This window comes from Scytonema hankhaensis NUACC26 (assembly GCF_045865695.1).
Lineage (GTDB): Bacteria > Cyanobacteriota > Cyanobacteriia > Cyanobacteriales > Nostocaceae > Scytonema.
The window spans coordinates 57,672-107,275 of sequence record NZ_BAACAP010000231.1 but is presented as its reverse complement, the minus strand read 5'-3'; the positions used below and the strand labels follow the sequence as shown (position 1 = coordinate 107,275).

Sequence of the window (49,604 nt, the reverse complement as noted above, 5' to 3'; positions counted from 1 at the left end):
GCAGATTGCTTTGTAGGACCGGGAGTTAAAATTGGGTCTAATGCTGTCATTGGTGCTCGTAGCAGTGTTTTTAGCGACATCCCAGCCGCACAAGTTTGCTGGGGAACCCCCTGCATCCCTCGTTATGAGAGAAAGTGCGAGTTAACCACGTAAAAATAACTGTGTAATGTAGTAAGTCCTGCCAATTTTCCAAACTCCAATCCCAGTTTCTCGAAAAATAGGACGCAAAATATTCTCACGATGTCCGGGGCTTTTCATCCAGCCATCTACTGCAACTGGTACGGGTTGAGGAATATTTGTACTTTTAAATAAATTTTCACCGACTACCCAGTATACAATTCCTCCCGATCGCGCTCTTTCGGAAAGGGTGCTACCATCCGATCCCGTGTGGCTAAAAAAGTTTTTCTCAGCCATTTGCCGACTGTACCTTCGGGCAACTTGCGCTAACTTTTCATTGTTTTGTAAAGGTTTTAGCCCATATTTAACGCGAACTTCATTAATATCTTGCCTAACTGCTGCTTCGATCTTGGCTGTTGCAGAAGTTTGAGCAAGAACAGTAGGTTTTCGAGGTTTGCCAGATGGTACTTCAATTTTGGGTAAAGGAGGCAGATACTCTACCACTTCCTCACACCCTGCAATTAAAAATGCAAGTGTTATTCCTATAACCGGAATTATTTGGGCGATCGCGCCTTTGTGCTTGTATTTTATATGAAATTTCAACAACAAATTTCTCCCTCTGAAAGATAATTTATAAAGTAAACATTAAGACATCGTAGGTTGGGTTGAGGAACGAAACCCAACAATAAGGGTTCAATGTTGAGTGTTGTTCCTCAACCCAATTGACGTAATATATTGTCTTTAGATGTTCGGTAATTTCAGGTTGACTTTATAAATAACCTCTGAATTTGTACATCTATTCAATTAATAGTAAGGGTCATTTTTCCACTTCTCTCAATTTCTAGTATATCGATGCTTAACTCCAACAGGAAAATATTCAGGATCGCCTAATGGTGCTAAAGAAACTTGCGGCATTTGGTATTCTGGAGGTACGTAGTTAGCAAATTCACTATTGAGGCGTTTTAGTTGTTCGAGAATAGAAGATGCGATCGCTTGTTTTTTCTCTTCACTTTCTTCTATTCCTGGTGCTAATTCCACAACCACAGATAAATATCGATTTTTATCTGCATCTTCCTTCACCTGTAAGACAAATTTACCTGTTACCCATTCTCTGATAACTGCTTGCTCTAATCCCACAGTGACATTTTCTGGATAAATATTTGCTCCAAAATATGAAACCGTAAAGTTAGAGCGTCCGAAGACATAAACAAACGGTAGCGATCGAATTCCTCTTCCACCATTTCTTTGCAATTCTGTAACTGGAGCGAAGCCCCATTTTGCTAAAAACTGAAGCATAGCATCGTAAGAGACTATTCCTCCATTGTCCAATATATTATAACGAACTAGAGGAATGCCGTTGTTTCCTGAAAATAATAAGGCACCATCTTTCACTTCAAAAAAACGACTGATAGGGTCATATTGTACTAGAGTAGGTAAACGCGATTCTCCAAACAAAGCGCGTGCAGCTTCTGGATTATTTGCCAGAAAGCGACGAATACAAATACTTAAAGGTGTCTCATTCCCCAACACCCCTGCATCTGCCGTACCGTAGAGTGATGCCGAATCATAGCAGAAATTACGGGAACCAAGGCGATCGCCAACTAAATTTCGCCATTCTTCACTAAACACTTCTCCTGCCATAACCAACTTTACTTGATATTGCTGCCACTCAATTCCACGAGCTATACCAGTATCAATAACATCTTTTAAAAAGGGTGGGTATCCCAACAAAACAACCTGCTCAAAAGCCGAACCTAGTTCTTGCACAACTCGCAAAATTTCTTCTTTGTTATTACCAGGAGTGAGCGTAGTCACGGGATAACCTTTGCTTGCAAGATAACGACAGCAATTGGCTGTAAACATACCACCAACCCAAGTTCCCAGAGTGAAACAAATGACAGCGAGAGTAGGTTTGGTATCGGCGGAAAAGCTATCATGAAAAACCTGCTCAAAGCGGGTCGCAATTTGCATCTCATCAGAGAAAAACCGAGGCCAAAATGTGGGTTTTCCTGTAGAACCAGAAGAGACAGCGATCGTATCGCAGGTTTCTAGCAGTCCGTGACGGCATAAGTTAGTTAAAGAATAACGTTGCAAATAATTTTGTTTGGTTAGTTCTGGAAGCCTTTGGAAATCCTCAACAGTTTGGTATTCATCAGGAGCGATCGCGTGTTGTGCTAAGAAATCTTTGTAAGCAGGGACATTTACAGCCACATCGTGGAATAATGCCAAGGCTGCTGCTGAAGCATCTATGTTGATATGTTGCTGTAAGAGTGAGTCTAGGGGTGTGGTTAAGAACTCTTGGAATGCCGTAATAGCACGTTGCTGTTGTTCTACTTTCATCTCCAACACTCCCCCAAGTTTGTACAGCTACAGATTTAATGGTTACGCTATTACAATCAAAGCATATCTCGCCATGTTCAAATCATAAAAATAAAATTATTAGCAAAGATGAGCAAGCCGATTCCAGATGATTACAAAAACCTGCTAGTTGAAGTCAAACAACGCATTCGTTCTGCTCAATATGAAGCGCTGAAAGCTGTAAACAAAGAACTCATTGCCCTGTACTGGGATATTGACAAGATTATAGTAACCCGTCAACAGGGGTCTAGCTGGGGAAAATCAGTGGTAGAACAGTTAGCAAAGGATTTACAGGCAGAATTCCCTGGGATTAGTGGATTTTCTGCCCGTAATATTTGGAATATGCGGAGTTTTTATGTTACTTACAGCCAGAATGAAAAACTGCAACCATTGGTTGCAGAAATTGGTTGGACTCACAATCTTGTCATTCTTGAAAAGTGTAAGGATGATTTAGAACGAGAGTTTTATATTAGAATGACTCGCAAGTTTGGTTGGACAAAAAATGTTTTGATACACCAAATTGAGAATAAAAATTATGAGAAAACTCTAATTAACCAAACTAATTTTGATAAAGCTGTACCAGAGGAAATACGCGCTCGGGCAAAATTAGCAGTCAAAGATGAATACACGTTTGATTTTTTAGAATTAGGTGATGAACATAGCGAGCGCGAGCTAGAGAAGGCAATTTTAGCAAGAGTTCAACCATTTTTACAAGAAATGGGAGGGATGTTTGCTTTTGTTGGTAGTCAATATCGTCTAGAAATTGATGATGAAGAATACTTTATAGATATTGTTCTCTATCACCGTAGTTTGAAATGTTTAGTAGCAGTAGAACTAAAGATTGGTAAGTTTTTGCCTGAGTATGTTGGCAAGATGCAGTTTTATTTAGCTGCTTTGGATGATAAAGTAAAGCTACCTGATGAGAATCCGTCAATTGGTATTATTCTTTGTAAATCTAAAAATCAAACAATTGTTGAGTATGCACTTAAAGAATCAAATAAACCAATCGGTGTGGGAACTTATCAGATAGTTTCTACAGTACCCCAAGAACTTCAACACCAGCTTCCTGCACCAGAGCAAGTTGCTAAGTTGTTGGAGGGAATTGAGTAAAAAATTGATGGAATCGACCAATCAGCAATACTTTGAGTATTTTTTTTAAAGAGCGCAAAAGACATCTCTAGAGATTAATTATGCATGACCTGAAAGTTTTGGTAGGGGCGCAATGCCTTGCGCCCTTACATCTATTATCGGAGATGTCTAAAGTGTTTCTCAAGATGGCTCAGTAGGAATTTGCACTGGCTCAATTTTTGGAGCTTGCTTATTTTCTATAGGAACGAAATGAATTTCAACGGCGTAGCCTGCACCGGATGCCAGCTTTGTTAAAGTTTCAAGCTTAGGGATCTGTTTTCCAGATTCAATTCGAGCTAGTTGTGGTTGTTTAATTCCGATCCTATCTGCAAAGTCGCGTTGACTTAAACCACTTGCCTTTCTCAAGCTAATGACTTGTCTAGCAAGATTAAATTCAGTTTCCAGTGCATCATACTCAGCTTTTACTTTTGGCTCTGCCAAGACTTCATTGCGAATAGATTTCCAAGAAATTGTGTTGGAGGCCATTTTTTCTTACTCTTCTTAGGCGTAACGGACAGTAAATGATAAATCCTCACTTTGTGCATTGGTATACAGTAGATGAAAGGGTTGTTCGCTCTGACAGTGCTGCTCTATGATAACTCGCCATGCTTCGGTAGGCTGACTGATTTTTTGCAGAACCAATGGACGCATGGGAGGCTCAAGTTCACCGCAGTTAGAACTCGAACTATTTCCACAGACTTTTTATAAGCCTGTAGTTTTAGGGGTTTTAGCTGCGTAACTATAGTAATAGAAGCTTTTGAATCAATCGACTTAAAAGCTCCATCCTTAAACGGAAACATTTTGGAGATAAACATATGGACGAGCAAAAACTTTTAGAAAGAATTACAGTTAACCCTAAAATATTTGGAGGTAAGCCGATTATTCGAGGTCGCCGTTTAGCAGTTGAGCATATTTTAGGGATGCTGGCTGCAGGTGATACTATTGAAACTTTGCTAGAGGGTTATCCCTGGTTAGAAAGGGAAGATGTACTGGCTTGTTTAGTATATGCACGTCGGTTAGTAGGTCATGAGCGAATTGAACTATTACCTGTGGAGTCTTAAGGGTGAAATTACTTCTTGATACTTGTGTGTGGGGAGGCGTACAAACAAAGTTAGTAACTGCTGGACATGATGTAGTTTGGGCTGGCAATTGGTCAGAAGATCCGGGCGATGAGGAGATTTTAGCCACAGCTTACCGTGAGGGTCGGATTTTGGTAACACTCGATCGCGATTTTGGTGAGTTAGCAATTGTGCGAAGAATGCCCCACTGTGGTATTCTGCGCTTGGTCAATGTCAATTCTAGACAGCAATCAACTGTTTGTTTACAAGCACTGACGCTTTACAGTGATGAATTAGTATCTGGTGCGATTGTCACTGCCGAACTAGGTAGGGTGAGAATTCGACCGCCAGATGATACGAGATAAAAAGACATGAATACGCCAACAATTGAAAATCTCAGGAAACTTGCCCAACAACTTCCTGAGAGACTTCCTTATCTCAAAATGTTAATTTTGTTTGGCTCTAGAGCTACTGGTAAAACTCATGGTCAAAGTGACTGGGATTTTGCCATACTTTACAATGAAGAAGATCGAAAGACACATATCAAAGATAATGATTGGGGTTGGTTTGAAGTTCCTGTAATTATTGGGAAAACTTTTGGAATATCTCCCGAAAAAATTGATGTAGTAGAACTTAATAATTCTTCTTGGCTAATAGCCCATTTTGTTGCTCGTGATGGTATTCTTCTTTATGAGAAAGATCCAGGAGGATATGAATATTTTCGGAGCACTTCATTGAGATCGGAGTCAGAAATGAAGAAATTTCGCCAAGAGCAACGCCAGCTTATCGAAATGGCATTGAAAAAGTGGGGATTATGAGAAACATTGATTGGGAAGTCGTTTTAGTTAGAATTCGATTGATTGTAAAATATTGCGACAATTTAGAAAAGTTTGTATCGATTAGTCTTGACGAGTATTTGGGTGATTTTGACCAGCAATTAATTGTTGAAAGACTCATACAGCTTATAGTCGAAGTAGCAACAGACATTAATGAATATCTGTTGTTACACTTATATGAAGTTAACCCAACCACGAACTTCGATTCTTTTAATGAAGCTGGACAAAAAGGCATCATTACTCAAAATTTAGCAGATGAACTGGTACAATCAGTTGGAATGCGGAATATTTTAGTTTATCAGTATGAAGATATAAACAGCAGAATAGTATTTTCGGTTATTCCAAGGGCTTTGGAGCAATATCGATTATATGTACAGCAAGTTACAGCTTATCGCGATTTATTAGAGACATAAGGATGAGAACACTATGACCAGAGATAATTTGCTGTCAAGAATTTCCATTGATCCAAATGTTTGTTTTGGCAAACCTCGTATTCGCGGACATCGCATCCCAGTTTCTCTTATTCTGGATCTTTTAGCTAGTGGCGAAACTATTGAAGAAATTCTTCAGGAGTACCCCAGTATTGAGCGAGAAGATGTGCTTGCTTGTCTTGCTTATGGTGCAGAAATGTCCAGAGATGTGTTTGTGGAAATTCCTTTGAGTTCAGAAATTCATATTAAACAAGAGGATAAAGGTGAGGAGTGAATTTTTACGCTCATACTAATACTTTGGAAATTTATGCTTAACATCGCATCAAAATTAAAAGCTTGAAGTTATACGGTAGTCGCTTACGGCGAAAAGCCCGCTTGTAGTGATGGACTCACTACTTATGCGGGCTAAATTAAGAGAAGAGTATTTTTATGGAGAATTGGTATTAAATCCAGTCCCAATAAAGTTTTAAGAAGAAATTTCCAGATTATAACGCTGGCAAAATAATTTGAGCTTTTCTTTAGTCAGCAGATGTACATTTTCTGGCGAGATAATTAACACATCTGGTGCATCTCGCAAGACTTCGCGGGTGAACCAATAGGTACTGGAGATGCGTCTGACGACTCGGCGAACTGGTGGAGAACTTTCTAATAATTCGCTCTCTACATCCTCATTTTTGGTTTTATAAGAAAAAGCCAAGCGTCCATGTATATGCATTTCTACTGGCAGTTCATCTAAATTAGATCGCCACTTACCCGAAATTGGTATCACACCTGCTTCCGGAATTCTGTCTAGACGCAAACTCCAATTGTGATGAAGTTCCTCGACATCTAAATTACCTTCGGTTTCTTCACACCAGCAATCAAGATATTGTCGTTCTTCATGAGGAACTATTTTGGCGTGGCGAACAGTAAAATTCCACAGCCGCCCTGTTGCGTCTTGGTAGGAAAGTTGAAATGGTTGCTGGCGATGGATGTACTGGTTAAGTTCTATTCGCCAGGGTGGAGGGGGATTCCCTACAAAGCGTTCTATTTCTGCTCTGAGTGGCAATGATAACTCGCTGCGTTCCAATAACAGATTGGCAATGAGTAAGGCTTCCTCTACTTTGCCAACATCTGTTAAAGCGTACATAGCTTGCTTTAACGCTGTTATCCGCTCTTGTGACCAATTGTTATTAGGGGTAATTAGCAGCCGCCGTCTGGCAATGGCTTCCACTAGCTTGGAAATGTTTGGGCGATCGCCCCACATCATACCAAGTTCGCTGGCAAGCTTTTCTAGTTCGGCTTTGTCCTGTTCTTTCAACGACAGGGTTATTGAAAAACCTTTTCGGCTCATGAATTTATACGGACACTTTTATCCATGTATCTCTTGTCAATCACTATTTTGAGTGCCAAGATAGATTTCAACAACAAGTTACGGACACTATTTTAGTGTATGTCCGAAGATAAAATTACTCTTAAACCTGTTTATTCATGCCCTGCATCTGCATCAGATATTCCAAAGGGTGTGAAACTTCCAAAGGACTTGGTGCTTTCCTGGCATCAAGCAGATACTTTAAAGGCAATACGCGATCCCAATATTGAAGTTATTTTCAACTACGCCATTACAGGCGACGGGAAAAGCTTAGGCAGTTATTTGGAGAGTTTGCTGGAATACTTCACAATTCTAGGATTGTATCCAACAAACGAACTTGCAAGAGATCAAGAAATGCAAATTGGGGGATACATTAAGCTATTTGAGCCAGAACACGAACCGCGTGTTCATCGCTTGAGTGGACAAGAATTAGAAATTTATGCGGAACAAGAAAAATTAAAAAAAGGCACAGCCTTAGAAACACGCGTAGGACAAACCGAAATTCTACTGGCAAATCCAGATATTTTTCACTACTTGCATCAAGGGGCATATCTATTTGTCAACGATAGCCCAGATAAGTTGTGGGGAAGGATTGTTAAACGATTCAATGTAATTTTGTTTGACGAGTTTCACGTTTTCCAAGTACCGCAAATTGCTAGTGTAATCAATGCCATGCTGTTTATTCGCCGTACCAATCGGCGGAAAAAGTTTTTGTTTCTTTCTGCAACCCCAAATCCGCAATTAGTTGATAGGCTTAAATTAGCAGGATTTCGCTGTTATGAAATAGATCCACTAAAAGAAAACAAGTATAAATTTCCTGATACTATGGCTGAGTGCCAACAGCTAAAATCTGAAGGTTGGCGTCAAGTCTCACGGCAAATTGTCTTACATTTTGTCCGGCTAGAACCTACCTCAAAAGCGTCTGAAACTTGGCTAAAAGATAATAGTGAGTTGATTTTAGCTCACTTGCAAGGTGGCAGCAAAGGAGCAATTATTCTCAACTCAATTGCCGCAGTCAAGCGTTTAACTAATTTTTTTGATAATTTTCTCAAACCCTATGGGTTTAAAGTCAGCGAAAATACTGGTTTGTCAGGGAAGAGAACAAAGGAAGAATCCCTTGAGGCTGATTTGGTTTTGGGAACTAGCACTATTGATGTTGGTGTAGACTTCAAAATCAATGCTCTATTTTTTGAGTCAGCAGATGCTGGTAGTTTTATCCAACGTTTAGGTAGATTAGGACGCCATGATGGGTATGAACGCAACGGTCAGCACATAATTTTTAACGGCTTTACTGCCTACGCCCTTGCACCCAATTTCTTAATTGACAAGCTCTTTAGGGGCGATTCTCCATCTTTGAAGTCAGACGAGGTTTACGAACGTCCGTTTTTCCACGAGCAAATTCGGGCAAACTACCGCAAAATCAATAATTTTGAAGGCTATTACTTGAAATGGGGTACAGTACAGTCAATGCGGCTTGTCCGACAACTAGGGCATCCTAATGTTAAGCAGCAGTATAAAGATAGCCAAGAAGCATTCAAGAAAGATTGTGAACTAGTTTTTAGTACTGACAAAAGAAAGGTAAACCTCAAGGCTGTGTTTGTTCGCAGCAAAGAGTGGGAAAGTGAGTGGCAGCAACTATCAGCCGGAAAAGGTAAGGGAAACCCAATTTTAGATGAAGCAACTAGTTTTCGGGGTACAAGTTCATTGCTATGTGGGATATATGACACTACGGAAACAAATGAGGTTGATAAGTTCAAAACTTATGATTTACCTGGGATTCTTAGCAATTTAGAAATTGAACCGATGAAGGGGACAGAATTTGAACGGTTGCGCCATGCGATCGCAGAACGTACCAGTACCTCTATCCCTAAGAGCAGATATGAATACTGTTTGGGATTTATGAAGTTGCTTGGATATCGCGAAGAAAGACTGGATTGGAAATTTACCTATCCTGGAAACCTTGAACCGATTGCCCATACTTGGAAAGTTCAAGTTTTGTTAGGTATTCAAGTTTGGCAGCCAGGAAACTACTGGATTAGTGAGATTAACAAGCAACTGAAGAAACAAGCTTTGGTTTCTTACATACTGCCTTTGCGTTTGGATGAAGTACGGTGGCGATTACGGTTACCGATGCACTTCGATATTTACCCAATTAGCGACCAATCAAGCGTTCACGATGCAACACCACCATATTGTATAGCGTTTGGGCACTCAGCACTGTTAGTGGATACGCAAGCAAACTGGCTCAAGAGCAAGGGGAATGAGATATGGGTCATTTAGAGTTGCAATCCCTAATAGGGATTCTGTTTTGGCTATTTCAGCCGCAGGGTAGGAGGATCAGCATCAGTGAATTATGAGCCTGTGTTTCAATCCCTGGTAGGGATTCAAACCCTGCATCCCAATTATACAAGATTTGAGCTTGAATTATAAACTAGTTACAGGTTCATATTCACAGATGCATATATTAGTCATCCTCTTTTTTTAGTCGTCTAATATAAAAGTGCTAAACTGTAGGGTAATAATTTAAACAAGGAAAACCTTATATGCTTAGCCGGAATATCGATTTAGATGTACTCCGCTACCTAATTGATGTGATTGAGGTAGAACGGCACAGGAACGACATTCAAGATGATCGGCTTTGCGAACAGGACAATAAGATTTCTACATACAATATTCAAATAAATCAAATTAATAAGAAAAATGAAGAAATAATACACATGATTTACGAACAGGAAGCTCAACTTCAGGAAAGTCAAAAAACAATTGATTTCTTGTTAAGTAAAGTTCGTCAATTTGAATACTTAATTTTTCGGAATCAACAGTTAGAAGAGCTAGCAAATTTTTATTTACAAGATTAAAAATATATTTTCAATAAAAAGTATCAAGCTTTTTCACAGTCCTAGTTAGGACTCAAATTGTTGTGTGGATAAAGAGGTAAAAATGTCTAAGAAACACAAAAAATCAGAAGAACAAGCGCAACAACTCTCACTCTTTAAAATTAATGATGATATTAATGTTGAAGAGTTGGATAACTCAGACGATGATTGGATGTCTGGAGATGATTCAGACTTTGAAATAACATCCGAGCGCAAAGTTGAAACTCAGCCATCTGAACTCCTCACCCTCAAGTTACTGCAAAGAGCGATCGCAACAGAAAACCCTGATGACTTAATCATGCAGGACTTTAGCCAGTACGTATTACCAAAGTTACTACAGGTAGCTATTGGAGTAACGGCAAAGGGTGGTAAATTTTTTGATTATCTCGACAAAAAGAAAGGTAAAGAAAATGTTAGACGAGATAATGCAGGTGACCAATCTTTAAATACACATTTACTGAATGGGTTGCTACCAGCTAATCTAATTGAACGCCGTCTTAAAAAAATAGACACAACGGCTAGACGAGTCATTAGAGAAAAAGAAAGGCGGTTATTGATTGCTGGATTTATCCTACATGATTTTGAAAAATTTGATTATCGATTTTTCCCAACAATGCCAGAGGTGTACAGAGCAATATCGTTAGATAAAGAACAAAAAATCCGTGAATTACCTCTCGCAGCACACCGTGACATTATAAATGTAATTGTTCGGGAATTAAATCTTGACAAGTTTATCAGTCCCGATGAACCAGAAGCATGGCAAGAATATCGTGATGACTTACTATTCATTGCATATAATGCTCAGCGACGAACTGACACGAACTTAAATCTTTCTGAACATGGTTTGCACCCAATACTTAATGATTATGTCCTTGTCTGTCTTGCTGAATTAACTTGTGTAGCTGATTTACTAGCCTCGGTTATTAAACATCCTCAAGATGCCGAACACCGTACTTTAAATGGCATTCTTCATAACCTCAGTGATGGACAACTTAAATTAAGTTATCACAGAGTTTCTGAGAACAGGGGTGTTTTGACTAATGTGGTGAATAATGCTCTGATGGAGGCTCACACAAGTTTAAATACAGGAGAATGTGAATATTACAAGCCATTGTTATATTTACCAACAGGTGTTGTTTACTTAACACTCTGTAATTCACCTGTAATATCGACTGAAGATTTACCAGATAGAGTTGTTAACAAGATTAAAGAATTTTGTGGTGGGCAACTCATCAAACGTCAAACTGGTTTTGGTAGAGATGGTAAAGGCATGAAATATGCCGAATATTATGATAAATTCTTTGATGACATAGGATTGATGCGGGTTGCACTAAAAGCAAATCTACGCATTTTGAAGATAGGTAAAAATTCAGTTGCTAAAAGCCGTAGTGATAATTTAATCAAATTTCAACAGCAAGGTGTTCTCTCAACCGATTATAATTTCAAATTTTCTGATGATATTCGGATAGATCAAATTGCTGAATTTGGTGATGTCATCACTCGTAAAATTTGGGGAGAAAAGGTTAATAAGATTGAAGAATCCCGAAAGGAGGGCAAGAAAAGCAAGAAGGAATTACCACCCCTTCCCGATTTAGATTTAGTGGGAGAAGTAGCGAAACTCTGGGATTTAGAGAAATCTTTACCCCCAATTCGAGAAATACAACGCATTAATGACAAGCTAAAGGAACTGAAACTTAAGGGTAATACTGGCGGTGTGCCTTATGAGTGGTACTATTTAGCAGCAAAGTACTTAGAGCGTCACCCAGAAATTGAAAATGTAGAGGAAGTTTGTGAGGGTGCTATTAACCATCTAGCCAAGTTAATCTCACCAATTGTAGAGCAATACCAGTTACCGGATGGGTGGGATGATTTGCGCTTGTGGGTGCAGCACGTTGTCATTCTCCCTGGAAAGGATAAGCACCAAGATCTTGATTCTACAAAAGTCTTTCTGGATGAGTTAGAACGCTATCAACTAGCGAAGAAATCTGGGCGTGGAAGGCAGTTAATTTGTTCTGTTTCCCATTCTGCTTACACAGTCACAGAACAGATGGAATCTGCAGTGTTGTTTACTCCCCAGGTTTATACAAACAAGCAAATGCTAGGGGGTTCCAATGCAAAACGTAACATTTCTAGTATTGCAGGCATAGAAATGATGCTGCGTCAAATCCTTATGAATCAAACTCAGGCGGTAGGTAAACGGTTCGAGGACGGTAAATACCGTTATCTTTACTTCTATCCAACCTATTACTGCACGCCAGAGACGAACAAGTTTCTTCAGTGGGCTTATACTAACATAGCTCAATCTCGCTTTAATGCCAGCATCCGCAATCACTTTATCAATGATGACTTACAAGCGGATTTCGGACGACAACGGTATCAAAGTGTTGATACGTTCCTTATTGATGAGGACTTGCAGCGCAAAAAAGATTTACCAGAGAATCATCCAGAACACAAGCAAGATCGTACATTCAAGCTGTCTTATCCCGAAGACCAACCGTTAACGTTTTATTTCATAGCGCTACCACCAGGACTCGATCCGACTGACACCGAATCGTGGGTTATGCCAAGTTGGTTAGCCTTTGCCTTTCCAATGATTCTTGATGTAAAGACTGTGGTATCTGAGTCACCCATTCCACCCTTTAATGATGGTGCTGAATTTGAAGAAACGGTGTTTTTGGACAGCGCACCACCAGCGTTTCGGGTGTTGGTGGGACGAGATAAATTCCGTCTTGACTACATTCTTGAGGGTTGGGAAGAAAATAACAAACAGTATTCTGCACCACTTAATGTATTAACTGCTGCCTATGCAATACATCTTGATGTTAATGTCAAACAAAATAAGGGGAAATATGATTCTAACTGGGGTAAGTTTTCTGAATTAGCCAGAGATTTGGAGACAAGTCCGCTCAATGTCTTTAGCTACCTCAAAAGCTGGAGTCGAAAGCAAGGTGTAGAAACGCCTAGCATTAATAAAATCAAGCTTTATGCTTATTACTTTTACCCGTGTTTCGATCCTCATGCAAAATATGATTTTCAATTGGAGAAATGGACAGTGACACAAGCATCTTCCTTAAATCATCCCAGAGAATTAACAGAGCGATTCCGAAGGTTCTACAGACATGCTAAAAAAACTGGGAGACAACCAATTCCAGCCAATGCCATTCTTAAACCTATTGATGTAGCTGCTGATGTCATTCTCAAAGCTGACACTAGTTTTTCTAATGATGCTTTGATTGATTTGGTAACAGCAGAAGTCTTCCAGTTAATGAAGCGAGTTCACGCTTCTAGAGCAGAAGGACGTTGGATGATTAGTAATACAGAGGAGGAATTACAAGCTATTCGAGATTTCACTGAGTATTTTGTGGTTGAGGTTTTTAACGAGTCTTTTGCAGGCGATCGCGCTCGTCTACAAGGTCGTCAAATGAACTACATCCGGAACACTTGCGAGTACCTTTACCGTTTAGCAAATTATGAAAGACGTTCTTCACAAGGAGAAAAAACTACTGAATATTTAGATGCAGATACAGATGATTTAGATGTAGATGAATAACTTCTATTAATAAAACCGTCTTTTCTGCTGATATTTCTCTCCAGGCTTTCTCAAGCTCTCACAGTACTAACTCTAACAAAATTCAAACTATTGGAGACCTATCATGAATTTTCTGAAAACTATTGATGCCAAACATTTTCATACTAATATTCCCTATAAACCAATGGGGAAATATGCTCATTTTCTAACAGTGCGTGTCACTGAATCTTATCCACTATTTCAAACAGATGGTGAACTGAATAAATCACGAGTCAGAGCAGGAATCGAAAAGGAAGAATCAGAGAGTCAAAAAACTATCAGCCGCTTAGCAATGTTTAAGCGCAAACAATCAACTCCAGAACGATTAGTGGGTCGAGAATTACTCCGAAATTATGGTTTTATGACTGCGGAAGAGTGCGAGTACAACGTAAAATTTGCCATGAATAATCCTGACTGTATTATTTATGGGTTTGCTATTGGTGATTCAGGTTCTGAAAAATCAAAAGTTGTAGTAGATACAGCATTTTCTATAACTGAGTATGCTGATTCTCATGAAACATTCACTTTAAATGCTCCTTATGAGAATGGAACAATGGCAGCAAAGGGAGAGAAGAAAGCTAATGGCGAATTAGATGGTAAAATAGGTTCAGTTACAGCTCGTATTAATCAGCAAGATCACATTAAACCCCAAATCTTCTTTCCCAGCATTGTGACATTAAAAGATCCTACAGAAGCCAGTTTTCTTTATGTTTTTAATAACATTTTGCGTACTCGACACTATGGCGCACAGACTACACGTACAGGAAGAGTTCGGAATGAATTGATAGGTGTAATATTTGCTGACGGAGAGATTGTTAGCAATTTACGCTGGACTCAAGCCATTTATGATTACATGAAGAAAAATGCAACCTTAGCCTCTACAGAGCCATTAAATGAAGATGATGTTACTGAAGCGGCTGCTCGTACTATTGCTAGCTTAATGCAAGGTGAATTTCTCGTGCATGAAGACTTTATCGGTGAAACATTTAAATCTTTGCTTAATGAAGTCAAAGCTATCACTACTAATGAAGAAAACCTGAAAAAGATGCTTAAAAAAGCAGATGACGAAGCGAAAGCTTATGCTCAGAAACATATAAAAGGTAAAGATAAAGTACCCGCTAAGTAACCACTATGACCTTTATTTACTGCTGTCGGTTAGAATTACATGACAGCCTGTATTACGCCACTCGTGAGATAGGAAGACTCTACGAAACAGAAGCAATCATTCATAATTACGCTCTTTGTTATGCCATGGAGTTAGTAGATAGTGAGGTTTATTCAACCACTGTTGCTGAAGAACACTCATATCGTTATTTCTGTCCCGAACAAGTTCCTAAATATGAGGAGCATTTAACACCACTCAATCAACAGGGGATTTATGTAACTCCAGCACATTCAATTCACCATGCTACGACTCTTAACACTTGGAAGTATGCCAACAATAACTACCATGTTGAGATGGAGAAAACCCAGAAAAATATCCCTAGTTTTGGTAGAGCAAAAGAGATTGCACCAGAAAGCAAATTTGAGTTTTTTGTGATTTCTCAAAAACAACTCAAATTACCAAAATGGATTCGCTTGGGTAAATGGATGAGTAAAGCAGAGGTACAGACTCAAGAAGTGGTAGAATTCAAATTAAAGACTGGTGACTTCGCTTTTCCTTACCCACTCAATCCTTTAGATGTGATGTTTACTCATCAAGTCGTGAGCTACGATGTCATTAATATGCCTCCTGTCAGTCTGATTCAAAATGTCAGCATTCGTCAAGGAGAGTATTATGAGTTTGACAATCCATACAAATCTGAAAAACTACGACTCCCAGCTAGAATGCAGTATCGATTTAAGGGTTGAATCATAATGGTGGGCAATGCCCACCCTACTTAATAACTCTCAATTATGCCTCACAGTCTTGTTCTTAACCTCGTTCCCCAGTCCCCCATCTACCCCGAATTTCTATCAGGTAGACACTACCACGCCTTATTCCTTACTCTTATCAGTTCTGTCGATCGCAATTTAGGAGATTACTTACACACATCTAACGCCGACAAAGCATTTACTCTTTCTCCTTTACAAGTGCAAAGCCATCGGGAAGGATACCCAATCCCCAAGAAACTGGATCGCAACAACAAATTCCACAAACACCATACCTTACAATACAACCACGAACAACCCATTCCCCCTGGTACACCCTGTTGGTGGCGGATTTCGCTTCTAGATGATACGCTCTTTGGGAAACTAACTTCACTTTGGCTAAATCTCAACCCCGAACATTCTTGGCATTTGGGATCTGCTAATTTGTACATTACCAGTATCTTGGGAACTCCCCAACCAACACAACCTTGGGCAAATGCTTGTACATATGCTCAATTGTACGAGCAAGCGAGCGATCGCGATTGCGCGGATCGCAGCGCCAAAGGCGATCGCACCATCTCCTTCAGTTTTGCCACACCTGTAGCTTTTCGTCAGGGCGCATACGATAGTGTTTTACCAATTCGAGAATCTGTTTTCAATAGTCTTCTCAGTCGTTGGAACAAATACAGTGGAATTGAGTTTACTAATGTTCCCATCGAATCCATTTATCCCAGCTTTGTCAACATCAACACCGAAGTTGTTAACAACTATGACACTAAGTTTATAGGTTGCGTTGGCGAAATCAACTATCGAATTCTAGGAGAAGTTGAACCCATTGCTATTAAGCAAATAAATGCCCTTGCTGACTTTGCCTTATATGCAGGGCTTGGACGAAAAACAACCATGGGAATGGGAATGACACGACGATTAAAAACTGCTAGCAGCTGATAGCTAATGGCTGATAGCGAATAACTATTAGCCATTAACCATTAGCAATTAGCAAAAACCATGAATGAAACAGAAGAATACGTTCCAATTGCAGCATTAAACCAATATGCTTACTGTCCGCATCGCTGTTGGCTAATGTTCTGTGCAAGTGAATTTATTGATAACCAATATACCATTGAGGGAACGAGTTTACACGATCGCGTTCACACAGTTGGAGAAGGAAATCGAGAAGAAACTTGGCAAATTCGAGCCATCTGGTTGAAATCGGAAAAATACAAACTTATTGGTAAATCCGATCTTATCGAATCAGAAAATGGTGAATGGTATCCCGTTGAATACAAACGCGGAAAAAAAGGCGAATGGGATAACGACGAGTTGCAAGTTTGCGCCCAAGCTCTATGTTTGGAAGAAATGACCGGACAAACCATCAGGACAGGTTACATCTACTACGCACATTCACACCAACGCCAACTTGTAGAGATAACTGAAGAGTTGCGTCAAAGTGCGATCGCAACTATTGAATCCGTACAAAAACTAATCTGTACGGGTTATATGCCAAAAGCCCTAAAGACAAAACGCTGTACGGGATGCAGTCTCTATACGAGATGTTTACCAGGGACAGCGGACAAAGTAGGACGTTATCAAGAAGCCTAATATCGTTATTCAATTTGGATTGAAAAACCATGGGAACAGTATATATCACGCAAGAAGACGCATTTATTGGCAAAGTCGATGAACGGTTACACGTCAAGTTTGAGAAAACAACCATTTTAGATGTGCCACTTCTCAAAGTTGATGGTGTTGTGGTGCTAGGACGTGCCACAGTTTCACCTGCTGCTGTCAATGAATTATTGCAGCGTCAAATTCCGCTCACATTTCTCACAGATACAGGTCGTTATTTAGGACGTTTAAAACCAGAAATGACAAAGAACATATTTGTCCGTAAAGCACAATGGAATGCTGCAGGTGATACACCTCAAGCTATTCATGTCGTCCAAGGGTTTGTACGAGGTAAACTCAAAAACTACCGGACTACCCTTGTGCGCCGCCAACGAGAATGCGCCGACATAGACTTATCAACTTTTATCCATCGCTTAGAGCAAGCAATTGCGCCCATTGACACAACTCACAATATTGATTCATTGAGAGGATTAGAAGGTGCAGGTAGTGCAGCTTACTTTGGATGCTTCGATCGCATGATTCGTAACATGAAGTTCTCCTTTACTAACCGCGTCCGCCGTCCGCCTACCGATCCCGTCAACTCTTTACTCAGCTTTGGTTATTCGTTGCTGTGTCATGATATTCAAGGAGCAGCGAATATTGTAGGTTTCGATCCCTATCTCGGATATTTACACTGCCAACGTTACGGTAGACCATCCCTAGCATTAGACTTGATGGAAGAGTTTAGACCTGTCATCGTCGATGCTGTTGTGCTGTCTGCTGTGAACAAGCAATTCCTCAAGGCTGAGGATTTTGTGCAAGAACCCGTTAGCAATGCTGTTTCCCTGACTAAGGAAGGACGAAAAACATTTTTACAACTGTACGCACAGAAGAAGCAATCTGAGTTTAAGCATCCGGTACTTGGACGCAAATGTACTTATCAAGAAGCTTTTGAAATCCAAGCCCGATTTCTAGCGAAATACTTGATGGGCGAAATCGAGAAATATCCACCACTTGTAGTGAAGTAAGCGTTGCGCTGTTTGTTGACTTAGTAGGACGGGCGTCCTCGCCCGTTCCACAAGAGTTAGGTTGACTGAAGTTGTGCGAGTTAAACAATTATTAAATTAGAAACTAAAGGCAGAGTTCTCTCAATGAATGTTGTCGTGTCTTATGACATTTCAGAAGATAAGCGCCGTACAAAAATCCATAGCGTGCTAAAATCCTACGGGCAGTGGGTACAATATAGTGTGTTTGAGTGCCAACTCACTGATACTCAGTATGCGAAGTTGCGATCGCGTTTGAATAAACTGATAAAGCCTGACACCGATAGCATCCGCTTTTACTTTCTGTGCGCTTGCTGTTTTGGTAAAGTTGAGCGTATCGGTGGTGAACCAGTACGCGACGACACAATTTTCTTCGCTTAATTCGCAAATAGGTAGGTGTTGGAAAAGAATCTAGGAGAAAAATGGTTTTATTCAGCAACACTGATGTAAATATATACAAAAGGAGAATACAAACTAGTTTTGATGATATCAACAAACAGGAAAGGTGTTCAGCAAACAATAGTATCTTGATGTGTGATGCAAGAAATTAAAGGGATACAAATTCTCGCCATCTCAGGTAGCCTTCGGAGTGCTTCATCGAACACAGCTTTACTTCGATCTGCAATCACTTTGGCACCAAAAGGAGTTGAGATCGCTATGTATAATGGTCTTGGCAATCTCCCACATTTCAACCCCGATCTAGAGGGAACAGAACTACCTTCAGTGAAAGACTTTCGTACCCAATTGCAAATTTCTGATGGCGTATTGATATCGAGTCCAGAATACGCGCATGGCATACCTGGTGTATTAAAGAATGTACTCGATTGGGTAGTTGGTTCTGGAGAACTTTACCGCAAACCGGTTGCACTACTTAATGCATCACCACGAGCGCTATATGCACAAGCTTCTTTAAAGGAAATACTGCTGACAATGGATGCACGTATCATTAATGAAGCATCAATAACCATTCCACGATCGTCACCGATGGGTAGACCTCGGACATAACTGCACGTATCATTAATGAAGCATCAATAACCATTCCACTCCCCAGCAATAAGATTGATGAAACTAGCATTATTTCGCACTCTGAAATATCGAGTTTGCTTCATCAGGCGATCGTAGCATTCGTATCCGCGATTGAAACTTTTCGGAATCAAGCATGATTAATTTACAGTTTTTTACCCTCATGTACCAAACTTCTGACTTTAATGAAGTCAAAGATATCGATGGTGAACCACCTCGCTACAACATAATTTCCTTAGCTAATTCGCGGATGGGTAGGTGTTGGCAAACAACTTAGCTCAAAAATGACTGAAATCTTGATGGTACAAAGCTTGTAAGCATTCGGCTAACCTAACCCATCCGCGCACCATGCCCAGACTGGATTTCAGCCATTTTCCCTCTCCTCAATTTCAATTTCTCATGCTATGATTGAGCCATCCGCGATTTTGAACCATGAAAACCAAATACTTATTGGCTTTTAGGCTCCTGCCATTGCAATTTCATTGAATCCCTATTAGGGATTGAAACCCCGAAGAATTGTACGCCGACCCGGATTACGTGATTGCAATTTCATTGAATCCCTATTAGGGATTGAAACGAGAGCCGTAGCGATCGCTCTAAACAGAGAGTAATTGCAATTTCATTGAATCCCTATTAGGGATTGAAACTCATTTGCTTTCCCCTCACCGCCCCACCCAAGTAATCCAAGATTGCAATTTCATTGAATCCCTATTAGGGATTGAAACGTGGTTTTCCGCATAAAGTTATGACCCAACTTCAAATTGCAATTTCATTGAATCCCTATTAGGGATTGAAACGCTGGATCTAAAATTTTGACAGTAACTGGCTGCACATTGCAATTTCATTGAATCCCTATTAGGGATTGAAACCTTATGTGGGAGAATCTAAATACGGGATAAAGGGAAATTGCAATTTCATTGAATCCCTATTAGGGATTGAAACGAAACCCAGAATCTACACTGGGTAGGCGATCGCCAATTGCAATTTCATTGAATCCCTATTAGGGATTGAAACAGACTCAAGCATATGTCCGCCTACTTCGTGAAAATTGCAATTTCATTGAATCCCTATTAGGGATTGAAACAACCCGGTCCGCAAGGTAAGCCAGGGAAGGATGGCAAAGATTGCAATTTCATTGAATCCCTATTAGGGATTGAAACGTATATGACCCAATATTGTGATAGCAGCCACTAATTGCAATTTCATTGAATCCCTATTAGGGATTGAAACTTCTTTTCTGCTCTTGGCATATTTTCCAGCCAAGAGATTGCAATTTCATTGAATCCCTATTAGGGATTGAAACACAATCTTTCCCACCTGCTTGGGGTAGAATTTCCGATTGCAATTTCATTGAATCCCTATTAGGGATTGAAACGCTCGCCATAGGAAGAAAAGGACATGATATATCAGATTGCAATTTCATTGAATCCCTATTAGGGATTGAAACGACGGCAGCGATCGAGCACGGACAGCCGCTCATCCTGGCTAATTGCAATTTCATTGAATCCCTATTAGGGATTGAAACATGGATAGAGAATTTGGGAAATTAGCGATAGATTTATTGCAATTTCATTGAATCCCTATTAGGGATTGAAACGGCAGAAACTTGATCCATTAAGACAGCGCCAAACATTGCAATTTCATTGAATCCCTATTAGGGATTGAAACGGTTTCTGGAGCGATACAACGGCTTGGGATATCATTGCAATTTCATTGAATCCCTATTAGGGATTGAAACTCAACTTCAGCTAGTTCATTTACATCCAAATCTAAAATTGCAATTTCATTGAATCCCTATTAGGGATTGAAACCTAATTGATTGATACCCTGTCAATGGTTCACCTACCCAAGCTTATTGCAATTTCATTGAATCCCTATTAGGGATTGAAACGGACCGATGGGGCTGGAGCTTTCTACGACGAGCATTGCAATTTCATTGAATCCCTATTAGGGATTGAAACCTATATTACCTGAGAACTTGGCAATGGGGAACAACGCAAATTGCAATTTCATTGAATCCCTATTAGGGATTGAAACAGATACGAGAGGTCGGATGGAAGAATGATGATCTGTATTGCAATTTCATTTACTACCTACTAGGGATTGAAACAAATTTGACGAGGCGAGAACAGATTTTCAAACAGCACAATTGCAATTTCATTTACTCCCTATTAGGGTTATTATTAATAGAATTGATTTTTATATTTGGATGTATGACAAAATTGATTTTACTTTAACTTGCCACGAATGGACGTTTTATCCGGGCTGAGGTAGTATAGCCTAGAAGGCAACTTGTGAGCCAAACGAACCCGCAGCAATGACAAAATATTTTGAAAGGAGAACTTAATGAAGCTGGCATTGTTTGGAGCAAATGGCATGGCTGGAAGTCGAATTGCGCGGGAAGCATTGATGCGTGGACACGATCTGAGTGCAATCGTCCGTGATTTATCTCGCTTCTCGCTATCGTTTGATCCCTCCACCACGTTTGTTGGCAATGTTGTTGTAGGCAACGTGCTCGATCCGGAGAATGTGGCAGAAATTGTCAAGGGACATGATGCGGTAATTAGTACTGTAGGACCGGGCGCTGACAAAGCAAGCGATCCGGTCTTGGCACAAGACATTATCAAGGCTTCCCACTCGCTAATCGAAGGCTTGACTCGTGCGGGAGTTCAGCGTCTTGTAGTCGTTGGCGGTGCTGGAAGTCTCGAAGTAGCGTCCGGTCTACAGCTTGTGGATACTCCTGACTTTCCAGAAATCTATCGCCCTGCATCTCTCGCTCACCGCGAAGCACTTGCCATTTACAAAGCATCTAATCTCGACTGGACGTTTATCAGTCCTGCAGCGTTCTTTGAACCTGGTGAACGAACTGGTAAGTATCGCATTGGTACTGACCAACTCCTAGTTGATGATAAAGGTGAAAGCCGAATCTCAGCTGAAGATTATGCGATCGCACTACTAAATGAGATTGAGCAACCACAATTTGTTCGTTGTCGTATAACTGTTGCTTATTGATCTTTAAGAAGTTGGGAAAGTGAAGGAAAACTTAAACTCTTTCATTGATTACTGATGAAACCCATCAAGCCGAATTTTTCATTAAGGGATAAGGTTGAATCAATACATCCGCAGGGATACTTAATTGTTGATGCAAATGTCGAATCATTTCTAAAGTCAAAGCCTGCTGGCGATTTAAGATTTCAGTAACCTGTTTCTCACTCCCAATCATAGGCTCCAAATCATGACTAGATAAACCACGCGATTCTAAATAATATAAAATAGCTTCAATTGGGTCAAGCGCTTCAATTGGGTAATGCTGTTGTTCGTATGCTTCTACCAGGGTCGTTAAAATGTCTAAACGGTTAAACTCTGGTGTATCAGGTTCCGCATCAAACAACCTTTCGATTTCATCAAGTGCAGATCGATAATCAATTTCATTTTTGATGGGACGAAGTTCAAACATGGCAATACAACATCAAATCGTTGTTGCATCTACGTTATCGTACTCTCTATGTGTTCCAACAAAACGAATAAAGATAATTTCAATATCATAACGAATGTGAACAACTAAGCGGTAATCATTACCTTTGATATTAAAAACAACACGATTATTCGCAATAATACTAGCATTGCGGTAAATACTTTTGATGTCGGTTGGATTACTCCTCTTAGCACGGGATGCTTCATCATACTAAGCTTTAATGGTTGCTCGGCATCGGGATGTGCTTCCCAAAACGAATATAACGTGCTGCGAGCAATAATTCGCATATTGGAATTGTTTACTGCTCCGACTATAAACGATTGTGTCGTGCATAAGCTAAACTCAAAGCAAAGAATTACAATCCCTTATTACTTTGGTAAAGTCGAAGATACTGATGGTAAACCACCTCGCCACAACATAATTTTCTTAGCTAATTCGCGGATGGGTAGGTGTTGGCAAACAACTTAACTCAAAAATGGCTGAAATCTTGATGGTACATAGTTTGTAAGCATTCGGCTAATCTAAACCATCCGCGCACCATGCCCAGACTGGATTTCAGCCATTTTCCCTCTCCCCAATTTCAATTTCTCATGCTATGATTAAGCCATCCGCGATTTTGAACCATGAAAACCGAATAGTCATTGGCTTTCAGGCTCCTACCATTACAATTTCTTTGACTCCCTAATAGGGATTGAAACGTAGAGGTGGATTTGACGTTGATTAATGATATATTACAATTTCTTTGACTCCCTAATAGGGATTGAAACAAAGGCGTTGCCAGTAGCAGTAACGTAAAAATTAAATTACAATTTCTTTGACTCCCTAATAGGGATTGAAACCTTACTACCTTAATAACAAAGAAGAAATTCTTAAGATTACAATTTCTTTGACTCCCTAATAGGGATTGAAACGCGCTGGCGATGAACGCCTAGGCTTTGGATCGCCCGCGAATTACAATTTCTTTGACTCCCTAATAGGGATTGAAACGTGCAACAGCTGCTGAAATCAAAACAGCAATCGAATTACAATTTCTTTGACTCCCTAATAGGGATTGAAACGAAACGGCTTTCATCGATGCCAAAGTCTTCTGCTTTCATTACAATTTCTTTGACTCCCTAATAGGGATTGAAACCTGCAAATCCTTCTCCGACGCCAACCTAGATGGAGAAGAAAATTACAATTTCTTTGACTCCCTAATAGGGATTGAAACGAATCAATACGTTCTTTAAATTGAAGTTTAACATTACAATTTCTTTGACTCCCTAATAGGGATTGAAACATTTCGCCTTGCTTTTTCAATAAATTTTTAGCTACGCGCATTACAATTTCTTTGACTCCCTAATAGGGATTGAAACTTAATAACAAACTCTTGTATTTGCTGGTCTATATCATTACAATTTCTTTGACTCCCTAATAGGGATTGAAACATGAATATGCTATTGCCGTGTCCCACACAATACATATTACAATTTCTTTGACTCCCTAATAGGGATTGAAACGCAGTGTCTACCCCCACAGAAGCCGATAATAATAGAAATTACAATTTCTTTGACTCCCTAATAGGGATTGAAACAATTCACTTTAATGCTTTCAACAAATCTGCTCATGATTACAATTTCTTTGACTCCCTAATAGGGATTGAAACGGGCAATCAAGCACCAGCCGGGACTCCAATCACAGATTACAATTTCTTTGACTCCCTAATAGGGATTGAAACTTGCATCTAGCCAAGCAGGGATGTAGTGGCTAAGATTACAATTTCTTTGACTCCCTAATAGGGATTGAAACGGGAGTTAGGGCTTAAACAAGTACATATTGGTAACATTACAATTTCTTTGACTCCCTAATAGGGATTGAAACAATATTGAATCCATGCGTATAGCTTTTAACTGTTGTAATTACAATTTCTTTGACTCCCTAATAGGGATTGAAACGAGTGAGCGATTCAGCCACATCGGAACACCACCCGCAATTACAATTTCTTTGACTCCCTAATAGGGATTGAAACTAATTGGTTTATTTCTATGGCTTTTGTTCATAGAGATTACAATTTCTTTGACTCCCTAATAGGGATTGAAACAATTAGCTTATCTTCTTCTTCGTCAATCATAAATGAAATTACAATTTCTTTGACTCCCTAATAGGGATTGAAACAGTTGATTCTTATCTTGGCAGGGCAGCAGCTGGAATTACAATTTCTTTGACTCCCTAATAGGGATTGAAACTTTCCAGTGTGCAAGGGATGCCACGACACTGTGTGCCATTACAATTTCTTTGACTCCCTAATAGGGATTGAAACACTCACTAACGAGATATTTAGCAGTATTTTGGGCGGTAGCATTACAATTTCTTTGACTCCCTAATAGGGATTGAAACGCTCACGTACTAAGTGGAGATAACCTCAGAGATTATCGAAGATTACAATTTCTTTGACTCCCTAATAGGGATTGAAACGGAATATATTGACACATCTTGACACATACTGAACATTACAATTTCTTTGACTCCCTAATAGGGATTGAAACAGTCCGCGTTTGCGTTGAGCTTCAAGGTAAGACTGTAATTACAATTTCTTTGACTCCCTAATAGGGATTGAAACCGAATCTTGAAAGGCAAGTACAAGGACAAGATGGATTACAATTTCTTTGACTCCCTAATAGGGATTGAAACAAGTGGTATTTGGTTATTGTCTCTAAGGACGCTTATAATTACAATTTCTTTGACTCCCTAATAGGGATTGAAACATGGCTAGAAACTGTAGAGACTGCAAGCACATTAGTGATTACAATTTCTTTGACTCCCTAATAGGGATTGAAACTCAAGAAAGGCGCGATACGCAAGCGTAACGGCTGAAATTACAATTTCTTTGACTCCCTAATAGGGATTGAAACAGTTTACATTTTAATGCTGCTAATGCAAAAGCACACATTACAATTTCTTTGACTCCCTAATAGGGATTGAAACAACAGCTCAAACCGCTCAATCCACTGCACAAAGCGATTACAATTTCTTTGACTCCCTAATAGGGATTGAAACGCGTGTTGCCAGATGGACGGTGCGCGATCGCATGGAGGGGATTACAATTTCTTTGACTCCCTAATAGGGATTGAAACTTTTGACCTGGATAGTAACCCCTACCATTTGATTACAATTTCTTTGACTCCCTAATAGGGATTGAAACATCGACACCGTACTCGAAAATGCCGAAGTGCGATCGCTTATTACAATTTCTTTGACTCCCTAATAGGGATTGAAACATTTTTACGAGAAAACAACACCTAGGGATCGCGCAGAACAAGAAATTGCTGGCTATCGAGATGTGCTCAATACGATTCATAGCAGTTATGCTTATATTCCCTTCACTCCTGGCGTCGTGTTACAGCTGCATCGCGATCTATATCAGTTTACTGTAGGTGAAGGTGGACGGTGGAAGTCGGTAGATAACGTTATTAGCGCAACTTATCCAGACGGCACAAAAGTAACGCGATCGCCTCACTCATTCCTTCAAAATAGACAGAATAGGAAAAGTTTTGTTGTTAACCATAGCAATCCTATTTAATTTATAGCGGTTCTCACTTGAATGAAGTACAGATTTATCTGCTACGGGCTGCGTGCATCTGCGGTTCCATAACTTTTTTATGTATTACACTCAATTGAAAACCGCTTCGCGTAGTGCCTTGTATAGCAATCCTATTTGATTTGTGAGAAAATTCACCCCCCTGGCTAACGCCGTCCCCCCGATGCCTTGGGGGGACTACAGGGGGGTCACCATAATTTCAAATTCTCACGAATTATTTAGGACTGCTATAGAATGACCATAAGAGTTCCCTCTTGAAAATAGGGCATTGGGGAGCCAGTGATTTGCGGGGTTCCCCCCGTTAAAGCATCTGGCTGTAGTTGCTGATATGAGCGGGACAGTTGTGGACTAAATAAATTTGAAGTCTCTAGCGAAGTTGACATCAACACTGTCTTGAATTACGGCGATCAAGTCAGAGCCATTATTCCCCGTATAGTAAATAAAAGCATCTGTAGCGGATGTACCAGCAACGCTAGAGAAGCTTCCATAGGAGTACTCGATCGAGTATTGGTTGGCATTGCCTTTAGCTTCAATGTAATCAGCAGCAGGATTCCAATCTTGAATAATGGCATATCCGCCGCCTTCGTTTTTGCCCTCTATACTCGTGTAAGAAACACCCCAACCGCCGCCAAGTACAAAGGTATCAGACGCAGCACCACCGACTAAAGTATCAATAACCAAACTGTCCAATTCTTGAAAAGCACCAATCAGGCGATCGCTGCCATTACCACCAGAAAGGAAGTCACTGCCAGTACCTCCGTATAGAGCGTCGTTGCCATCCCCACCATAAAGCTGGTCGTTGCCCGCACCACCCAGAATATTGTTGTTACCACTGTTGCCAAGTATGAAGTTATCTAATGCGTTGCCAATACCAGAGCTGTTACCAGTACCAGTCAAGTAAAGAGTTTCAACGTTTGCTGGTAGTGTATAAGAGGCGATAGAAGAATAAACCTGGTCTAATCCGTCATTAGCATATTCAACAACTAAGTCACCAACATCATCAACAATGTATGTGTCACCATCAGCGCCACCGTACATTGTGTCTGCGCCACTACCACCATCCAAATAATCGTTACCAGAACCAGCAGATAAGATATCGTTGCCTGCTAAACCGGAAATGCTATCGTCGAACGGAGTGCCATAAAGAGCAGGGTAGTATACTCCATTCTGAGTTGTGTTGTTGTCGTTAAAACTTGTACCATTAGTCATTTTATGCTCCTTGTATTTATTTATTGATTATTCGAGTCTCTATTATTTTTAGAATTAGTAGTGATGGAGTTAGATAAAAGTTAGTTTGAGTTCTAACAGACATATAGCTATCCTATTGAATCTGTCAAAAAATAATTAGCCGGAAAAATCCGTTAACTGGGAGATATAGGGGTTCTTTATCTCATTAACGATTTAGGATGGCTAGAGATTTTCTCGAATGAACTTTATTTCGCTTCCACTTTCATCTAATTTAAGCTATTTCTTGGGAAAGCACAGTACAGAAAAAGTCAGAGAAAATCAAATCTCTTCAGAAAAAATCAGTTTGAAAGGTCAGATTTAGTCAGATCGAGAAATCAGTTTGAAAAGTCAGAGCAATACAGAGTAATGGTTGACGACGGTAAGTTATGTCACTATTCACTATTAAAAAAGGTGAAACCAAAGTTGCTTTGATTCCACCAAATTTGTGTAGATTATTCTTTTGAAAGTGAAATAAGAATTATGCAACTGAGTTGAAATTGCAAAAGTTTGTTGGTATTGCTTCTGCACTTAAACGAACGTTATCAAAATCAACTTCCACACCTGTACCTTGCAGGATGTTGACAAGTCGGATTCCAAGATTCTGACCTAGATAGAGATTGTCAGAGGTAGCAGTGAATGTGACTGTTGAGGTTTCAAACGTTCCATCTTGGATAAAAATATTGTTCTGTTCGGAAGCCAAAACAGTATCACCTGCTAACAATTCCACACGGTAACCAGGGAAGCCTGTCAAATCGATGTCATCAAAGCTCCCTGCTGCATTACCAACATCAACTTGTAAAGTGTACTGGGTATTTGCAGCCAAGACGGTATCAAGAGTCTGGGAAAAACCAACCACGCCACTACCAGGAGCTTCAGTTAGGTAGATATATGCTGTATTCTGACCATCAGTTGCTTCGTTAACAAAGACATCATTGCCCGGATTAAATACTCCAATGCCTGAAGCCGTAGAGGCTGGATCGCTCAGTACAAATCCATTAGGGTTATAAATTTCCCAACCAGGAGGTGGTGTGAGGGTAAAATCACGATCAGCAAGGACAGGTAATTCAAAGCTGGGGTTATCGATGAAGACAGAAGAACTATCCTTAACTTCTTCGGTAAAAATAGCCACAGAGTCAAAGTCTACTTCTAATCCATCACCATTAATAAGGTTAATGAGGCGAAGTTGAAGATTTTCGCCTAGTAAAGGATTGTCTTGACTAGCGATGAAGTCAACGGTGGAGGTTGCAAAGCTACCTTCTGCAATCTTCAAAGTGTTGTTGTCTGTTGCTACAACCGTATCGCCTGCTAGTAGTTCAATACGATAACCAGGAAAGCCCTCAAAGCTAGCTCCAGTTTCAGCAGTATCTATGCCTGTAGGATTGCCTACATCAACTAATAGTGTATAGCGGGTATTAGCAGTCAATTTGGCATCTAAAGTTTGAGACAGTCCAACAACACCACTTCCAGGCTGTTCTGTAAGGTATACGTATGCAGTATTTTCGCCTTCTGTATTGCCAAAGAAAAGTTGACCGGTTGTTTCATTGAAGAAATTGGTCTTCGGTGGATTGAATGTACCAACACTAGAATCAGTATCGGAGTTTAAAAGAAGTCCATTAGGATCGTACACATTCCAGCCGGATGGAGGTCGATTGGTGTAAGTATCATCGTTTAAAGCGATCGCATCAAAATCAGAATTCGCGATCGCAAGCAAGTTAGTGTTGCCTACAGGAGAAGCAATCAGCTGAACGCGGTCAAAATTGACTTCCGATCCAGAATCAGAATTTAAGTTGAGCAAGCGGACTTCCAAGTTCTCTCCAAAAGAGTTGATGGGAAGAGTCGCGTAAGACAAAGTAACGGTTCTCAATTCTCCCTCTGGAATCGCTACTGGGTTAATCGTATAATCTAATACTGTATCTCCTGCTGCCAATACAAGAGCGTAATTGGGAAAAACTGTAAAGTCAGAACCATCAGCCGTGCTTGTGCCACCTGTGTTCCCTACATCAACGACTAGAGTATAGCGAGTGTTGGGAGTTATGACAGTCTCTGACCTTTCAAAGCTGGAATTTTCAATAGAAATGCTTTCGTAAGATGTTGTATCGTAATTTACCATGTTTTTCCTAACTCAATTGAAAAGACAGAAAAGCGTTTGTGTGCGATCGCATCACAGTGATTGGGTTTAGGGTCAGCAACTAGTTTTGAATGCCACCTCAAAATTTGTAAAGCGCAAACAGTACTTGGCAATAGCCTGTAATGCTAGCTAAGTAGGAGACCTATCGCATCTCAAAGTATTTAGAAGCAAGAATATCATTACTATTTAATTTAGCAAATAACTCAGTCAATTTGTTTTTGAAACTTTCGTAAACTTAATTTAAAAATTTCGCTAACATCCTTTCAAATCGTTCATGTACAAGGAATTATAAGTCATATTGTTATCATAAAAATTTACTTAAACGTCAAAAATAACTTTTTTATAAAGTAATTATTAAAAGTAAAAATTAGATCGAAAAACCAAAATATACATCATTTACAAAAATGTTTTTGTTAGTATTAAGTTGTTAGTAGTTATTAATTTGTAATTACTTCCTTCCCGTTATACCAATTTTCAATGAAGCTGCACATTATTTTTACCCCTCCTAACCTCCCCTTAGTAAGGGGAGGTTAGGAGGCGGTGGGGTTCTTTCTATGCATCTTTATATGAAAACGGTATTAGAAGATTATCTACAGGAGTGGGGTAGGTAATGCTAATCAACATTAAATGGTGGGCAATGCCCACCCTACTGTACTGTATTAGTCACTGGTCACTGGTCACTGGTCACTGGTCACTGATTAAGCAACTCTGTTGTTGCATTCACAACAATTTGTGCTGTCCCCGTAAAAAACTCACGGTTAAGAGTTGCTGGGACATCGGTAGGTTTATGATAGTGAGGAGTGCGTAAATTAGCTGTATCCGTCACCAAAACAGCACCAATGCCTTGATACCAAAACGGAGCGTGATCGCTACGCAATACATCGGGTGTCAGCAAACCTTTGAGAGGTACTGGCAGAGTCAGTACGGATGGCAGTGTAGGCGAAGAAGCGATCTCACTCTTTACCTTTTGAGCTTCCTTATTCAATGCAGTTTGAGAAACATTCGCTTGCCCAAAAGCATTGAGGATTGGCAAGTGTTCGGCATCGCCAACGACTGCAACAAAATCACCTTTGTTGCTCTTTGGAGTTACGGGCAAACCTGATGGGTACTTCTGACATCCGGTAGTATGGCAAGCATAACCCACCATATCCATCACAATAACTCCCTCTAGATTTTCTAGGTGAGTTTTATTTTTGACAAAAGCTTTGCTGCCTAAAAGTCCTGCTTCTTCCAAATCAAAAAAAGCTAATTGCAGAGTTTTGGCAGTAGGACGCGAACCGAGGAGTCTTGCTAGTTCCAGAACAACGGCAACTCCAGTAGCATTATCATCAGCACCAGGGGAGAAGAAAACGGTGTCGTAATGTGCTGCTACAAGGATAGCTCCTGCTTCTTTACTGGTACCGGGTCTTTCCGCAAAAATATTAATACCAACTCTTGTGGTATCCAACTGTTTCTCAGTGAATTCCTCAAGTTGAGGTTGCCAACCCAATTTCTTGAGTTCTGAGGTGATGTAGGATCGAGCTCGCGATCGCTCTACAGGAGTATGACGTATAAAATTTAACTTCTGAAGATGCGAAAACAGCTTATCCCCAGATACTTGTGGAGTACTCGTTGTTCTTTCTTCATCTACCTTTTCTTGTAAAGACTGATGTGGAGCAGAAGCAGTGACTGGAGGATTCCTCTTGTCCCGATTAACCGCATCTTTCTTTACAGGAACAGAATTCTCAACTCTAATACTATAAATAACCGATTCCTGATGCTGTGGAAACAATCCTTTAGCAACCAGTACAACAACCATTGTTGTTAAAGCTAACAGCACCAACCACAACCATTTTTTCTCTGCTTTCATCAATAAACCCTTTCTTTTTTATTTTTCACTGGACAGCCATCGTGACTCCAGTAAATAAAGTAACGAGCTGCCTAAGAGTGTCCTCTTTATCTCCTAATTTCCTAGTATGGGACGTTGCAACCGCTCTTGTTTGACACTTTGTCTTTTGACAGAAGCACCAACTTCATCTAGAGTTCCCCATATAGCTGTCAAAGTACATATAGTGCTCCAAAAATTTTATCTTTAATTATTGAAATTGCTAATGTTACATTTGTTGCTCATCACAACCCTGGGGTTTCTTGGAAGTTTTGGACACTGCTTTGGAATGTGCGGTCCTCTTTCAGTAGCATTTTCTCTATCTCATAATTCAGAAACAGGAAATACTACATCTAGGCAACCCAGTTGGCAGGAGCAATTTTGGTTTCATCTACTGTTAAACTTGGGGCGAATGTTAAGTTACACTCTAGTTGGTGCTGCCATTGGTGCGCTAGGTGCTGTGTTACTCAAAAGCGGACATTTAGCAGGAATTGGTAGTGAATTACGCCAATGGATGGCAATTATAACTGGCATTCTGCTAATTTGGTTTGGTATAAGACAAATAAATCCCGAATTTTTGCCTCGTCTTCCCGTGTTACACCCTTTTTTGCAAGGCAATTTACATAATCGCCTGAGTGCAGGAATGGTTAAGCTTTCCCTACAAACTAAGTGGTGGACTCCTGCACTTTTGGGGATAACATGGGGTTTGATGCCTTGTGGATTCCTCTATGCTGCCCAGATTAAAGCAGCTGAAACTGGTAACTGGTGGATGGGCGCTGCCACAATGTTAGCTTTTGGTTTTGGGACTTTACCTACGATGCTAGGTGTTGGCGTGTTTACAGCCTCGATTGGTAAAGATAGGCGCGGTCAGTTATTTCGCTTGGGTGGTTGGGTGACTCTTACTATTGGAGTGCTAACGCTTTTGCGGACTGGTGATACTATGGTGGATTACACTGGGCATATTGCGTTAGTGTTTTTAGTATTAGCGCTAATTGCCCGCCCCATTAGCGGTTTGTGGGCAAAGCCTCTACGTTACCGTCGTGCTTTGGGAGTTGGTGCTTTTGTGCTGTCATTAGCTCACACAACTCACATGATGGAACATTCACTACAATGGAACTTCACAGCTTTCTTTTTCCTGCCCCCAGAGTATCAGTCAGGAATAGTAGCTGGTGCTATGGCATTGGTTTTAATGACTCCTGCTGCCTTAACTAGTTTTGATTTTTTGCAAAAGTTCCTGGGCAAACTTTGGAGACTCATTCATTTATTGAGCTTGCCTGCTTTAGTGTTAAGTGCTTTTCATGCTGCAATAATCGGCTCTCATTACTTGGGCGCTTTCGAGTTAAGTTGGGAGAATAAGTTAGCAGTTTTGCTTCTGGGCTTTGTCACACTAAGTGTTTTTCTGGTACGTTGGCGCTTTTTTTGGTCAATTTTATCTATACAAAAATTTTATGTCTCCTCTACTAAGTCGCGTTAACTCCACTTCTTTTTTCTCTTCTGTTAAGAAGGCAGAAGTCAGAAGGCAGAAGGCAGAGTTTATAGGGTGTAACTTAATACTCTTATTCGTACTCTTACTACCCAATTCTACTGCCCATGCTCATAAGGTGCAGACGACAACAGATGTAGGTGCTACTCTCCATTTAGAACCAAATGATAATCCCCGTGCTGGGGAAGCAACAAAAGCTTGGTTTGCTCTGACTCGCCGTGGTGGAAAAGTTATTCCTTTAACTGAGTGCAATTGCCAATTAGCTGTTTACGCTGAACCTTATTCACAGAAAGAACCTCCTTTGCTAGAACCATCTTTACAACCTGTAGTAGCAGATAAGTATAAAGGCATACCAGGTTCGGAAATTACTTTTCCCAGACCGGGGGCTTATTTATTACAGCTCAGTGGCAAACCAAAAAAAGAAGGAAGTTTTCAGCCGTTTGCGCTAAAGTTTTCAGTTACGGTAGCTGCTGGTTCAGCAAATACCGAAGCAGGAAATGCACATAATACACAAGTACAAAAATCAAATACTGAGGTTAACCCCAGTCAATCCCAAGGTACTCCAATTTGGGCGATCGCTTCATTAGCCCTTGCTGCTTTAGGTGTCTCTTTTGCAGTTTTGCGAAGCAGGAGTAGGGATTAGGGACTGGGGATTAGGGACTGGGAATAAGAGACAAGATGACCAAGATTAAACAACAAGTACCCAATCGCCAATTTACTGATGTCGCTTCTGATGCCAGTGCCAAGCGTGAGAAATAATATTCTCCAGAGATGCGTACTGTGGATTCCAGCCTAGAATTTTTCTCGCTTTTTCTCCACTTCCAATGAGTGCAGGTGGATCGCCAGGACGGCGATCGCATTCCACAACTTTGATATCCTTGCCTGTAACTTTCTTAGCAGTGTCAATCACTTCTTTCACTGAAAAGCCATTGCCATTTCCTAAGTTAAAAACTTCGCTATTGCCCCCTTTTAACAGGTATTCTAAACCTAAAACATGGGCATCTGCTAAATCTGTAACATGAATGTAGTCTCTTACACAAGTACCATCGGGAGTTGGGTAATCTGTTCCAAAAACAGAGATAGATTCGCGTTTACCCATAGCTGCTAGCAGTACCAAGGGAATCAAATGAGTTTCTGGATTGTGGTCTTCTCCTAACAAACCCTCTGGATGAGCACCCGCAGCATTAAAATAACGGAAACGTACCGATTTGAAATCATAGGCAGCATCAAAATCAGATAGAATTTTTTCTACCATGAGCTTGGTTGCTCCGTAAGGATTAATAGGATTTTGGGGATGGTCTTCAGGAATAGGTACAACTTGGGGTACACCATAAGTTGCACACGTAGAAGAAAATACAAATTTCTTAACAGACGCTGCTAGCATCGCTTCTAACAGAGTGAGAGTGCCTGTTACGTTGTTACGGTAGTATTTTGCGGGATCGCTAACCGATTCTCCTACGTAGGCGTAGGCTGAAAAATGCATCACTGCTGCAATGTCGTGTGTTTTAAATAAATCGCTTAACAGTGCTTGGTCGTTGGTGTCCCCCTCCACGAGTTTAACCTGTAACACTTTTTCTACCAAATCGCGGTGACCATAAACCAAATTATCGAGTACTATAACGTCAAAACCTGCAAGCTTGAGGGCAAGTACTGTGTGGGAACCAATGTATCCTGCTCCGCCTGTCACCAGAATGGTAGGTTTTCCTTGAGACATAGTTTTTCCTTGCATATCGTGAAACCACTAACTAAGCTAACTCAATATACAAGATGTAAATTACGGTTGCGGAAAATTACAAATTCATGTTTCATGTGAAAGAATTTGCTCTAAAATCACTACGACGGTAGTCGTTGTGTTGTGGATGTGAGGTACTGGATGTCAAGTAATAGTGCTTTTACAATTTGGCAGTACAATAGCCCCACTACCTAAAACCTGAGACTGACCGAAAAATTTAGATTTGAGAGTCAATCTATGTTTGTACTGTTAAGTCGAGTATTACTGTGGCTACTTGTGGGAGCCATCATATACTCTCTGTTTCAGAGATTCTATCCTCAAGGCAATTTCGTTGCTCGATTATTCTTGGTTGTTCTGTTCGTTGTGGTCTTGCTATCTTTTGTCAACCCTAACGAACCTGCTATTGCCTCTCTATGGAGAGTCGTGTCTTTTCCACTCAAACCTTTGGGAGCATCGATTTTGCTGATGATTCTTGCAGCCCAAAATATGGACAAGGGTGGGTTAAAACAACCAGGAGGATATTTAATTGGTTGGGCATTGACGATTTTATTGTTGGCAAGTACCCCAGCCGTTGCTTATTTTCTGGTGCGATCGCCAGTAGCAGCAATGGTGCTCGACCCATCCATCACCAGTCAAATAGTGCTTCAAAATGGGCGTTTAACTGCTTCCATAGCAGATCCCTACGCACCTCAACGTGAAACACTTGTAGCATCAGCATACAACGCAACAGCAGGTGTATCAGATGTTGGAAATGCGATTGTTAGCGGAGCACCGTACTTGGCGCAAACCCCAGCTGACACCACCAGACGTGGATTGCGGCTTGAAGACTTTGTGCCTAATGCTGAAACGCTATCAATCACATCACGTGTGTGGGAAACTTACCTTAACTATATTTCTGGTTTCTTGCGCGGTGGACGGTAATTCGTTTTAAAAGGATAAAGTATGAAGTATGAAGTATAAAGTTCGCCCTACTAATTGAGTGAGGGGATTCTATCGGAATACGATTCTTTTTTCATCCTTTATCCTTCATCCTTCAAACTTTATTCAAATTGTCCTTCGGTAAGAAGACGGATATATTTAGGTTGGGTATAAGATAAAAAAGTTGCTTTTTAGGCTCGAATGGCAAAATCACGACGGCTTGCTAAACTTGGTGCATATCTACGCCCTTATTGGCGGGATACTACTCTAGGTATTATCTCTTTATTAATTGTCAACGGATTGGGTGTTTACATCCCTTTGTTGATCCGCGATACTATCGATAAACTCTCTACAGACTTTACATCGAGCCAAATATCATATTTTGTTATAAGAATAGTATTGTTTACCACAGCAATGTGGCTCATCCGTATGGCTTCGCGTATATGGATATTTGGTGTGGGGCGTCAGGTTGAATTTGACCTGAAGCAAAGAATTTTTGAGCATTTACTGACGTTAGAACCATCATATTTTGCCAAAAACACTGTAGGGGATCTGATTAGTCGAGCCACAAGCGATGTCGATAATATCCGTCGATTACTGGGTTTTGCGGTTCTCAGTTTAGCAAATACCCTGTTTGCTTACACCCTCACTTTACCAGTGATGCTAGGACTTAGTGTCGATCTCACATTAGCGTCATTGGCAATCTATCCTGCAATGTTTTTGTTGGTTTATTTGTTTAGCGATCGCCTGCGTAACGAACAGCTTGCCGTACAGGAGAGATTGTCTAATATTAGCGAACTGATTCAAGAAGATGTCAGTGGCATTGCCCTGATAAAAATTTATGCTCAAGAAGAGCCGGAGCGCCGTGCTTTCGCTGAGAGAAACCAACAGTTATTGCAAGCTAACTTAAACCTAGCAAAAAGTAGAAATACATTGTTTCCACTGATTGGCGGTCTAGCCACCATCAGTTCTTTAATTATTATCTGGCTAGGAGCCAACCGGATAGCAGCCGGAACTCTTGCTGTTGGGGATTTCGTTGCCCTTTTACTCTATGTTGAACGTCTTATTTTTCCCACGGCATTGTTAGGCTTTACCATTACAACATACCAGAGGGGTGAAGTCAGCATCGATCGCATTGAAGCAATTTTCACCGTTCAACCTAAAATTCAAGACGCCTTAGGTGCTATTCATTTACCAAAAGAGCAAGTCAAAGGACAACTAACAGCTAAAAATTTAAGTTTCACCTATCCCGGTTACTCTAAGCCCGCACTAGACGGAGTTAACTTTAACATCTCTTCAGGAGAACTTGTAGCAATTGTCGGTGCCATTGGTTCGGGAAAATCTACCTTAGCAAATGCTTTGCCAAGGTTATTAGATATTGAACAAGGGCAGTTATTTTTAGATGGTGTAGATATTACGAAAATAGCCTTAGAAGATTTAAGAAGTACTATTGCTTTTGTTCCCCAAGATAGTTTTCTATTCAGCACTACTATTAAGAACAATGTTCGCTATGGAGATCCGCTCAGCGAACAAGTAGAGGTAGAATCAGCAGCTAAGTTGGCACAAATTCATCCAGAAATTATGAACTTTCCCCAACAATATGAAACAATAGTGGGCGAACGTGGCATAACTTTATCTGGAGGTCAGCGTCAACGGACTGCATTGTCTAGAGCCATGCTAGTTGATGCTCCTATCTTAGTTTTAGATGACGCCCTTTCTAGTGTTGATAACCAAACTGCTACAAAAATTTTAAATAATCTTGCTAGCGGTACTAGAAAGAAAACAGTTATTTTTATCACTCATCAGTTGTCTGCAGCAGCGACGGCTGACCGAATTCTAGTTATGGATAAAGGTAAGATTGTTCAGACAGGAACGCAACTAGAACTTTTACAGCAACCAGGGCTTTATAGACAATTATGGAGCCAGCATCAGGTTGAGGAATTGTTGCATTAGAGGTAAATGTTTATAAATGATTTATGGATTGCTATAGAAAGTCAATGCTCTTTCTGTAAATCCAGACACAAAAGAAGATCTAATCGGTAAAAAAAGCGTATAATAGGGGACTTGTTTGTCAAACCTCTTGAATAGGAGACACACCCCTGTGAAGGAAAGTATCATCAGAATCTCAAAACCTGCTCCAAAAGTTCCACCCGAATCGAATGATTCTGAACTGCTGTCATTTGTCACTCAGCCTGAAGAATTCAGTGTACCAGAAGAACCGCAAGAACCGGATCTAGAACCAATAGATATGCTTGCAGAACCAACTTATACTAGGTTTGCTAGCACCAATTCTAGCGGTTGGAAGGCATCGGACATTCTGCGCGAAATCAGATTGGATAATTTTGATATGGGCGGTGCTGACTAACTAGCCAGTTGTCTAGAGAGCGCCACTCATCCAGCAAAGGGGTTATCTACTTTTTTATGACCGCATTACGTTCAATACTTAAAAACATAGAGTTCGCACTCTAAACTTTTTTAAGAAGAATCAGACTTTTTCTGACTTTTTCAGCCTGCAAAGCCTCGAAAAATGGCTTACATTGAATTTTGTAAAAAGATTATAAGCCTTCCGATTTCGTGTTGAATGCACTCAAAGTTTTTATGAGTGCATTTTACTTTATTTGTCAAATCCCCTATACGGGCATTGTTTGAAAGCCTCAAATGACTGTTAAATGAACGAAAGCTATCATGTGAATATAAATTCATATGTTTGTTTTGATAATCAATCAAACACTATAAGAAAATGCCCATTTCTCATCAGCATCACGGTCACAGTCACGAACCACCTAGTTATAATCGTGCTTTTGCGATCGCGACTGCATTAAATCTAGGGTTTGTCTGCCTTGAAGCCTTGTTTGGCTTCTTTAATAATTCCCTAGCTTTAATTGCAGATGCAGGTCACAATCTCAGCGATGTTTTGGGGCTACTCTTGGCTTGGGGAGCTGCTTGGCTATCTAGGCGTCGGTTTATACATCGATATACTTATGGTTTGCGCCGTTCTTCCATACTAGCAGCACTAGCAAATGCTTGCTTTTTACTGCTAGCAATGGGTGCGATTGCTCTCGAAGCATTTAAGCGACTTTACAACCCAGTACCCATCGCTGGAAATGTAGTTATCGGCGTAGCTTTAGTGGGAATTGCTATTAACACTGGTACAGCGTTGATGTTCGTGTCTGGTAGAAAAAGAGATTTGAATATCAAAGCAGCATTTCTACATATGGCATCGGATGCTTTAGTCTCTTTTGGTGTGGTACTTGGCGGTCTTGCTATTATGACAACTGGTTGGCTGTGGTTTGACCCAGTTATTACTTTGATTATTGCCATCGTTATCACTGTTGGTACTTGGAACTTGCTACGAGATTCTATCGATTTAGCTCTTGATGCCGTACCCAAAGGAATTGACTTGTTGGCAGTTCGGACTTATCTAAGAGAACTTCCTGGTGTTGTGGAAGTTCACGATCTACATATTTGGGCAATTAGTACTACTGAAGTCGCGTTAACTGCTCATCTCGTCATGCCAACAGGAAGTCTTGGTGATGCTTTTCTAACTCGTATCAGAATGGAACTTCATGAAAACTTTGGGATAGAACACACAACTATTCAAATAGAAAAAGGTGGTTTTCTCCTTTCTTGCAATCAAGAGTCCTGTTGCGGTTGATATCCTCATACTTGATTGATAGCTTTATACCTAATTTGTGAGTTCTGCTTATTAATTACTTTTTGTAAAATTTTTGAAGAAGAAAGATCTATCTTTTGGTCGTTGTCTGAGAATATGTAAAGTTTAATATGAAACGTAAATAATTATAAAGAGTAGCTTGAAAATTTTTCATAAATGGCTCTATGTTGATGTAAGGTTATGTTTCACTTTTATTTAAAACTTTGTTTGCAGAATATTTAAGGTAAAATTCTATATTTTACGTAATATGACTGATATAACATAGAAGTGAATAAAAACTCAGACTATTACAAAGATCGAGAGTAAAAGAGTTGCTGTTTGGCGCTCGCGACCAAAGGCTAGAAATTAGGAAAACCTGGGTGCAACTTCCACACAACTTAAGCAACGAATATCTTAAGGAAATCACATAATGCAACCAGGACTTCCAAGTTTTGCCAATTTTGCTAAAGGATTGGCTGTTCTAAGCCAACAACGAGCGACAGGGGAACTTATTTTCTCTTCGTCTGATGAAAGATGGCATTTATACTTATTTCTAGGGCGTTTGCTATACGCCACCAAGGAAACACATCGCGTTCGTCGTTGGTATAGAGTCGTTACCCAGGAATGTCCTAGTTGGAAATTTGAAGACTACAACATAACTTTACAAAAGGACGAGCTTTGGGAATATTACCTGCTTAGGTTGGGTCTCGAACAAAATTATTTAACCTTAACTCAAGTAAAAAGCATTGTTAGTCAAACAATTGATGAAGTTTTATTCGATCTTGTTGCTCGCTCTAAATTAGAAACTCATTGGTTACCTACAAAATTACGCCCAATTGCTTTAATAGATGTAAAACAATGCTTGTGTATAGCCGTTGAACAAAGGAATAGATGGCGCAATATGGATTTGGGGCAGTTGAACCTCAATGATACACCAATTGTTAAACAGCCAAACTTTGAAAATTTTAGAGTTCCTAAAAATTATTTTGGAGTTACTCAGCTGGTTAATGGAGAAAATACAATTTGGGATCTTGCTACACAACTCCAACAGCCTGTCGTAACAGTAGCTAATGACGTACAGCAATTGGTCAATCAAAGCGTTCTGGAACTTTCACCGATTCGCGATCGCGCCGTTCCAGTAAAATTCGTAAATTCCTTACATCAAAATAAAAAATCCTCTAAATTTTTTAATTCTGTTAAGGATGCCAAGCCAACTGTATCTTCATCATCTCAACCTATTACTCCCACAAATAATATCAGCAGTTTTCCCGAGCGAGACAGACAAATACAAGTAGAAAACTACTATATCTCCAATCATTCTTCAGCGAAAGCATCTGTTTCATTACCAATTGTCTCACTATCTGTGAGTGCTATTCCCCAACAGAATTTACAGGGGAATTTAGCGATCGCAACAGAAACGATCGCACATCGAGCATCTCAACCTACAACTCAATCCCATGAAAGCTCCTACACTTCTCCACTAGAGTTGATAACTAAGAACGCAAGTACGGTTCAACCCCAACAAGAAAGCCCCTTAATCGCTTACATCGATGATAGTCGAAGCGACGGTTTAAAAATGACTTATATCCTGACACAATCTGGTTATAGGTGTATAAATATACAAGAATCAGTGAGTGCATTAACAACCTTACTAGAGAATAAGCCCAGCTTAATTTTTCTAGATTTAGTCATGCCTATTGCAAATGGTTATGAAATTTGCGCTCAAATTCGCCGTGTCTCAGCTTTAAACAATATACCTGTTATTATTGTAACAAGTAACGATGGAATTTTAGACCGCGTTAGAGCGAAAATGGTTGGTTCGTCAGGCTTTTTAGCAAAACCAATCGAGACGGAGAAGGTGCTAAAAATTTTACAAAAGTACCTACCGAAATCAGTGACCAGTAAATAGTGACCAGTGACCAGTTACCAGTAAACAGTTACCAGTGACCAATGACAAATGACAAATGACCATTGACCATTGACCAATGACAAATGACCATTGACCAATGATAAATGACTACGGAAAACTTTTTATGACCACAATCCTTTTAGTTGAAGATAGCTTGACTGAAACACAAGTAATAACCTCTTATCTCAAACAAGCAGGGATATCGGTCATCTGTGCTAGAAGTAGTGAAGAGGCGCAAATTAAACTGCAATTACAAACTCCAGATTTAGTCATTTTAGATGTTATTCTACCAGGTCAAAGTGGGTTTGAACTTTGTCGAGAACTGAAAACTAATTCTATGACTCAGCACATTCCTGTGGTTATGTGTTCAACTAAAGGAACAGAAGCAGATAAACTTTGGGGTTCAATGTTAGGGGCTAATGCTTATATATCTAAACCAGTAGACCAACAGCAACTTATTCAAATAATTAAAAACTTGACTAATAAATTTATGACTCGTTATTAATTATTTGTAAGTAATTGGACATAATTAATTTAAATAATGTTTTTGCTTTGCCCTATGCCCAATACCCCATGCCCAACTTTTGTGAGTGTATTTATTTTAGTCCAGTTACTTATTAATAACAAGTTATTCTAGTATGAGATATGCAGACTAATTCATCATTAACAGCAATCAACTTAGATCCTTTAGGATTAAACCCATTACCTCCTGAAAAAAATCTTTCTAAATTCCTACGTTTTCCTCTTGACTCGCAAAATAGTGCCTTAATATCTCTAGAAGAAGTTGCAGAAGTTATAAAAGTTAACATAGTCGATATTTTACCAATTCCTGAAATGCCAAACTGTATTTTAGGCATTTGTAATTGGCGAGGAGAAATGCTTTGGCTTATCGATATCAGTCATATTATTAACTATGCTGCACCAGTTATAGCGACTCCTATCGCAATTGTGGTTCAAGTGAATCAACAGGCTGTAGGTCTAGTAGTAGAGCGAGTTAATGATGTTGAGGTACACGATCTAGAACAACTGCAAAAGGTGGTAACTGGTTTATTTCCTCGTTCGCTTTTACCTTTTGTATTGGGTGTTTTACCTGGTGACAATCTTGTTTTAGATGTCACAGCTATTATTCAGAGCCACCTCTGGCAAGTACATCATTAGAGACGGTAAACTTTACAAACTTTCTCTTAAGTGTTAAACAGGCAAGGCCCAACCTACTTGAAATTAGGAAAAGGATTTAGGTATTTTCATGCAGCGTTTTCAACAAATCGAACAAAGTTTGAGTTTGCAATCTTCTTTTGAAGAAGCTTCAATTTATAGTAATGGTGATGGAGAAAAAAAACAGATAAAAGAAAATTTAGATTTACACAAAGCTTTGGATTTGGTAACTGCTATAAAGATAGATTTACAGCAAGAACATTCTATTAAACCAGAAGCGCGTGACAAAATTCTGCAATTGGAAAAATGGGTTCAGGAATTACAAACCCATTTTGATATCGATCTAGCGATCGCAACAGAGCAACACTCCAAGCACGAACGACAAAGGTTGTCGGAACTTCTGAATCAGATGCACCAAGCAACAAGCGTCGATACGTTATTAAGAACTACAGCGATTGAGATTCGCAAACTCTTACAAGTCGATCGTGCATTAATTTATCGTTTTCAGTCTAACAACTACGGTATGGTATTAGCTGAATCAATGACATCCGGTTATACACCAACTTTAGGGGAATCTTTACCAGCGATCGCTTTTGGAGTAGAAGATCGAGCAAGTTGCCAACAACAGCCAGATATCGTTGTTAGAAATATTTATGAAAACGCCTTGAGTGCTTACCAACTCCAACTTCTCAAACAATTCCAAATTCAGACTAGTTTGATTCTACCGATTGTAATAGAAGGGCTAGTTTGGGGATTGCTTGTGGTTCAGCAATGTTCTCATGCTCGAATGTGGAAAGAAGCAGAGTTAAACTTGTTGCATCATATAGTTGCTGAACTGAAGCTGAAGTTACAAACAGTAGAGCTACAAACCCAGAGAAATGAAGACGCCAAGCAGGAAAAAGTTTTGGCTCAAATTCTGCAAAAAATCCCTCCGTCTTCTGATGCCAGCACAACTCTTGGTAATATAACTCAACTACTACGGCAGTTTTTCAAAGCCGATAGAGTGACTGTTTATCGGTTTGCTTCCGATTGGAGTGGTGAATTTATTGCTGAATCGGTTGGTGCAGGCTGGGTATCCTTGATGCAGGAACAAGAAAATGATAGCACTCTTCACTCAGAGAATATAGTAGATTCCGATCTCTGTACTGTAAAGTTATTAGGCAATCCAGCAAACCGTTCCACCGATACTTATCTCAAAGATACACAAGGTGGAAGTTTTGTCAGAGGAAAAGGCGTCAAGCGGGTTGATGACATCTCTACATCAGGTTTCTCTAATTGCTATCTAGAAACTTTAGCAAAATTTCAGGCTAAAGCTTATATCATTGCTCCCATTTTTGAAGGCGAACAACTTTGGGGTTTACTGGCTGTTTTTCAAAACTCCAGTCCCCGACACTGGCAAGATTCTGAAATCACGCTCCTGTCGCTCGCGAGTAGTCGTCTTGGTACTATCCTCAAGCAAGCTGAATCAGCCGCTCAACTCCAGCAAAAATCAGAGCAGATTGTAGCAGAAAGAGAGCGATCGCTAACGCGAGTTATTGAGAGAATACGCCAACCCCTAGACATCAATGTCATTTTTAAAATGGCAACTCAAGAAGTCCGAACTCTATTAAAAGCAGAACGAGTAGTGATTTACCGCTTTGAAGAAGATTGGAGTGGAGAGTTCGTTGCTGAGTCAGTCACAAGTGGCTGGGTTTCTATGTTGCAAGAACAGTTAGAAAATCCACTCCTGCGAGAAAACGTCAGTGAGTGCAGTGCGAAAATCCTTGGAGGCGGTAATCCTAAAGTTACAGACACCCATTTACAACAAACCCAAGCAGGACAATTTACAACAGCCGCAAACTTTAGAGTTGTTAACGATATTCACCAGCAAGGATTTTCACCTTGTTACCTTGAGGTTTTAGAACAACAGTATCAAGCTAGAGCTTATATTATTACTCCAATCATCAAAGGTAATAAACTCTGGGGTTTGTTAGCAGCCTACCAAAACTCCAATCCCCGCCAATGGGAAGAATCAGAAGTTAAAGTGCTTACCCAAATTAGCAATCAACTAGGAATAGCCATACAGCAAGCAGAATACCTGAAACAAATCAAAGAACAGTCTGCTCAGATAACCAAAACAGCAGAGATAGAACGGTCTGCTGCCAAAGTCATTGATAAAATTCGTCAGTCATCAGATATAGACACGATTTTCAAGACAACAGCTCAAGAAGTTCGCAAACTTCTCAATCTAGAACGGGTTACCATTTATAAATTTCGTCCAGATTATTTTGGTGACTTCGTTATTGAGTCTGAATCTGGAGGATGGCCCAAATTAGTAGGCAGTGGTTGGGAAGACAAGTTTTTAAACGAACATCAAGGCGGAAGGTTCCGCAACAATGAACCCTTTATTGTAGATAATGTTTACGATGGTGGGCTAACCGATTGCCATATTGAAGCCTTAGAGCACTTCGGAATTAAATCTTGCTTAGTTGTTGCCATATTTCAAGGGCAAAAGCTTTGGGGATTACTTTCAGCTTTCCAACACAGCGGTCCTAGGCACTGGGAAGACATAGAAGTCAAAATATTGACGCAAATTGGTTTACAACTAGGAATTGTATTGCAACAGGCGGAGTATATTGAGGAACTGCGAGTACAATCACAAAGATTAGCCAAATCTGTAGAACAAGGAAGTGCTTATAGCAAACTCGTTTATAGACTTGGATTAGCTCTGATTCAAGAGAATTTCTCACTAGACAACCTTTTGCAAATGGCTGTTCAGGAATTGCGGAGACAATTAAAGACGAGTAGAGTCGCTATCTACCGCTTTAATCCGGGCTGGGGTGGTGAATTTGTCGTTGAGGACGTGCATAGCGATTGGACAAAAGTTGTTGGAACTGAGCTAGCCCGGACAGAAGATACATATCTTCAAGAAACCAAAGGTGGTCGTTATCGCCGTAAGGAAACTTTCAGTGTCAACGACATTTATACTGTAGGGCATCAAGAATGCCACGTTCAACTCCTGGAACAATGGGGAACAAAGGCTTACATGATTGCTCCTATTTTTAAAGGCGATCGACTTTGGGGACTATTAGGAGCTTATCAGAATGACGAACCGCGCCAATGGGAACAAATAGACGTTAACTTGTTAGCTCAAGTAGGAGTACAAATCGGACTTGCTTTACAACAAGCAGATTACTTAGAAAAACTACGTTCTTCAGCACAGCAACTTTCAGAAGCAGGCGCAAGAGAAAAAGCAGCAAAAGAACAATTGCAGAAGGAAGTGATTCAGTTGTTATCTGCAGTCCAACCAGCACTAAGCGGAGATTTAACCGTTCGAGCAACAGTCACAGAAGGTGAAGTCGGTACAATTGCTGATGTTTACAACAACACCTTACAGAGTCTACGAAAGATTATCATGCAGGTGCAGACATCTTCGAGAAAAGTTGCTCAAACCTCTCAAGCAAGCGTTGCTTCTATCGTTGGTTTAGCCAACCAAGCACAGCAACAATTTCAGTCTCTGGACAATGCTTTAGAGCAAATGCAGACAATGGCAAACTCCACTAAAGCCGTAGCCACAAACGCGCAACAGGTAGAAGTAGCTGCTCAACAAACCAATCAAATTGTGCAGCAAGGGGATGCAGCTATGAACCGCACTGTAGACGGAATTTTGGACATTCGGGAAACAGTTGCAGAAACTAGCAAACGCCTCAAGCGCTTCTCAGAAGCTTCCCAAAAAGTTTCTAAAGTTGTCAATTTGATCGGTCACTTTACCACTCAAACCCAATTGCTGGCTTTAAATGCAGCCATTGAAGCCACCAAAGCAGGGCAATACGGACGCGGTTTTGCTGTTGTCGCCGATGAAGTCCGAACTTTAGCACGTCAATCTGCTGACGCAGCAACTGAGATTGAGCAACTCGTTGAAGACATCCAAAAAGGTACGGCAGAAGTTTCTATGGCAATGGAACGCGCCATTCAGCAAGTTGCTACAGGAACCATGCAAGTTCACGAAGCCCGCCAAAATCTCAATGCAATTGTGACAGCAACAAACCAAATTAGCCAACTTGTGGAAGGTATTACTCAAGCAACACAAATTCAAACACAACAGTTTGAATCAGTCACCCAAACCATGACACAAGTTGCTGCTATTGCTAATACAACCAAAGAGAATTCTATAGAGATTTCTACCTCTTTTAAAGAACTTCTCACCATGGCACAAAATCTTCAGACAAGTGCCGACCAATTTAAAGTTGATTAACTTTTTTCTATCACTCTCAGGAAAGAAAAATAATGGTAGGTTGGGTTGAACGAAGTGAAACCCAACAAAAACAAGATATTTGAATGCAATCCAACAAAGACAAGATATTTGAATGCAATCCAACAAAGACAAGATATTTGAGTGTTGGGTTTCGTTCCTCAACCCAACCTACACCGCCAATGCCCAATGCCCAATGCCCAATTCCCAATTCCCAATCGCCAATCGCCAATGACATTTCACCAGCAAAGTTATCAATATTTTCTCCAAGAAGCTCAAGAACTACTGCAAGAAATAGAGCAAGAGTTACTTAGTCTTCGAGAAAGCTACAATATTAACAAAGTTTATAATTTGATGCGAGCGACTCATACCTTAAAAGGTGCAGCAGCTAGTATTAGTTTAGAAGCGATCGCCAGTATAGCTCACTCGTTAGAAGATATTTTTAGAGCCATCTGTAAACCTAATTTAGTCATTAGTCCAGAAGTTGAAGCTTTACTTTTTGAGAGTTATGAATGTCTTGATCTCTCCTTAAATGCTGAATTTACGGGAAGTTTGTTTAATGAGGCTGAAATTCTCGATCGCATTGCTGAGATTTTTGCACAATTGCAAGAACAGATGGGAGACTCTTTTAATCCAGATTCCGATCTTCCTAACTCAGAAGAATTAGGTTTTGATTTAACAAAATCGATATTTGAAATAGGTGTTACTCAACGTTTAGATGAACTGGCTACAGCTATAGCAAGCGCTAACTCCGAACAAATTTCTTCTCTGTTAAAAACTCAAGCTGAAGTTTTCTTTGGTTTGGGTGAATCATTGAATTTACCGGGATTTCAAGCGATTGCCAAGGCAGTGCTGACTGCTTTAAATAACTATCCAAGTCAAGCAGTGACCATTGCTCGTATTGCTCTAGCTAATTTTCAAGAATCTAGAACGTCAGTACTCAATGGCGATCGCACCCAAGGTGGCGAACCAACGCTTGCTCTACAACAGCTTACTACGCCACGGACTCGTGTAACAAAAACAATCCTCAATTCATACAATATCCCAGATCCAACATTCTTAACATCAGAACAAGGGACTCCAGTTTCTCATTCAACACCTCCGTTTTCTAGCACTGTCAGAGTCAATGTTGAGCATTTAGAACAACTTAATTATTTCATTGGAGAAATGCTCACCAATCAAAATCGTCAGTTTTTACAAAATGAACAATTATGGAGTGCGATTCGAGTTCTTTTTTCTCGGTTAGAAAAACATCAACAGCAACTTAATGAGTTAACTGGGGAACTCGGGGCCCCCTCTGGGGATAAGGGGCAATGGGGACTAGGGACTAGGAACTGGGGATTGGAAACTGGGGAACTCGGGGCCCCCTCTGGGGATAAGGGGCAATGGGGACTAGGAACTGGGGACAAGAGAGACAAGGTAGAAGAACAAATAATCAATCCCCAATCGCCAATCCCCAATCGCCAATCCCCAATCGCCAATCCCCAATCGCTTCTAGAAGACACAGTACAATTGATAGAAGCTTCCGAAGCAGTAGAAATGTTTGCCCGTCAGTCTCAAGAGTCCCTTGAGAAACAGCGTCGATTGCTGACAGGTACTCGCGATTCTCTTATGGAAGCCCGAATGCTACCTCTAGGAAATCTTTTTGAGCGATTTCCTCGAATTTTGCAAAAATTAGAAATAGTACATAAAAAACAGATTGAATTAGAGTTTCAAGGAAGTGAGACTCTAGTTGATAAAGCGGTTGTTGAGCGGCTATACGATCCTCTATTACACTTAGTTCGCAACGCTTTTGACCATGGAATAGAAAGTCCTTCTATCCGTCAAAAATGGGGTAAACCTGAAAAAGGTGCCATTGAAATTCGCGCTTACCATCAAGGTAGATATTTGATAGTTGAAGTTCAGGATGATGGACAAGGTTTGGATTTTGAAAAGATTCGTATTAAAGCAATAGAAGAACGATTAATTTCATCTCAATATGCTATTCAATTGAGTCACGAACAACTTATTGATTTGTTATTTGAGCCTGGGTTTTCTACAGCTTCTAATGTGAACGATCTTTCTGGAAGGGGTATGGGTCTAGATGTGGTTCGCACCCATTTACGAGCAATTCAAGGTACAGTTTCTGTCTATTCAGAACCGCATCGAGGTACAATGTTTAGACTTCAAATTCCTTTAAGTTTGACTATTGATAAATTATTAGTGTGTCAAGCAGGTGAAAAAATTTATGCTTTATTTGCTAATGCAATAGAGGAAATTATTATTCCTAAACGCGAGCAAGTTAGATGCTGGGATGGTGGTAAAGTTCTTCGGTGGCATAAAGGGGATAAGGAAACTCTCATTCCTATTTATCAACTCGCTACAGCTTTGAATTATTCCTCATTAGTAACTCAATTTGCTATCTCTGGCTCAAAACATTCTTTGGTTGAAAAGTCAGAGACAATGCTGCCCATTATTCTTATTCGCTGTCAAGAGCGACTTTTAGGTTTGGAAGTCGAGCGACTTTTTGGAGATTTTGAATTGGCAATTCGTCCTTTAGGAAGTGCGATCGCACCACCTTCTTATGTTTATGGAGGTAGTATTCTAGCCGATGGTCGCCTAACGCTTGTACTAGATGGAACTGCATTAATCAATCATTTATCCGAACAACAAAATCGCGATCGGGCTACAAACTTTGTAAGTTCAGTACCTCTCATTCCAAATTTGAAGCATCAACAATTACCGTTCCAAGCTCGTGCTGCTTTGGCAGAAGCAACAAACTTTGAGGAAAAACCCTGTAAAACAATTTTGCTTGTGGATGATTCTATCACTGTACGCCAAACTCTGGCATTAACTTTACAAAAAGCTGGTTATCATGTTGTTCAAGCAAAAGATGGTTATGAAGCCATTGAACAAATTCGTTACCATTCAGATATCCAGTTAGTCTTTTGCGATATTGAAATGCCACGAATGAATGGGTTTGAGTTTCTAAAAAATCGCCAAAAAGACCCTACTGTATCTGAAAT

Annotated in this window: 41 protein-coding genes, 2 pseudogenes and 2 CRISPR repeat arrays (1 of these 45 only partly in view); of the genes and pseudogenes, 31 read left to right on the top strand and 12 right to left on the bottom strand. The window is 40.1% G+C overall.

Translation table 11 applies throughout. From position 1 onward, the window contains the following. Positions 1 to 153, top strand: a pseudogene (locus ACKTT2_RS35615) (colanic acid biosynthesis acetyltransferase WcaF); the annotation flags it as partial. Here the strand turns inward: ACKTT2_RS35615 and ACKTT2_RS35610 are convergent. Beyond that, positions 142 to 684, bottom strand: coding sequence for a CAP domain-containing protein (locus ACKTT2_RS35610; RefSeq protein WP_407895709.1), 543 nt, complete (start codon positions 682 to 684; stop codon positions 142 to 144). The pseudogene ACKTT2_RS35615 and the gene ACKTT2_RS35610 overlap by 12 nt on opposite strands. A 267-nt stretch (positions 685 to 951) precedes the next feature. Beyond that, positions 952 to 2,457, bottom strand: a complete 1,506-nt coding sequence (locus ACKTT2_RS35605; RefSeq protein ID WP_407895702.1) for a phenylacetate--CoA ligase family protein — start codon at positions 2,455 to 2,457, stop codon at positions 952 to 954. Between the two features lie 108 nt (positions 2,458 to 2,565). Between ACKTT2_RS35605 and ACKTT2_RS35600 the strand changes: the two genes are divergently transcribed. Next, entirely contained in the window at positions 2,566 to 3,585 is a 1,020-nt protein-coding gene (locus ACKTT2_RS35600) for a PDDEXK nuclease domain-containing protein (protein ID WP_407895700.1), read from the top strand. A gap of 159 nt (positions 3,586 to 3,744) precedes the next feature. Here ACKTT2_RS35600 and ACKTT2_RS35595 read toward each other — a convergent pair whose 3' ends face one another. Continuing rightward, a complete protein-coding gene (locus ACKTT2_RS35595) occupies positions 3,745 to 4,089 on the bottom strand; it encodes a helix-turn-helix domain-containing protein (RefSeq protein ID WP_407895698.1) in 345 nt (114 codons plus the stop codon). Positions 4,090 to 4,104: 15 nt separating this feature from the next. Then, positions 4,105 to 4,254, bottom strand: coding sequence for a hypothetical protein (locus ACKTT2_RS35590; RefSeq protein ID WP_407895696.1), 150 nt, complete (start codon positions 4,252 to 4,254; stop codon positions 4,105 to 4,107). A gap of 164 nt (positions 4,255 to 4,418) precedes the next feature. On the opposite strand from ACKTT2_RS35590, the gene ACKTT2_RS35585 reads away from it, so the two are divergent. From ACKTT2_RS35585 to ACKTT2_RS35565, 5 genes are read left to right on the top strand one after another with little or no spacing between them, the layout of a single operon-like run. Then, the gene (locus tag ACKTT2_RS35585; RefSeq protein ID WP_407895694.1) at positions 4,419 to 4,664 is read left to right on the top strand and encodes a DUF433 domain-containing protein; all 246 of its coding nucleotides are present in this window, start codon (positions 4,419 to 4,421) and stop codon (positions 4,662 to 4,664) included. 2 nt (positions 4,665 to 4,666) lie between these two features. Beyond that, positions 4,667 to 5,026, top strand: a complete 360-nt coding sequence (locus ACKTT2_RS35580) for a DUF5615 family PIN-like protein (RefSeq protein ID WP_407895692.1) — start codon at positions 4,667 to 4,669, stop codon at positions 5,024 to 5,026. Positions 5,027 to 5,032: 6 nt separating this feature from the next. Next, on the top strand, positions 5,033 to 5,479 hold the full coding sequence (mntA, locus tag ACKTT2_RS35575; RefSeq protein WP_407895690.1) for a type VII toxin-antitoxin system MntA family adenylyltransferase antitoxin: 447 nt from the start codon (positions 5,033 to 5,035) through the stop codon (positions 5,477 to 5,479). Further along, a complete protein-coding gene (gene hepT, locus ACKTT2_RS35570) occupies positions 5,476 to 5,910 on the top strand; it encodes a type VII toxin-antitoxin system HepT family RNase toxin (protein WP_407895688.1) in 435 nt (144 codons plus the stop codon). Before mntA ends, hepT begins: the two co-directional genes overlap by 4 nt. 13 nt (positions 5,911 to 5,923) lie before the next feature. Continuing rightward, positions 5,924 to 6,202, top strand: coding sequence for a DUF433 domain-containing protein (locus tag ACKTT2_RS35565; protein ID WP_407895686.1), 279 nt, complete (start codon positions 5,924 to 5,926; stop codon positions 6,200 to 6,202). Between the two features lie 192 nt (positions 6,203 to 6,394). On the opposite strand, the gene ACKTT2_RS35560 is transcribed toward ACKTT2_RS35565, so the two are convergent. Continuing rightward, positions 6,395 to 7,261: a WYL domain-containing protein gene (locus ACKTT2_RS35560; RefSeq protein ID WP_407895684.1), complete on the bottom strand. Its 867-nt coding sequence runs from the start codon at positions 7,259 to 7,261 to the stop codon at positions 6,395 to 6,397. 99 nt (positions 7,262 to 7,360) lie between these two features. Between ACKTT2_RS35560 and cas3 the strand changes: the two genes are divergently transcribed. The 12 genes from cas3 (at position 7,361) to ACKTT2_RS35500 (ending at position 22,260) form a co-directional block, all read left to right on the top strand. Beyond that, entirely contained in the window at positions 7,361 to 9,559 is a 2,199-nt protein-coding gene (gene cas3, locus ACKTT2_RS35555; RefSeq protein WP_407895682.1) for a type I-D CRISPR-associated helicase Cas3', read from the top strand. 263 nt (positions 9,560 to 9,822) lie between these two features. Further along, a complete protein-coding gene (locus tag ACKTT2_RS35550; protein WP_407895680.1) occupies positions 9,823 to 10,137 on the top strand; it encodes a hypothetical protein in 315 nt (104 codons plus the stop codon). An 82-nt stretch (positions 10,138 to 10,219) separates the two neighbouring features. Continuing rightward, positions 10,220 to 13,705: a type I-D CRISPR-associated protein Cas10d/Csc3 gene (gene cas10d / locus ACKTT2_RS35545; protein WP_407895678.1), complete on the top strand. Its 3,486-nt coding sequence runs from the start codon at positions 10,220 to 10,222 to the stop codon at positions 13,703 to 13,705. 103 nt (positions 13,706 to 13,808) lie between these two features. Then, a complete protein-coding gene (cas7d, locus tag ACKTT2_RS35540) occupies positions 13,809 to 14,849 on the top strand; it encodes a type I-D CRISPR-associated protein Cas7/Csc2 (protein WP_407895676.1) in 1,041 nt (346 codons plus the stop codon). A 5-nt stretch (positions 14,850 to 14,854) separates the two neighbouring features. Then, positions 14,855 to 15,574, top strand: coding sequence for a type I-D CRISPR-associated protein Cas5/Csc1 (gene cas5d / locus ACKTT2_RS35535; RefSeq protein ID WP_407895674.1), 720 nt, complete (start codon positions 14,855 to 14,857; stop codon positions 15,572 to 15,574). Positions 15,575 to 15,619: 45 nt separating this feature from the next. Beyond that, the gene (gene cas6, locus ACKTT2_RS35530) at positions 15,620 to 16,522 is read left to right on the top strand and encodes a CRISPR-associated endoribonuclease Cas6 (protein ID WP_407895672.1); all 903 of its coding nucleotides are present in this window, start codon (positions 15,620 to 15,622) and stop codon (positions 16,520 to 16,522) included. Positions 16,523 to 16,582: 60 nt separating this feature from the next. Further along, positions 16,583 to 17,176 carry a CRISPR-associated protein Cas4 gene (cas4, locus tag ACKTT2_RS35525; RefSeq protein ID WP_407895670.1) on the top strand — a complete coding sequence of 198 codons (594 nt, stop codon included), beginning with the start codon at positions 16,583 to 16,585 and terminating at the stop codon, positions 17,174 to 17,176. 29 nt (positions 17,177 to 17,205) lie between these two features. Then, complete coding sequence (cas1d, locus tag ACKTT2_RS35520; protein WP_407895668.1) at positions 17,206 to 18,210, top strand: type I-D CRISPR-associated endonuclease Cas1d; 1,005 nt, start codon at positions 17,206 to 17,208, stop codon at positions 18,208 to 18,210. A gap of 123 nt (positions 18,211 to 18,333) precedes the next feature. After that, the gene (gene cas2 / locus ACKTT2_RS35515) at positions 18,334 to 18,606 is read left to right on the top strand and encodes a CRISPR-associated endonuclease Cas2 (RefSeq protein WP_081402980.1); all 273 of its coding nucleotides are present in this window, start codon (positions 18,334 to 18,336) and stop codon (positions 18,604 to 18,606) included. Between the two features lie 156 nt (positions 18,607 to 18,762). Further along, the gene (locus tag ACKTT2_RS35510) at positions 18,763 to 19,230 is read left to right on the top strand and encodes an NADPH-dependent FMN reductase (RefSeq protein ID WP_407895666.1); all 468 of its coding nucleotides are present in this window, start codon (positions 18,763 to 18,765) and stop codon (positions 19,228 to 19,230) included. Between the two features lie 154 nt (positions 19,231 to 19,384). After that, the gene (locus ACKTT2_RS35505) at positions 19,385 to 19,525 is read left to right on the top strand and encodes a hypothetical protein (RefSeq protein WP_407895664.1); all 141 of its coding nucleotides are present in this window, start codon (positions 19,385 to 19,387) and stop codon (positions 19,523 to 19,525) included. A gap of 193 nt (positions 19,526 to 19,718) precedes the next feature. After that, a CRISPR array of direct repeats spans positions 19,719 to 21,358; the repeat unit is 37 nt; unit sequence ATTGCAATTTCATTGAATCCCTATTAGGGATTGAAAC. 236 nt (positions 21,359 to 21,594) lie between these two features. Further along, on the top strand, positions 21,595 to 22,260 hold the full coding sequence (locus ACKTT2_RS35500; RefSeq protein ID WP_407895662.1) for an NAD(P)-dependent oxidoreductase: 666 nt from the start codon (positions 21,595 to 21,597) through the stop codon (positions 22,258 to 22,260). A gap of 64 nt (positions 22,261 to 22,324) precedes the next feature. Here ACKTT2_RS35500 and ACKTT2_RS35495 read toward each other — a convergent pair whose 3' ends face one another. Both ACKTT2_RS35495 and ACKTT2_RS35490 read right to left on the bottom strand, forming a co-directional pair. Next, positions 22,325 to 22,705: a helix-turn-helix domain-containing protein gene (locus ACKTT2_RS35495; protein ID WP_407895660.1), complete on the bottom strand. Its 381-nt coding sequence runs from the start codon at positions 22,703 to 22,705 to the stop codon at positions 22,325 to 22,327. A 12-nt stretch (positions 22,706 to 22,717) separates the two neighbouring features. Then, positions 22,718 to 23,010 (bottom strand): annotated as a pseudogene (locus ACKTT2_RS35490) (type II toxin-antitoxin system HigB family toxin). 374 nt (positions 23,011 to 23,384) lie between these two features. Further along, positions 23,385 to 25,980: a CRISPR direct-repeat array (repeat unit 37 nt; unit sequence ATTACAATTTCTTTGACTCCCTAATAGGGATTGAAAC). 62 nt (positions 25,981 to 26,042) lie between these two features. Here ACKTT2_RS35490 and ACKTT2_RS35485 point away from each other — a divergent pair. After that, on the top strand, positions 26,043 to 26,282 hold the full coding sequence (locus tag ACKTT2_RS35485) for a hypothetical protein (protein ID WP_407895658.1): 240 nt from the start codon (positions 26,043 to 26,045) through the stop codon (positions 26,280 to 26,282). A gap of 366 nt (positions 26,283 to 26,648) precedes the next feature. Here the strand turns inward: ACKTT2_RS35485 and ACKTT2_RS35480 are convergent, their stop codons facing one another. From ACKTT2_RS35480 to ACKTT2_RS35470, 3 genes are all read right to left on the bottom strand, one after another. Beyond that, on the bottom strand, positions 26,649 to 27,509 hold the full coding sequence (locus ACKTT2_RS35480; RefSeq protein WP_407895656.1) for a calcium-binding protein: 861 nt from the start codon (positions 27,507 to 27,509) through the stop codon (positions 26,649 to 26,651). A gap of 496 nt (positions 27,510 to 28,005) precedes the next feature. Then, the gene (locus tag ACKTT2_RS35475) at positions 28,006 to 29,637 is read right to left on the bottom strand and encodes a hypothetical protein (protein WP_407895654.1); all 1,632 of its coding nucleotides are present in this window, start codon (positions 29,635 to 29,637) and stop codon (positions 28,006 to 28,008) included. A gap of 709 nt (positions 29,638 to 30,346) precedes the next feature. Further along, positions 30,347 to 31,504: a M28 family peptidase gene (locus tag ACKTT2_RS35470; protein WP_407895652.1), complete on the bottom strand. Its 1,158-nt coding sequence runs from the start codon at positions 31,502 to 31,504 to the stop codon at positions 30,347 to 30,349. A gap of 241 nt (positions 31,505 to 31,745) precedes the next feature. Between ACKTT2_RS35470 and ACKTT2_RS35465 the strand changes: the two genes are divergently transcribed. Together ACKTT2_RS35465 and ACKTT2_RS35460 are read left to right on the top strand one after the other, a co-directional pair. Further along, entirely contained in the window at positions 31,746 to 32,993 is a 1,248-nt protein-coding gene (locus tag ACKTT2_RS35465) for an urease accessory protein UreH domain-containing protein (RefSeq protein ID WP_407895650.1), read from the top strand. After that, the gene (locus ACKTT2_RS35460; RefSeq protein ID WP_407895648.1) at positions 32,968 to 33,645 is read left to right on the top strand and encodes a hypothetical protein; all 678 of its coding nucleotides are present in this window, start codon (positions 32,968 to 32,970) and stop codon (positions 33,643 to 33,645) included. Before ACKTT2_RS35465 ends, ACKTT2_RS35460 begins: the two co-directional genes overlap by 26 nt. A gap of 72 nt (positions 33,646 to 33,717) precedes the next feature. Here ACKTT2_RS35460 and galE read toward each other — a convergent pair whose 3' ends face one another. Further along, entirely contained in the window at positions 33,718 to 34,716 is a 999-nt protein-coding gene (gene galE, locus ACKTT2_RS35455; protein ID WP_407895646.1) for a UDP-glucose 4-epimerase GalE, read from the bottom strand. 255 nt (positions 34,717 to 34,971) lie between these two features. Between galE and fraI the strand changes: the two genes are divergently transcribed. From fraI to ACKTT2_RS35415, 8 genes are all read left to right on the top strand, one after another. Further along, on the top strand, positions 34,972 to 35,655 hold the full coding sequence (fraI, locus tag ACKTT2_RS35450; protein WP_407895645.1) for a septal nanopore formation protein FraI: 684 nt from the start codon (positions 34,972 to 34,974) through the stop codon (positions 35,653 to 35,655). Positions 35,656 to 35,853: 198 nt separating this feature from the next. Then, on the top strand, positions 35,854 to 37,605 hold the full coding sequence (locus tag ACKTT2_RS35445; protein WP_407895642.1) for an ABC transporter ATP-binding protein: 1,752 nt from the start codon (positions 35,854 to 35,856) through the stop codon (positions 37,603 to 37,605). A 148-nt stretch (positions 37,606 to 37,753) separates the two neighbouring features. Further along, positions 37,754 to 38,017, top strand: a complete 264-nt coding sequence (locus ACKTT2_RS35440) for a hypothetical protein (protein WP_407895640.1) — start codon at positions 37,754 to 37,756, stop codon at positions 38,015 to 38,017. Between the two features lie 375 nt (positions 38,018 to 38,392). Further along, positions 38,393 to 39,307, top strand: coding sequence for a cation diffusion facilitator family transporter (locus tag ACKTT2_RS35435; RefSeq protein ID WP_407895639.1), 915 nt, complete (start codon positions 38,393 to 38,395; stop codon positions 39,305 to 39,307). Between the two features lie 427 nt (positions 39,308 to 39,734). After that, positions 39,735 to 41,213, top strand: a complete 1,479-nt coding sequence (locus ACKTT2_RS35430) for a response regulator (protein WP_407895637.1) — start codon at positions 39,735 to 39,737, stop codon at positions 41,211 to 41,213. A 124-nt stretch (positions 41,214 to 41,337) separates the two neighbouring features. Further along, a complete protein-coding gene (locus tag ACKTT2_RS35425; protein ID WP_407895708.1) occupies positions 41,338 to 41,718 on the top strand; it encodes a response regulator transcription factor in 381 nt (126 codons plus the stop codon). 140 nt (positions 41,719 to 41,858) lie between these two features. Then, positions 41,859 to 42,371: a chemotaxis protein CheW gene (locus tag ACKTT2_RS35420; protein WP_407895635.1), complete on the top strand. Its 513-nt coding sequence runs from the start codon at positions 41,859 to 41,861 to the stop codon at positions 42,369 to 42,371. Positions 42,372 to 42,459: 88 nt separating this feature from the next. Continuing rightward, entirely contained in the window at positions 42,460 to 46,602 is a 4,143-nt protein-coding gene (locus ACKTT2_RS35415; protein ID WP_407895632.1) for a GAF domain-containing protein, read from the top strand. Between the two features lie 16 nt (positions 46,603 to 46,618). On the opposite strand, the gene ACKTT2_RS35410 is transcribed toward ACKTT2_RS35415, so the two are convergent. Further along, a complete protein-coding gene (locus ACKTT2_RS35410) occupies positions 46,619 to 46,837 on the bottom strand; it encodes a hypothetical protein (protein WP_407895630.1) in 219 nt (72 codons plus the stop codon). Between ACKTT2_RS35410 and ACKTT2_RS35405 the strand changes: the two genes are divergently transcribed. Then, a protein-coding gene (locus ACKTT2_RS35405) for a hybrid sensor histidine kinase/response regulator (protein ID WP_407895628.1) crosses the window boundary here: on the top strand, positions 46,831 to 49,604 show its 5' portion. The gene runs 145 nt beyond the window's last position; 2,774 of the gene's 2,919 nt are visible here — the first part of the coding sequence; the start codon lies at positions 46,831 to 46,833; the stop codon falls past the right edge of the window. The two genes, ACKTT2_RS35410 and ACKTT2_RS35405, sit on opposite strands and share 7 nt — an antisense overlap.

Bases quoted from the DNA above. Each gene is read 5' to 3' on its own strand.
- ACKTT2_RS35500 (WP_407895662.1), top strand. From the start codon at position 21,595: ATGAAGCTGGCATTGTTTGGAGCAAATGGCATGGCTGGAAGTCGAATT.
- ACKTT2_RS35435 (WP_407895639.1), top strand. From the start codon at position 38,393: ATGCCCATTTCTCATCAGCATCACGGTCACAGTCACGAACCACCTAGT.
- ACKTT2_RS35550 (WP_407895680.1), top strand. From the start codon at position 9,823: ATGCTTAGCCGGAATATCGATTTAGATGTACTCCGCTACCTAATTGAT.
- galE (WP_407895646.1), bottom strand. From the start codon at position 34,716: ATGTCTCAAGGAAAACCTACCATTCTGGTGACAGGCGGAGCAGGATAC.
- cas1d (WP_407895668.1), top strand. From the start codon at position 17,206: ATGGGAACAGTATATATCACGCAAGAAGACGCATTTATTGGCAAAGTC.
- ACKTT2_RS35430 (WP_407895637.1), top strand. From the start codon at position 39,735: ATGCAACCAGGACTTCCAAGTTTTGCCAATTTTGCTAAAGGATTGGCT.
- cas4 (WP_407895670.1), top strand. From the start codon at position 16,583: ATGAATGAAACAGAAGAATACGTTCCAATTGCAGCATTAAACCAATAT.
- fraI (WP_407895645.1), top strand. From the start codon at position 34,972: ATGTTTGTACTGTTAAGTCGAGTATTACTGTGGCTACTTGTGGGAGCC.
- cas2 (WP_081402980.1), top strand. From the start codon at position 18,334: ATGAATGTTGTCGTGTCTTATGACATTTCAGAAGATAAGCGCCGTACA.
- ACKTT2_RS35585 (WP_407895694.1), top strand. From the start codon at position 4,419: ATGGACGAGCAAAAACTTTTAGAAAGAATTACAGTTAACCCTAAAATA.
- ACKTT2_RS35415 (WP_407895632.1), top strand. From the start codon at position 42,460: ATGCAGCGTTTTCAACAAATCGAACAAAGTTTGAGTTTGCAATCTTCT.
- ACKTT2_RS35410 (WP_407895630.1), bottom strand. From the start codon at position 46,837: ATGTCATTGGCGATTGGCGATTGGGAATTGGGAATTGGGCATTGGGCA.
- ACKTT2_RS35505 (WP_407895664.1), top strand. From the start codon at position 19,385: ATGATTAATTTACAGTTTTTTACCCTCATGTACCAAACTTCTGACTTT.
- ACKTT2_RS35465 (WP_407895650.1), top strand. From the start codon at position 31,746: ATGTTACATTTGTTGCTCATCACAACCCTGGGGTTTCTTGGAAGTTTT.
- ACKTT2_RS35600 (WP_407895700.1), top strand. From the start codon at position 2,566: ATGAGCAAGCCGATTCCAGATGATTACAAAAACCTGCTAGTTGAAGTC.
- ACKTT2_RS35470 (WP_407895652.1), bottom strand. From the start codon at position 31,504: ATGAAAGCAGAGAAAAAATGGTTGTGGTTGGTGCTGTTAGCTTTAACA.
- cas6 (WP_407895672.1), top strand. From the start codon at position 15,620: ATGCCTCACAGTCTTGTTCTTAACCTCGTTCCCCAGTCCCCCATCTAC.
- ACKTT2_RS35590 (WP_407895696.1), bottom strand. From the start codon at position 4,254: ATGCGTCCATTGGTTCTGCAAAAAATCAGTCAGCCTACCGAAGCATGG.
- ACKTT2_RS35460 (WP_407895648.1), top strand. From the start codon at position 32,968: ATGTCTCCTCTACTAAGTCGCGTTAACTCCACTTCTTTTTTCTCTTCT.
- ACKTT2_RS35495 (WP_407895660.1), bottom strand. From the start codon at position 22,705: ATGTTTGAACTTCGTCCCATCAAAAATGAAATTGATTATCGATCTGCA.
- ACKTT2_RS35480 (WP_407895656.1), bottom strand. From the start codon at position 27,509: ATGACTAATGGTACAAGTTTTAACGACAACAACACAACTCAGAATGGA.
- ACKTT2_RS35445 (WP_407895642.1), top strand. From the start codon at position 35,854: ATGGCAAAATCACGACGGCTTGCTAAACTTGGTGCATATCTACGCCCT.
- ACKTT2_RS35510 (WP_407895666.1), top strand. From the start codon at position 18,763: ATGCAAGAAATTAAAGGGATACAAATTCTCGCCATCTCAGGTAGCCTT.
- ACKTT2_RS35420 (WP_407895635.1), top strand. From the start codon at position 41,859: ATGCAGACTAATTCATCATTAACAGCAATCAACTTAGATCCTTTAGGA.
- ACKTT2_RS35425 (WP_407895708.1), top strand. From the start codon at position 41,338: ATGACCACAATCCTTTTAGTTGAAGATAGCTTGACTGAAACACAAGTA.
- cas5d (WP_407895674.1), top strand. From the start codon at position 14,855: ATGACCTTTATTTACTGCTGTCGGTTAGAATTACATGACAGCCTGTAT.
- cas3 (WP_407895682.1), top strand. From the start codon at position 7,361: ATGTCCGAAGATAAAATTACTCTTAAACCTGTTTATTCATGCCCTGCA.
- ACKTT2_RS35475 (WP_407895654.1), bottom strand. From the start codon at position 29,637: ATGGTAAATTACGATACAACATCTTACGAAAGCATTTCTATTGAAAAT.
- cas7d (WP_407895676.1), top strand. From the start codon at position 13,809: ATGAATTTTCTGAAAACTATTGATGCCAAACATTTTCATACTAATATT.
- hepT (WP_407895688.1), top strand. From the start codon at position 5,476: ATGAGAAACATTGATTGGGAAGTCGTTTTAGTTAGAATTCGATTGATT.
- cas10d (WP_407895678.1), top strand. From the start codon at position 10,220: ATGTCTAAGAAACACAAAAAATCAGAAGAACAAGCGCAACAACTCTCA.
- ACKTT2_RS35605 (WP_407895702.1), bottom strand. From the start codon at position 2,457: ATGAAAGTAGAACAACAGCAACGTGCTATTACGGCATTCCAAGAGTTC.
- ACKTT2_RS35595 (WP_407895698.1), bottom strand. From the start codon at position 4,089: ATGGCCTCCAACACAATTTCTTGGAAATCTATTCGCAATGAAGTCTTG.
- mntA (WP_407895690.1), top strand. From the start codon at position 5,033: ATGAATACGCCAACAATTGAAAATCTCAGGAAACTTGCCCAACAACTT.
- ACKTT2_RS35565 (WP_407895686.1), top strand. From the start codon at position 5,924: ATGACCAGAGATAATTTGCTGTCAAGAATTTCCATTGATCCAAATGTT.
- ACKTT2_RS35560 (WP_407895684.1), bottom strand. From the start codon at position 7,261: ATGAGCCGAAAAGGTTTTTCAATAACCCTGTCGTTGAAAGAACAGGAC.